The organism is Micromonospora sp. NPDC047730 (assembly GCF_043204765.1).
Classification (GTDB): Bacteria; Actinomycetota; Actinomycetes; order Mycobacteriales; family Micromonosporaceae; genus Micromonospora.
In genome coordinates, this window is the sequence record NZ_JBIDCU010000007.1 from 1 (window position 1) to 57341 (window position 57341).

The 57341-nt window shown below is 75.4% G+C and carries 51 protein-coding genes (1 of these 51 running past the window's edge); 24 read left to right on the forward strand and 27 right to left on the reverse strand.

The annotated features are described in order from the left end of the window. The first annotated feature begins 133 nt into the window (after positions 1-133). Together ACGF5G_RS17750 and ACGF5G_RS17755 are read left to right on the forward strand one after the other, a co-directional pair. Complete coding sequence (locus tag ACGF5G_RS17750; RefSeq protein WP_393263858.1) at positions 134-475, forward strand: hypothetical protein; 342 nt, start codon at positions 134-136, stop codon at positions 473-475. Then, positions 472-1131: a nucleotidyl transferase AbiEii/AbiGii toxin family protein gene (locus tag ACGF5G_RS17755; protein ID WP_393263860.1), complete on the forward strand. Its 660-nt coding sequence runs from the start codon at positions 472-474 to the stop codon at positions 1129-1131. Before ACGF5G_RS17750 ends, ACGF5G_RS17755 begins: the two co-directional genes overlap by 4 nt. 30 nt (positions 1132-1161) lie before the next feature. On the opposite strand, the gene ACGF5G_RS17760 is transcribed toward ACGF5G_RS17755, so the two are convergent. Then, entirely contained in the window at positions 1162-2064 is a 903-nt protein-coding gene (locus ACGF5G_RS17760; RefSeq protein WP_393264427.1) for an SDR family oxidoreductase, read from the reverse strand. Positions 2065-2276: 212 nt separating this feature from the next. Between ACGF5G_RS17760 and ACGF5G_RS17765 the strand changes: the two genes are divergently transcribed. Then, positions 2277-4067, forward strand: a complete 1791-nt coding sequence (locus ACGF5G_RS17765) for a bifunctional metallophosphatase/5'-nucleotidase (protein WP_393263862.1) — start codon at positions 2277-2279, stop codon at positions 4065-4067. Positions 4068-4178: 111 nt separating this feature from the next. Here the strand turns inward: ACGF5G_RS17765 and ACGF5G_RS17770 are convergent, their stop codons facing one another. Together ACGF5G_RS17770 and ACGF5G_RS17775 are read right to left on the reverse strand one after the other, a co-directional pair. Further along, positions 4179-4367, reverse strand: coding sequence for a hypothetical protein (locus ACGF5G_RS17770; RefSeq protein WP_350712703.1), 189 nt, complete (start codon positions 4365-4367; stop codon positions 4179-4181). Between the two features lie 106 nt (positions 4368-4473). Beyond that, positions 4474-5631: a geranylgeranyl reductase family protein gene (locus ACGF5G_RS17775; RefSeq protein ID WP_393263863.1), complete on the reverse strand. Its 1158-nt coding sequence runs from the start codon at positions 5629-5631 to the stop codon at positions 4474-4476. A gap of 143 nt (positions 5632-5774) precedes the next feature. Here ACGF5G_RS17775 and ACGF5G_RS17780 point away from each other — a divergent pair, with 143 nt between their 5' ends. Then, positions 5775-6011, forward strand: coding sequence for a hypothetical protein (locus ACGF5G_RS17780; RefSeq protein WP_357465101.1), 237 nt, complete (start codon positions 5775-5777; stop codon positions 6009-6011). Positions 6012-6096: 85 nt separating this feature from the next. Next, the gene (locus ACGF5G_RS17785) at positions 6097-7542 is read left to right on the forward strand and encodes an MFS transporter (RefSeq protein WP_393263865.1); all 1446 of its coding nucleotides are present in this window, start codon (positions 6097-6099) and stop codon (positions 7540-7542) included. Between the two features lie 131 nt (positions 7543-7673). Here ACGF5G_RS17785 and ACGF5G_RS17790 read toward each other — a convergent pair whose 3' ends face one another. The 4 genes from ACGF5G_RS17790 to ACGF5G_RS17805 all read right to left on the reverse strand — a co-directional run bounded on the left by ACGF5G_RS17790 (position 7674) and on the right by ACGF5G_RS17805 (position 11923). Then, complete coding sequence (locus ACGF5G_RS17790) at positions 7674-8270, reverse strand: hypothetical protein (RefSeq protein WP_393263867.1); 597 nt, start codon at positions 8268-8270, stop codon at positions 7674-7676. An 812-nt stretch (positions 8271-9082) separates the two neighbouring features. Continuing rightward, complete coding sequence (locus tag ACGF5G_RS17795) at positions 9083-9790, reverse strand: hypothetical protein (protein WP_393263869.1); 708 nt, start codon at positions 9788-9790, stop codon at positions 9083-9085. A 363-nt stretch (positions 9791-10153) separates the two neighbouring features. After that, positions 10154-11275, reverse strand: coding sequence for a DUF3626 domain-containing protein (locus ACGF5G_RS17800; RefSeq protein WP_393263871.1), 1122 nt, complete (start codon positions 11273-11275; stop codon positions 10154-10156). 171 nt (positions 11276-11446) lie between these two features. Further along, positions 11447-11923 (reverse strand): VOC family protein, encoded by a 477-nt coding sequence (locus tag ACGF5G_RS17805; protein WP_393263872.1) that lies wholly within the window; start codon positions 11921-11923, stop codon positions 11447-11449. A 108-nt stretch (positions 11924-12031) separates the two neighbouring features. Here ACGF5G_RS17805 and ACGF5G_RS17810 point away from each other — a divergent pair, with 108 nt between their 5' ends. Continuing rightward, positions 12032-12214, forward strand: a complete 183-nt coding sequence (locus tag ACGF5G_RS17810) for a hypothetical protein (protein WP_393263873.1) — start codon at positions 12032-12034, stop codon at positions 12212-12214. Further along, complete coding sequence (locus ACGF5G_RS17815; RefSeq protein ID WP_393263875.1) at positions 12211-13149, forward strand: anti-sigma factor RsbA family regulatory protein; 939 nt, start codon at positions 12211-12213, stop codon at positions 13147-13149. Before ACGF5G_RS17810 ends, ACGF5G_RS17815 begins: the two co-directional genes overlap by 4 nt. 127 nt (positions 13150-13276) lie before the next feature. Here the strand turns inward: ACGF5G_RS17815 and ACGF5G_RS17820 are convergent, their stop codons facing one another. Beyond that, the gene (locus tag ACGF5G_RS17820) at positions 13277-13906 is read right to left on the reverse strand and encodes an MBL fold metallo-hydrolase (protein WP_393263877.1); all 630 of its coding nucleotides are present in this window, start codon (positions 13904-13906) and stop codon (positions 13277-13279) included. After that, positions 13906-14991 carry an S-(hydroxymethyl)mycothiol dehydrogenase gene (locus tag ACGF5G_RS17825; RefSeq protein ID WP_393263879.1) on the reverse strand — a complete coding sequence of 362 codons (1086 nt, stop codon included), beginning with the start codon at positions 14989-14991 and terminating at the stop codon, positions 13906-13908. Before ACGF5G_RS17825 ends, ACGF5G_RS17820 begins: the two co-directional genes overlap by 1 nt. A 192-nt stretch (positions 14992-15183) precedes the next feature. Here ACGF5G_RS17825 and ACGF5G_RS17830 point away from each other — a divergent pair, with 192 nt between their 5' ends. Next, positions 15184-15603, forward strand: a complete 420-nt coding sequence (locus ACGF5G_RS17830; RefSeq protein WP_393263881.1) for a hypothetical protein — start codon at positions 15184-15186, stop codon at positions 15601-15603. 38 nt (positions 15604-15641) lie between these two features. Here the strand turns inward: ACGF5G_RS17830 and ACGF5G_RS17835 are convergent, their stop codons facing one another. The 6 genes from ACGF5G_RS17835 to ACGF5G_RS17860 all read right to left on the reverse strand — a co-directional run bounded on the left by ACGF5G_RS17835 (position 15642) and on the right by ACGF5G_RS17860 (position 22409). Continuing rightward, positions 15642-16946, reverse strand: coding sequence for a nitrate/nitrite transporter (locus tag ACGF5G_RS17835; RefSeq protein ID WP_393263883.1), 1305 nt, complete (start codon positions 16944-16946; stop codon positions 15642-15644). Then, complete coding sequence (locus ACGF5G_RS17840; RefSeq protein ID WP_393263885.1) at positions 16943-17605, reverse strand: GntR family transcriptional regulator; 663 nt, start codon at positions 17603-17605, stop codon at positions 16943-16945. The genes ACGF5G_RS17835 and ACGF5G_RS17840 overlap by 4 nt, the downstream gene beginning before the upstream one ends. A gap of 157 nt (positions 17606-17762) precedes the next feature. After that, positions 17763-18869 (reverse strand): CapA family protein, encoded by a 1107-nt coding sequence (locus ACGF5G_RS17845; RefSeq protein ID WP_393263887.1) that lies wholly within the window; start codon positions 18867-18869, stop codon positions 17763-17765. Positions 18870-19022: 153 nt separating this feature from the next. Beyond that, complete coding sequence (locus tag ACGF5G_RS17850; RefSeq protein WP_393263889.1) at positions 19023-20009, reverse strand: alpha/beta fold hydrolase; 987 nt, start codon at positions 20007-20009, stop codon at positions 19023-19025. Continuing rightward, the gene (locus tag ACGF5G_RS17855) at positions 20006-20932 is read right to left on the reverse strand and encodes an SDR family NAD(P)-dependent oxidoreductase (protein WP_393263891.1); all 927 of its coding nucleotides are present in this window, start codon (positions 20930-20932) and stop codon (positions 20006-20008) included. Before ACGF5G_RS17855 ends, ACGF5G_RS17850 begins: the two co-directional genes overlap by 4 nt. Beyond that, complete coding sequence (locus tag ACGF5G_RS17860; RefSeq protein WP_393263893.1) at positions 20925-22409, reverse strand: flavin-containing monooxygenase; 1485 nt, start codon at positions 22407-22409, stop codon at positions 20925-20927. The genes ACGF5G_RS17855 and ACGF5G_RS17860 overlap by 8 nt, the downstream gene beginning before the upstream one ends. 114 nt (positions 22410-22523) lie before the next feature. On the opposite strand from ACGF5G_RS17860, the gene ACGF5G_RS17865 reads away from it, so the two are divergent. Both ACGF5G_RS17865 and ACGF5G_RS17870 read left to right on the forward strand, forming a co-directional pair. Next, the gene (locus ACGF5G_RS17865) at positions 22524-23186 is read left to right on the forward strand and encodes a TetR/AcrR family transcriptional regulator (protein ID WP_393263895.1); all 663 of its coding nucleotides are present in this window, start codon (positions 22524-22526) and stop codon (positions 23184-23186) included. 129 nt (positions 23187-23315) lie between these two features. Then, entirely contained in the window at positions 23316-23954 is a 639-nt protein-coding gene (locus tag ACGF5G_RS17870; RefSeq protein ID WP_393263897.1) for a flavin reductase family protein, read from the forward strand. A gap of 12 nt (positions 23955-23966) precedes the next feature. Here ACGF5G_RS17870 and ACGF5G_RS17875 read toward each other — a convergent pair whose 3' ends face one another. Together ACGF5G_RS17875 and ACGF5G_RS17880 are read right to left on the reverse strand one after the other, a co-directional pair. Continuing rightward, positions 23967-24428 carry a hypothetical protein gene (locus tag ACGF5G_RS17875; protein ID WP_393263899.1) on the reverse strand — a complete coding sequence of 154 codons (462 nt, stop codon included), beginning with the start codon at positions 24426-24428 and terminating at the stop codon, positions 23967-23969. Continuing rightward, positions 24428-24907, reverse strand: coding sequence for a hypothetical protein (locus ACGF5G_RS17880; RefSeq protein WP_363706791.1), 480 nt, complete (start codon positions 24905-24907; stop codon positions 24428-24430). Before ACGF5G_RS17880 ends, ACGF5G_RS17875 begins: the two co-directional genes overlap by 1 nt. Positions 24908-24951: 44 nt before the next feature. Between ACGF5G_RS17880 and ACGF5G_RS17885 the strand changes: the two genes are divergently transcribed. From ACGF5G_RS17885 to ACGF5G_RS17935, 11 genes are all read left to right on the forward strand, one after another. Continuing rightward, a complete protein-coding gene (locus tag ACGF5G_RS17885) occupies positions 24952-25959 on the forward strand; it encodes a helix-turn-helix transcriptional regulator (protein ID WP_393263901.1) in 1008 nt (335 codons plus the stop codon). Between the two features lie 173 nt (positions 25960-26132). Continuing rightward, positions 26133-26417: a hypothetical protein gene (locus ACGF5G_RS17890; protein WP_393263903.1), complete on the forward strand. Its 285-nt coding sequence runs from the start codon at positions 26133-26135 to the stop codon at positions 26415-26417. Position 26418: 1 nt separating this feature from the next. Then, positions 26419-28125, forward strand: coding sequence for a M14 family zinc carboxypeptidase (locus ACGF5G_RS17895; protein WP_393263905.1), 1707 nt, complete (start codon positions 26419-26421; stop codon positions 28123-28125). Further along, the gene (locus ACGF5G_RS17900; protein ID WP_393263906.1) at positions 28125-31442 is read left to right on the forward strand and encodes a DUF6603 domain-containing protein; all 3318 of its coding nucleotides are present in this window, start codon (positions 28125-28127) and stop codon (positions 31440-31442) included. Before ACGF5G_RS17895 ends, ACGF5G_RS17900 begins: the two co-directional genes overlap by 1 nt. Before the next feature lie 13 nt (positions 31443-31455). Beyond that, positions 31456-34092, forward strand: a complete 2637-nt coding sequence (locus ACGF5G_RS17905) for a hypothetical protein (RefSeq protein WP_393263908.1) — start codon at positions 31456-31458, stop codon at positions 34090-34092. Continuing rightward, entirely contained in the window at positions 34092-37946 is a 3855-nt protein-coding gene (locus tag ACGF5G_RS17910) for a hypothetical protein (RefSeq protein WP_393263910.1), read from the forward strand. Before ACGF5G_RS17905 ends, ACGF5G_RS17910 begins: the two co-directional genes overlap by 1 nt. Before the next feature lie 7 nt (positions 37947-37953). Next, positions 37954-39480 (forward strand): hypothetical protein, encoded by a 1527-nt coding sequence (locus ACGF5G_RS17915; protein ID WP_393263912.1) that lies wholly within the window; start codon positions 37954-37956, stop codon positions 39478-39480. A 92-nt stretch (positions 39481-39572) separates the two neighbouring features. After that, the gene (locus ACGF5G_RS17920) at positions 39573-40181 is read left to right on the forward strand and encodes an ATP-binding cassette domain-containing protein (protein ID WP_393263914.1); all 609 of its coding nucleotides are present in this window, start codon (positions 39573-39575) and stop codon (positions 40179-40181) included. Next, positions 40178-41458 carry an extracellular solute-binding protein gene (locus ACGF5G_RS17925; RefSeq protein ID WP_393263916.1) on the forward strand — a complete coding sequence of 427 codons (1281 nt, stop codon included), beginning with the start codon at positions 40178-40180 and terminating at the stop codon, positions 41456-41458. The genes ACGF5G_RS17920 and ACGF5G_RS17925 overlap by 4 nt, the downstream gene beginning before the upstream one ends. Next, positions 41455-43218 (forward strand): ABC transporter permease subunit, encoded by a 1764-nt coding sequence (locus ACGF5G_RS17930; protein WP_393263918.1) that lies wholly within the window; start codon positions 41455-41457, stop codon positions 43216-43218. Before ACGF5G_RS17925 ends, ACGF5G_RS17930 begins: the two co-directional genes overlap by 4 nt. Then, entirely contained in the window at positions 43215-45602 is a 2388-nt protein-coding gene (locus ACGF5G_RS17935; RefSeq protein WP_393263920.1) for a tetratricopeptide repeat protein, read from the forward strand. Before ACGF5G_RS17930 ends, ACGF5G_RS17935 begins: the two co-directional genes overlap by 4 nt. A 46-nt stretch (positions 45603-45648) precedes the next feature. Here ACGF5G_RS17935 and ACGF5G_RS17940 read toward each other — a convergent pair whose 3' ends face one another. Both ACGF5G_RS17940 and ACGF5G_RS17945 read right to left on the reverse strand, forming a co-directional pair. Further along, entirely contained in the window at positions 45649-46683 is a 1035-nt protein-coding gene (locus ACGF5G_RS17940; RefSeq protein WP_393263922.1) for a poly(3-hydroxybutyrate) depolymerase, read from the reverse strand. Positions 46684-46939: 256 nt separating this feature from the next. Beyond that, positions 46940-47263 (reverse strand): hypothetical protein, encoded by a 324-nt coding sequence (locus tag ACGF5G_RS17945; RefSeq protein WP_393263924.1) that lies wholly within the window; start codon positions 47261-47263, stop codon positions 46940-46942. A gap of 211 nt (positions 47264-47474) precedes the next feature. On the opposite strand from ACGF5G_RS17945, the gene ACGF5G_RS17950 reads away from it, so the two are divergent. Further along, positions 47475-48290, forward strand: coding sequence for a G5 domain-containing protein (locus ACGF5G_RS17950; RefSeq protein ID WP_393263926.1), 816 nt, complete (start codon positions 47475-47477; stop codon positions 48288-48290). Between the two features lie 98 nt (positions 48291-48388). After that, positions 48389-48565, forward strand: a complete 177-nt coding sequence (locus tag ACGF5G_RS17955) for a hypothetical protein (protein ID WP_393263927.1) — start codon at positions 48389-48391, stop codon at positions 48563-48565. Between the two features lie 101 nt (positions 48566-48666). Here ACGF5G_RS17955 and ACGF5G_RS17960 read toward each other — a convergent pair whose 3' ends face one another. Continuing rightward, positions 48667-49896, reverse strand: a complete 1230-nt coding sequence (locus ACGF5G_RS17960) for a low temperature requirement protein A (RefSeq protein WP_393263929.1) — start codon at positions 49894-49896, stop codon at positions 48667-48669. Positions 49897-50171: 275 nt separating this feature from the next. Beyond that, entirely contained in the window at positions 50172-51656 is a 1485-nt protein-coding gene (locus tag ACGF5G_RS17965; protein WP_393263930.1) for a PLP-dependent aminotransferase family protein, read from the reverse strand. Positions 51657-51720: 64 nt separating this feature from the next. Between ACGF5G_RS17965 and ACGF5G_RS17970 the strand changes: the two genes are divergently transcribed. Beyond that, positions 51721-52332: a LysE family translocator gene (locus tag ACGF5G_RS17970; RefSeq protein ID WP_393263932.1), complete on the forward strand. Its 612-nt coding sequence runs from the start codon at positions 51721-51723 to the stop codon at positions 52330-52332. Between the two features lie 30 nt (positions 52333-52362). Here the strand turns inward: ACGF5G_RS17970 and ygiD are convergent, their stop codons facing one another. The 6 genes from ygiD to ACGF5G_RS18000 all read right to left on the reverse strand — a co-directional run. Continuing rightward, positions 52363-53232: a 4,5-DOPA dioxygenase extradiol gene (gene ygiD, locus ACGF5G_RS17975; protein ID WP_393263934.1), complete on the reverse strand. Its 870-nt coding sequence runs from the start codon at positions 53230-53232 to the stop codon at positions 52363-52365. A gap of 144 nt (positions 53233-53376) precedes the next feature. After that, a complete protein-coding gene (locus ACGF5G_RS17980) occupies positions 53377-53595 on the reverse strand; it encodes a hypothetical protein (protein WP_350708282.1) in 219 nt (72 codons plus the stop codon). A gap of 121 nt (positions 53596-53716) precedes the next feature. After that, positions 53717-54319 (reverse strand): MBL fold metallo-hydrolase, encoded by a 603-nt coding sequence (locus ACGF5G_RS17985; RefSeq protein WP_393263936.1) that lies wholly within the window; start codon positions 54317-54319, stop codon positions 53717-53719. Between the two features lie 31 nt (positions 54320-54350). After that, positions 54351-54728, reverse strand: coding sequence for a hypothetical protein (locus ACGF5G_RS17990; RefSeq protein WP_393263938.1), 378 nt, complete (start codon positions 54726-54728; stop codon positions 54351-54353). 31 nt (positions 54729-54759) lie between these two features. Beyond that, entirely contained in the window at positions 54760-56295 is a 1536-nt protein-coding gene (locus tag ACGF5G_RS17995) for a multicopper oxidase family protein (protein WP_393263940.1), read from the reverse strand. 206 nt (positions 56296-56501) lie between these two features. Then, positions 56502-57341 carry the 3' end of a hypothetical protein gene (locus ACGF5G_RS18000; RefSeq protein ID WP_393263942.1) on the reverse strand. It continues 1425 nt past the right edge of the window, so the window shows 840 of its 2265 coding nt (coding positions 1426-2265); its start codon lies beyond the right edge, outside the window; the stop codon is at positions 56502-56504.

Here is a 57341-nt window from a genome sequence, read left to right on the forward strand (position 1 = left end):
CCCGCCGTGCCCGGCGCAGGGATCAAGCCTGACCGCCCGGAGCCGGGCACGGCGGGCCACACCCCCACCGCAACCACCGACACCCAGCACAACCAGCACCGACAAACCGCGGACCTGGCGTTACCCTGACAGCATGCACGGCCTCTCCCCCACCGCGACCCGCGTGGCCCCCCTCGCCCGCCCGGGCCGGCCCGCCGTGGTGACCCGGACGCTCACCGAGCTCGCCGGCCCCACCCGCGGCGTCGTGGAGCTGCCCGTGCAGCTGATGTGGAACGCCGACCGCACGTTCGACCTGGGCGACCCGGACGAGTTGCTCTGGATGTACGAGAACGTCCTGCGGGAGACCACCCGCGCGGAGGACCTCCGCGTGCTCATCAACGGGCGCACCCTGCGCCGGGTGTGGCGGCTACTCAACCTCCCCAAGGGCGTACGCCAGGCGTGGGAGATCCGCCACCGGGGTCTGCGTACGGCGTGAGCGGCGCGCACCCGCACGACTTCTACCGGGAGGTGGCCCGCGTCGCCCTGTCCGCCGCCGGGCCGTACCGGTTCGTGCTCGGTGGCGGCGTGGCCTGGGCGGCGCACGGGCTGGTGACCCGCCCGACCGAGGACGTGGACCTCTTCGCCGACGTCGAGGGGGCGGCCGCCGCGGCGGCGGACGGGGTGCGGGCGGCGCTGGAACGGGCCGGGTTCGAGGTGAGCGACGCCGACCCGGACAGCGAGCTGGCCGAGCTGTTCGACGGGTTCGACCGGGACCTGAAGGACTTCGTGGTGAGCCGGGACGGGCGGCGGATCCGGCTCAGCCTCGCCCGCCTCGACCGGCACCGCAGCCCGGTGGTGATGGACCTCGGCCCGGTGATGGACGTGCGGGACCTGATGGCGAACAAGACCGCCGCACTGGTGAACCGGCGAGAGGTTCGGGACTACATCGACGTGGCGGCGGCCCTGGAGCAGCACGACGTGGCGGAGCTGCTGGAGCTGGCCCGCCAGCTCGACCCGGCCCTGGATCCGTCGGACGTCCGCGCCGCCGGCCGCTATCTGGACCGGCTGCCGGACCGGCGCTTCGCCCGCTACGGCCTGGACGCCGCCGCCGTCGCCCGCGTCCGCGCCCGCCTCGCCGTCTGGCCCCGCTGACCCGTTGTTCCGGGGCGCGGGGCGCGGGGATTACTTGGTGGGGCGGCCACCCGTCACGCCGAGGACCTCGCCGGTGACGTAGCTGGACTCCTGGGAGGCGAAGAAGACGTACGCCGGGGCCAGCTCGGCCGGCTGGCCGGGGCGCCCCTCCGGGGTGTCCTGGCCGAACTGCTCGACCTTCTTCCGCGGCATGGTCGCCGGGATCAGCGGCGTCCAGATCGGGCCGGGCGCCACCGCGTTCACCCGGATCCCCTGCTCCGCCAGGTCGGCGGCGAGCGCCTTGGTGAAGTTGGCGATCCCCGCCTTGGTGGTGGCGTAGTCCAGCAGCTGCGGCGACGGGTCGAACGCCTGGATCGACGAGGTGTTGATGATGGTCGAGCCCTCGGACATGTGCGGCACCGCCGCCCTGCAGAGCCAGAACATGGCGTACAGGTTGGTCCTGAGCACCCGGTCGAACTGCTCGTCACTGATCCCGAGGATGCCCTTCTCCTGCGCCATCTGGTAGGCGGCGTTGTTGACCAGGATGTCGATCCCGCCGAGGTCCCGCACGGCCCGCCCGATCAGCTCCTCGCAGTGCCGCTGGTCGGTGATGTCGCCGCGCACGGCGACGCCCTTGCGGCCGGCCTCCTCGACCAGCCGTACGGTCTCCCGGGCGTCGGCGTCCTCCTCCTCGCCCAGGTAGGAGATGAGCACGTCGACGCCCTCCCGGGCGTACGCGATGGCGATCGCGCGACCGATGCCGGAGTCGCCGCCGGTGATCACCGCCCGTCTGCCGTCGAGCTTGCCGCTGCCGCGGTACGACTCCTCGCCGTGGTCCGGCTTCGGGGTCATCCTGCCGGTCGCGCCGGGCGGCGTCTGCTGCTGCCCCGGTTGCCCCTCCTGCTGGCCGTACTGGCTGGTGGGGTCCTGCTGGGTGTGCTGGTCCTCGCTCACCGACGTCTCCTCGCGCACCTGCTCGGGTTCCTGGTATCCCACCGCCCTACCCAGAGCCGACGGGCGGAAACGGCCGGGGCGGTGTTACCCCGGGCGGCCCGCGGACGCTGGTGCTGTGGGACACCTCGGGCTGCTGTGGCAGGAGTGACGGCCGCTCGTTAGGGTGCGCTCGGCGCCCACCAGGCGCCCCGACCCCCATGGAAGGGCATGTCATGACCTCTCCCTCCGGCCCGTCGCGTCGGACGGTGCTCGCCGCCGCGGCCGCGGCGGCGAGCGTCCCGCTGATCGCCGCCGCCCCCGCCCAGGCGGCCGGCGCGGCCCGGTCGCGGACCTGGGACCTCACGATCCTCGGCACCTCGGACACCCACGGCAACGTCTACAACTGGGACTACTACAAGGACGCCGAGTACGACGACAGCAAGCACAACGACGTCGGCGTCGCCAAGCTGGCCACCCTCGTCAACCAGATCCGCACCGAGCGGCGGGGCAAGGCGACGCTGGTGCTCGACGCCGGCGACACCATCCAGGGCACGCCGCTGGCCACCTTCTACGCCAAGCAGGAGCCGATCACCACCACCGGGGCGACGCACCCGATGGCCAACGCCATGAACGTGCTCGGGTACGACGCCGTGACGCTGGGCAACCACGAGTTCAACTACGGCCTGCCGCTGCTGGCCAAGTGGATCTCGCAGCTCGGCTTCCCGGCGCTGGCGGCCAACGCCGTCAACGTCGCCACCGGCAAGCCGGCCTTCCTGCCGTTCGTCATCAAGAAGGTCTCCGTCGGCTTCGCCGCGCCGCCGCTGCGGGTCGGCATCCTCGGCCTGACCAACCCCGGCAGCGCGATCTGGGACAAGGCCAACGTCGAGGGCCGACTGCGGTTCGACGACATGATCGCCACGGCCGCGAAGTACGTCCCGATCATGCGGGAGCGGGGCGCCGACATCGTGCTGATCTCCGCGCACGGCGGCGACAGCGGCACCTCCAGCTACGGCCCGGAGCTGCCGAACGAGAATCCGACGGCGCTCATCGCCGAGCAGGTCCCCGGCATCGACGCGATCCTCTTCGGCCACGCCCACGCCGAGGTCGCCGAGAAGTTCGTGACCAACGCGCGGACCGGTGAGCAGGTGCTGCTCACCGAGCCGTCGAAGTGGGGCCAGCGGCTGAGCCGGATGGACTTCACGCTGGCCCGCGAGAGGGGCCGGTGGAAGATCACCAAGAAGACCGCCGCGCTGCTGAACACCAACACCGTGGTGGAGGACCCGGCGGTCCTCGCCGCCGTGCGGGCCCAGCACCAGAAGACCGTCGCGTACGTCAACCAGGTCGTGGCGCGCTCCACCGTGGAGCTGTCGGCGGCGGAGAGCCGGTACAAGGACACCCCGATCCTGGACTTCATCAACCACGTCCAGACCGAGGTGGTCGGCCAGGCGCTCGCCGGCACGTCGTACGCGGCGCTGCCGGTGCTGTCGATCGCGGCGCCGTTCAGCCGGACCGCGGTCTTCCCCGCCGGCGACGTGAAGATCCGCGACGTGGCCGGCCTGTACGTCTTCGACAACACCCTCGAGGCCGTCGTGCTCAGCGGCGCCGAGGTGCGGGCCTACCTGGAGTACTCGGCGAAGTACTTCCGGACCCTCGCCCCGGGCGCCCCGGTCGACCCGGAGACGATCAGCGACCCGGCGGTGCCGGACTACAACTACGACGTCTTCTCCGGCCTGGAGTACGACATCGACATCTCCCGGCCGGTGGGCCAGCGCCTCACCCGCCTGGTGCTGCCCGGCACCGACACCCCGGTGGCGGACAACGCGCAGTTCGTGGTGGCGGTGAACAACTACCGCCGCAGCGGCGGCGGCAACTTCCCCGGCATCGTGAAGACCCAGGTCTACAACGAGCAGCAGGAGATCCGTCAACTGCTGATCGACTGGGCGCAGGCCAAGGGCGCGATCGACCCGGCCGACTTCTACCAGCCGAACTGGAAGCTGGTGCGCGAGGGCGTGCCGGTCTTCTGACCGACGGTCATCGGACGGGCCGTGGGCGGATCGCCCGCGGCCCGTCCGCGTACCGGGCCGCATCCCGGGCCGGTCGCGCGTGGACGAGGCGCCGCCGCGCGCGACGCGCCGTCAGGCGCCGTGCCGCAGGTCCCACCGGTCCGAAGCCTCCGAATCCGGTCGGTCCCGGCGCGGCTCGGTCTCGGTCAGCGCGACCCGCTCTTCGGGCGGGACCGCCGGCGGCATCTCGCCGAAACGCACGTGCCGCAGGAAGGCGTACTCGTCGTCGGTGAACGGCGACTCGGAGCGGTCCTCTGCCATCTGCTCTCCCCCTCGACGCCGTCATTCTCCGCCGGTGGCGCCCGGCGTCACCACCCCTAAAGCATCCTAGGATCCTGGGTGAAAGACAGATCCTAGGCATCCCCGGTCAGGACGGCAGCTTCGCCAGCGGCGCGCGGGGGGCCGGCAGCCGGTCCAGCAGCGCCAGCGCCGCCCGCACCGGGGCCCGGCCCAACGTCTCGTCGAAGCTCGCCCGCCCCTGGCAGAACCGCACGAACATCCGCCAGCCCGGCGGGGTCGCCAGCAGCGCGTGGAAGACCTCCGGCCGCCGCGCGAACACGTCCAGCAGCCGGTGCCCCGCGCGCATCGAGGGCACCAGGTCCCGCGCCACCGCCCGCTCGTAGCCCGCCGGGTCACCCGCGGCGACCGCGGCGCCGGCCAGCTCGCCGGAGCGCAGCGCGTAGCTGATGCCCTCCCGGCTCCACGGTTCCAGCAGCCCCGCCGCGTCGCCCGCCACCAGCACCCGGCCCCGACGCAGCGGGGAGTCCTCGGCGCGGCAGCGGGTCAGGTGCCCCGAGTCGTGCGCCGGCTCCACCCCCGACAGACCCAGCCGGTCAACGAACGCGCGCAGGTAGGCCCGGGTCCGCTCCCCCTCGCCCCGTGCGGCGATCACGCCGACCGTGAGCCGGTCGCCCTTGGGGAAGACCCAGGCGTACGAGCCGGGCAGCGGGCCCCAGTCCAGCAGCACGCGGCCCCGCCAGCGGTCCTGCTCCCGCGGCAGCACCGGCAACTCCAGCTCCAGTCCCAGGTCGACCTGCCGGTGGCGGACCCCCACGTGCCGAGCCGTCACGCCCGAGGAGCCATCCGCGCCAACCACGGCCCGCGCCCGCACCGTCTCCCCGTCGGCCAGCCGCAGGCGTACGCCCTCGGGGTCCTGCTCGACGGCGCGGACCGCGGCGCGCTCGCGGACCTCGGCGCCGGCCGCGGCCGCGGCGAGGCGCAGCCGGTCGTCGAACTCCTCACGCCGCACCATCGTCACCAGCGGGCCGTCGGGGTGCCGTCGGGTGAACCGGCGTCGCCCGTCCCGGGTGAACGTGACCCGGTCCACCCGGTCGTGCGCCGGGACGTCGATCCGGTCGGCGACCACCGCGAGCGAGGTGCCGATCAGGCCGCCCCCGCAGGTCTTGTAGCGGGGGTGGGCGGCCCGTTCCAGCACGAGTGTGCGCAGGCCCGCGCGGGCGGCGGCATGGGCGGCGGAGAGGCCGGCGGGGCCGGCGCCGACGACGGCGAGATCCCAGATGATCACCGGTGCAGCGTATGCCAGGAGGCCGGTTCCGGGGGCGTCGGCGCGACCGGACCACCGCCCGATCGGGTGGGCATCTTCGGCCGGCCACGGGGTAACCGCGCGGCGCAACCGCCCGTGGGGCGGGCAAGGCGAAGGAGGACATCATGCGGCAGGTCCAACTGTCGGACGTCGAGGAACGGGTGTACGACGCCGTCGCGGCCCTGGAGGCGCGCGGGCAGGTGCCGTACCCGGACCTGATCGCCCAGGAGGCCGGGCTGACCGAGGAGCAGTTGCGCGCGCCACTGCACCTGCTCACCGAGAAGAACCTGCTGCACCGCGAGGACTCGCCGATGGCCGGGCTGGACTTCGGCCCCCGGTTCTGCGCCCAACAGTTGGCGTGACCCGGCGGGCGGCCCGCCACGATTCGCCTCCCGCGGACCGGGGTAGCGGACAGCGATGCCCGACCACCGGTCCACGGGAGGCACGATGAACGCGGCCCGTACGCCGCGACCGGCCGACGCCACCGCCTCCCCGGACGACCGGCGGCGCTGGCAGGCCCTCGGCGTCGGGCTGGTCGCCGCCTTCATGACGCTGCTCGACGTGAGCATCGTCAACGTCGCCGTCCCCTCGATGGACCGCGCCCTCGGGGCCTCCCCCAGCGACCTGCAGTGGGTGCTCTCCGGGTACGCCCTGACGTTCGGGCTGGTGCTGGTCCCCGCCGGACGCTTCGGCGACGCGCGCGGCCGGCGCACCGCGTTCGTCTTCGGGATCGCCCTGTTCACGCTCGCCAGCGCCCTCGCCGGGCTGGCCGCCTCCCCCGCGTGGCTGGTCGCGGCCCGACTGCTCCAGGGCGCCGCCGCCGGGCTGGTCAACCCGCAGGTCACCGGCCTGATCCAGGAGCTGTTCCGGGGGCCCGAGCGGGGCCGCCCGTTCGGCCTGCTCGGCGCCACCATCGGCATCTCCACCGCCGTCGGCCCGCTGCTCGGCGGCCTGCTGATCGCCATCGGCGGCGAGGAGCACGGCTGGCGCTGGGTGTTCTTCGTCAACGTGCCCGTCGGGATCGTGGCGGTGGTCCTCGGCTGGCGGCTGCTCCCCGGCCGCCGGGCGGGCCCCGCGGACCACCGGCGGCTGGATCCCGTCGGAGTGCTGCTGCTCGGGCTCGGCGTGCTGCTGGTGCTGCTGCCGCTGGTCCAGCAGCAGCAGTGGCAGGGCCGCGCGAAGTGGCTGCTGGTGCCGACCGGACTGCTCGCCCTGGCCGGATTCGGGGCCTGGGAACGGTGGTACGCCCGGCGCCGGGATCCGCTGTTCGACCTGCGCCTGTTCCGATTCCGGTCGTACGCCCTCGGATCACTGATCGCGCTGGTCTACTTCGGCGGGTTCACCGCGATCTTCTTCGTCTTCACCCTCTACCTCCAGAACGGCCTCGGCTACAGCGCGCTGGTCGCCGGCGTGGCCATCACCCCGTTCGCGCTGGGCTCGGCCGCCGCGTCCGCCCTCGGCGGCCGGATCGTCAACCGCTTCGGCCGGCCGCTGGTCGCGGTCGGTCTGCTCACCGTGGTCGTCGGGCTCGTCGCGGTGGTCGGCGCGCTCGCCCTGGCGCCCGCCGGCGCCGTGGTGCCGTGGCTGACCGCGGCGCCGCTGCTGGTCGCCGGGCTGGGCAGCGGCCTGGTGATCGCCCCGAACCAGACCCTCACCCTGTCCCAGGTACCGGTGCCCCAGGCGGGAAGCGGCGCGGGCATGCTGCAGACCGGCCAGCGCATCGGCTCCGCCGCCGGCATCGCCGCCGTCGGCTCGGTCTTCTTCTCGTCGCTGGCCGGCAGCGACGGCGACTACGGCGTCGCTTTTCGACACTCCCTCCTGCTGGCCGCCGCGGTCATCGCGCTGGCGCTGGTCGCCGCCCTGGTGGACGTCGCCCTCGGCCACCGCCGCTGAACGCCACCGCACGCGACCGCCTCCACCCGGGGACCCGGACCCGGTGTGGGCCTGCCCGCTCGTGACGCGAGGACGCCGCTGGCCGGTACCCCGCGTACGGGGTACCGGCCAGCGGCGTCATGCACCTGTCGTCAGCTGTTCCAGTGCTCGGCAACCAGGTCGGCGGCCTGCTGCTCCCACTGGGCGTAGTGGTCCGGGTACGCCGACACCTGCACGGTCTGCGCGGCCTCGGTCAGCGGCATGTCCTGCCACCCGTCGACCTGCTTCAGACCCTTCAGGAACGCCGTGGTCGAGTACTCCGGGTCGGTGATCTGCTCGACCGTGCCCCAACCCGAGGACGGGCGCTGCTGGAACAGGCCCAGCGAGTCGTGGTCGTTGCGGTCACCCAGATGACCCAGGTTCTCCAGCTTCGACTCCTGCAACGCCGTCGCGATCGACACCACCGCGGCCCGCTCGTCCATCCCGGCCTTCTTCGTCGCCGCAATGATCGCCTTCACGTTACCCACCTGCTCGTCCGACAGGTCGATGCGCGACTGCGCGCCCTGCACACCATGCGGGATCAGCTTCGTCTTGTCCACGGCCGGCTTGTCCGCCTGCACCGCCACAGCGGTGACCGGCGTCGCCGCCACGGGGGTGGTGTCGGCGTGGTTCAGCGGACCAGCAGCCAGACCACCAGCAACAGCCAGACCAGCAATACCCAGAACGCTCTTACGCATGATCGTGTTCATCAGATGCTCCATTCGGGGGTTGGCACCACACGCCGAAGGGGGGGTCAGCGGGGCGCAAGCACCGTCCGGCGCTCAAAGAAACTCAAGGGGATCCGGCGCGTCACGCGCCGGGAAGAATCAGACCGGCCATCTGGAGACCGGGAGCGGCCCGTGTCGCGGGGCGAGGGGGTCGCCCCTTCACTGGCCGGGACCATGTGTAACGACCGGCGGCCCGCCAACATTCCGGGGGCCCGCACGCCAGCCCGCCGGGGGACGGGGGTGGTCTTGCTCGGCCGTACGCAGGGTGTAACGACCCCGCCCCGGCCACGATTCCGCCCCCACGATGCCCCCGGTCACACCCCGAACCGGACCCACGGGACACTGCCACCCGACCCCTGTCGAGCTGCCCTCACAGATGGGACACAACGTGCCGCCGCAGGCGACCGAGCCTCGCGTGACGGATGGTCCCACAGATGGGGCAACTCGACAGCCCCCACGTCACCCGACCCACCCGGACCTACCGACAGCGAGTCATAACCGACATCCAGGCACGGACGGCGCGCGACCACCGACGGGGTGTGGCCCGCCGTGCCCGGCGCAGGGATCAAGCCTGACCGCCCGGAGGGGGGCCCCGCGGGCCCGGCCCGCGAGCACCCCCGCCCCCGCCCGGAGCCGGGCACGGCGGGCCACACCCCCACACCACGAACCGCAACCCAACACCCCACCCGCCAAGGGAGAGGCACAGCGCCGAAAGAGCGCGCCGCCGCAGACGCAACCGGCCGGCCCCTGAAATCGGGACCGGCCGGTCGGGTCATGCGGTTGTCACGCGGTCGTCACCAGAGCTGGGCGACGATGTCCGCCGCCTGCTCCTCCCACTGCGCGTACGCGAACGGGTAGGCCGAGACCTGCACCGTCTGTGCGGCGGAGGTCAGCGGCAGGTCCTGCCAGCCGCCGACGTTCTTGAGCGCCTCGAAGAACGCCCGCGAGGCGTACTCGGGGTCGGTGACCTGGTCGGGCGAACCCCAACCCGACGACGGGCGCTGCTGGAACAGGCCCTGCGAGTCGTGGTCGTTGTACGCGCCCAGGTGGCCGAGGTTGTAGAGCTTCGACTCCTGCAGCGACGTCGCGATGCCGATGACGGCGCCCCGCTCACCCACGCCGGTCTCCTTGGCCTCCTTGATGATGGCCTTGGCGTTGGCGAGCTGCGCGTCGTCGAGCGGGATGCGCGACTGGGCACCCTGCACGCCGTGCGGGATCAGCTCATCTCGGGCGGGCTTGTCGGCGACCGGCTTGGCCGTCTCGCCGCCGGTGGTCAGGGCCGACTCCTCGCTGGAGGCCGACTTGCCCTGGCCGGTGGCCTGCTCGATCGCGGCCACGGCGCCCTCGTGCGGCGTGCTGGTGACAGGTGCGGCGACGGCCGTCGGCCCGAAGGCCAGGCCACCGAGGGCGGCGACACCCACCACGCTCAGCGCGATCTTGCGGTTCGAGTCCTTCGAGTCCTTCGCGATGGCCGGGAGCCACCGAGTGAAGTCGTACTTCACGATGGTTGCCCTTTCGGTCAGGCGAAGCGCTCCGTGCTGAGCGCTCCTCGGGGGAAACTTCCGCGCCGGAGGAGGTTTCGGTTCCGGCGGTACGGGGGACACAACCAGCCTGCCCTGTCGGGCATTCCGGATATGAGCCGGTGGTGGCGTGCTGCGGTCCCCGTCACTCGGCACGAGGGACGGGCGAGAACACTCCCCTGCGTTCGGCACGGGAAAGGATGAACCAGACGATCGACCCCAGCCGGCCGAGTCCGGGCCGGGACGCCAACACGTCCCGCAGAAGATCGTGGGTCAGCAGAGCCGGGGCACGCTCACCGCGAGGCCGGACCGGTGAGGGCCGGCAGGGTGCCGGACCGGATCGGCTCAGGCGGCGTGGGGCGCGCCGAACCGGACGAGGGCGTGCCAGAGCTGCTTGAGGTGCTGGAGGGTGACCTCGGCCGGCCCCCGGTCGGCCCAGCGGGACGGCTCGGTGACCACGGAGACCGCCGCGCGCCCGATCAGGGCGGCGTCGACCGGATCGCCCGGCCGGGCGAACTCGGCGTGCACCCGGGCGGCCAGCGGGGGGATGGCCGGCCCCCGGAAGTCGGGGTCGATCCGGTCGACGGGAAGCGCGAAGCCGGCGTGCCAGTGCAGGGCGACGCCGTGCCGACGGGCCAGCGCGTCGAGGGTCTCCCCGGCCTCGGTGCCCCGGAAGGACGGGTCCATGACCACCGCCTCCACGTCCCGGGCCAGACTCAACTCCCCGTGGATCTGGGCCTCGATGTAGTCGTCGAGGGCGCGACCCGCGGCGCCGGGGGCCCACGCGGCCTCCTCGCGACGGCGCAGCAGCGCCCGGACCAGGGCCACCACGTCCCCCGGCACGCCCAGGCTCACCCCGGTGCTGTCCGTCGCCGCGAGGAGGGCCGCCAGCACCGGCTCGAAGACGTCGACGGTGCCCAGGTCGCGGGGGCCCAGGTGACTGTCACCGAAGCAGAACGTCGCCCGGGCGAGCACCTCGGGACGCAGCCGCAGGTGGCAGGAGCCGAACCGGGGGCTGGCACCGTCCGGGTGGTCGAGCAGGTTCAGGCCGCCGTACTTCGGCCGGTCCGTCGGGGGCACGCCGGGGACCTGGTAGGCGCCGCCGAAGAGCGTCTCCTCCCAGCGGTCCCGGTCGCCCCCGGGGAAGGCGGTCAGCCCGCCGTTGGAGATGCCGGTCTCGAACTGGCTGCGGTAGACGCCCTCGGCGGCGAGGGCCGACGCGACCGTACGCCCGTCGGCGCACAGCCGGTCCGGGTGGAAGTTGAGGGTGAGGCGGCCGTGCCGGCCGACCGCGGCGATCAGGCACTCCGGCCGGTGGGTCACGCCCGAGCCCGCGAGCGCGCGGGCGATGACGGCCAGGGCGGCGGGGCGGTCGCGCAGCGCCGCCGCGCGGACGTGCCCGATCGCCGCGCGCTGGGCGGGGGTCAGTGCCGCGTCGACGGCGGCCGGACCGGCCGTGGGCTGCATGGCTGCGAATACTTCCCGCGCGCGGGCCGGGACGCACCCGATTTTCGGTGCCGGCCGGAGCAGCGCCGTGCGGCGGCGGTCACCGACCTGCCCGGCCTTGGCCGATCCCGGTTCCGCCCGCGACGTCGTTGCCGGCCACGGTCCGAACGGACCGGCGGATGCCTTCTCCGGTTACTCCTCGCGCGCCCGGTCGGTGCCGAAGCCGTCGAGGGTCGCCCGCTCGTCCGCGCCGAGCAGTTCCTGGAAGAGCGTGATCTGCAGGCCGGCCGGGGCGTCGAGGCGCGCGTTGAGCGACTGCCACGGGGTCACGGTCGGCGGGGCGATCTCGGTGGCGCCGGCGGAGACCAGGCGGCGGGTGGCGGACCGGCTGTCGTCCACCTCGAACGCCACCCTGATCTTGGGGGCGACCTGCCGCCCGACCTCGACCTCGTCGATCATCCGCTTCTGCGCCGGGTTGGCGATCTCCAGCGTCGCCCGGCCGGCGTCGAGGATCACCACCCGCGCGTCGCCCTCCCCCGTGAAGGCGGCCTGCTCGGGCAGGCCCAGCGCGTCCCGGAAGAACACGACCGCCGCCTCGTAGTCCTCGGCCTCCACGACCAGACGAAGCTGGCGTACGGCGGGTGGGCGGCCGGCGGCGTCCGTCGTCATGCCGCCAGAGCCTAGTCGGTCACGGCACGCCGGGCGCCTACGGTTCACCCGCTGGGCCGGTACCGAAACCGGGGATTACAGTGGGAGCGCCGACCGGGAGGCAGGGAATTGACTGTTGGTGCGGTGGTCGACCAGGCCGCCCTGGGGGACCACGCCTGCGGGGCCGACGACGACGAGACCGACGCGCTCGCCGCCGTCGGCCGTTTCGTCGCCCCCGGTCCCCGCCACGGTCGGGCCGCCGCCGACTCCCTGGACACGTCGGGGCCGTCCCCCGTGGGACGGGCGGCATGACCGGGCCGGGTGGCACAGCGGGCACCTTCGTGCACGAGGGCCTCTTCTACCGCGACCCGGACGAACTGTTGGCGGGCACGGTGCCGTTCATCACCAGCGGGTTGGCCGCCGCAGAACCGGTGCTGGTCGCGATGCCCGGCGCCAACCTGTGGCTGGTCCGCGCCGAGGTCGGCGCGATGGACGGGGTGCGCTGGGCGGACATGACCGAGGCCGGCCGGAACCCGGGGCGGATCATCCCGTGGGTTCTGCAGGCGTTCATCGACGAACACGCCGGCCGGCGCGTACGGATCATCGGCGAGCCGATCTGGGCCGGGCGCAGCGACACCGAGTATCCGGCCTGCGCCCAGCACGAGGCGCTGATCAACATGGCGTTCGCCGGCCGCGACGCCACCATCCTCTGCCCGTACGACGTGGCGGGCCTCGACGACGACGTGCTGACCGACGCGTGCGCCACGCACCCGGTGCTCGTCGACGACGCGGGGCGGCGGTCGAGCGGGGCGTACGCCCCGTCGGAGGTGGTCGCCCGCTACAACCTCCCGCTGCCGGCACCAGCGGAACCGGTCGCGGCACTGGCCTACCAGGTCGACAGCCTGCCCGCCGTGCGCGCGTTCGTCGCCGGCCACGGCCGGGTCGCCGGGCTGGACGAGGACCGGGTGGCCGACCTGCAGATCGCGGTGACCGAGCTGGCCACGAACAGCATCGCGCACGCCGGGGGCGCGGGCGTGCTGCGGGTCTGGCGGACCGCCGAGCACCTGGTCTGCGAGATCCACGACGACGGCTGGCTGGCCGACCCGCTGGCCGGCCGGTTGACTCCGGCGAAGGACGGCGTCGGCGGGCGGGGCCTGGTGATCGTGCAGGCGCTCTGCGACCTGGTCCGGGTGTACAGCACCGCCGCCGGCACGACGGTCCGCCTGCACATCCGCCGCCCGCTCTGACCGACGCCGACGCTCCTCCCCCGCCCGCCGGGTGGGCGGCGTCGCCCGGACCGGGCCGGCGGGTCCGGTCCGGCCGGCGGGCTGACCGTGGCCGGCCCGCGCGGTCAGTGCCCGCCGGCCCGCGCGGTCAGTGCCCGCGGGCCAGCCACTCGTCCAGGTGCGGGGCCTCCGCGCCGACGGTGGTGCTGTCGCCGTGCCCGGTGTGCACCACCGTCTCTGGCGGCAGGGTGAGCAGCCGGTCCCGGATCGAGGCGACGATCGTGCCGAAGTCGCTGTACGAGCGCCCCGTGGCGCCGGGCCCGCCGGCGAAGAGCGTGTCGCCGGTGAACACCACGCCGAGCGTCGGGGCGTGGAAGCTGCACGCGCCGGGGCTGTGGCCGGGAGTGTGCAGGACGGTCAGCGCGACCCCGGCCACCTCGACGGTCTGCCCGTCGCGCAGTTCCCCGCCCGGCGCCTCGTCCGGGTGCACCATGTCCCACAGCACCCGGTCGGCGGGGTGCAGCAGCACCGGCGCGCCGGTGGCCCGGGCCAGCGCCGGGGCCACCCGGACGTGGTCGTCGTGGGCGTGGGTGGCGAGGACGGCGCGTACCCGCCGGTCGCCGACGGCGGACAGGATCGCCTCGACGTCGTGCGGGGCGTCGACGACGACGCACTCGGTGTCGTCGCCGACGATCCAGACGTTGTTGTCCACGTCGAAGGTCTGGCCGTCGAGGGAGAAGGTGCCGGAGGTGACGGCGTGGTCGACGCGGGCCGCCATCAGAGGACCACCACCGAGCGGAGCACGTCGCCGCGGTGCATCCGGGCGAACGCCTCCTCGACCCCGTCCAGCGCGATCTCCTCGGTGACGAACGCGTCCAGGTCGAGGCGGCCCTGCAGGTAGAGCTCGGTGAGCATCGGGAAGTCCCGGCTGGGCAGGCAGTCGCCGTACCAGCTCGACTTCAGCGAGCCGCCGCGGCCGAACACGTCCAGCAGCGGCACGTCGACGGTCATCTCCGGCGTCGGCACGCCCACCAGCACCACCGTGCCGGCCAGGTCGCGGGCGTAGAAGGCCTGCTTCCAGGTCTCCGGGCGGCCCACCGCGTCGATCACCACGTCGGCGCCGAAGCCACCGGTCGCGGCGCGGATCGCCTCGACCGCGTCGTCCTCGCGGGCGTTCACGGTGTGCGTGGCGCCGAACTTGCGGGCCCAGTCGAGCTTGCGGGGGTCGGTGTCCACCGCGATGATCGTCGTCGCGCCGGCCAACGCCGCGCCAGCGACCGCCGCGTCCCCGACGCCACCGCAGCCGATCACGGCCACCGAGTCGCCCCGGGTGACCCCGCCGGTGTTCATGGCGGCGCCGAGACCGGCCATCACGCCGCAACCGAGCAGCCCGACGGCGGCGGGCCGGGCGGCCGGGTCCACCTTCGTGCACTGGCCGGCGTGGACCAGCGTCTTCTCGGCGAAGGCACCGATGCCGAGCGCCGGGGCGAGTTCGGTGCCGTCGGTCAGGGTCATCTTCTGGGACGCGTTGTGGGTGGCGAAGCAGTACCACGGGCGGCCCCGGCGGCAGGCGCGGCACACCCCGCAGACGGCCCGCCAGTTGAGCACCACGAAGTCGCCGGGCGCGACGCTGTCGACGCCGGCCCCGACCTCCTCGACGATGCCGGCGGCCTCGTGCCCGAGCAGGAACGGGTAGTCGTCGTTGATGCCGCCCTCGCGGTAGTGCAGGTCGGTGTGGCAGACCCCGCAGGACAGGGTCCGCACGACGGCCTCGCCGGGCCCCGGGTCCGGCACCACGATCGTCGTCACCTCGACCGGTGTGCCCTTGCTGCGGGAGATGACTCCCCTGACCTGCTGGCTCACGATTTCCTCCTGCTCCACGCCGGCGCACCGCGCCGCCGTCATCCAGGGTGCGCTGCGCGCCGCACCGTGGGGTGACCTCCCCTCGGCGACGCTACCGCTGATCATCCGTCGTCCCAACGCCAGATCGGGCGGTTATCACCTCGCGGGCGGGGTAGGCGGGGGCACGGTTCGACGGTGGGACGGGAGTGCGCCATGAAGGTCAGTCATCTGCCGCTGCGGGTCAGCACCGGCGCGTTCATCCTCAACTCCGGCCTCGGCAAGCGGAACCTGGAGGGGGAGGCGGCGCAGGGCATGCACGGGATGGCCGTCGGCGCGATCCCGCAGCTCGGGCAGCTCGATCCGAACCGGTTCGCCCGGCTGCTCTCCCGGGCCGAGGTCGCCCTGGGCGCGGCGCTGCTCGCGCCGTTCGTCCCGTCGGCGCTCGCGGGGCTGGGGCTGGCCGCGTTCGGCGCGGGTCTGGTGCAGCTCTACCTCAGGACGCCAGGGATGCGCGAGCCCGGCAGCCTGAAGCCCACCCAGCAGGGCATCGGCCTGGCCAAGGACGTCTGGCTGCTCGGGGCCGGCCTGACCCTGGTGCTCGACGACCTGACCCTCCGCCGCCGGCTCCGCTGACCGTGAGGCGGGCCGGGCCGGGCCCGCCCGCGCCGGGCTCAGGGCGCGGCCGGGGTACGCGCCCGCGCGGCGGCCTCCCGACGGGCGGCGTTGCGGTAGCGCAGGACCTGCACCGCGCCCAGCGCCCAGAGGGCGTACTGCACGGCGAAGGCCCAGCGGAAGGCGGCCAGGTCCGGGGCGGCCCGACCGGCCGGCGTGGCCAGGTCGAGCACCACGCCGACGGCCAGCACCAGCACGATGGAGGCGAGGAAGCCCCCGACGTTGACCACGCCGCTGGCGCTGCCGATCCGGTTGACCGGGTTGGCGGTGCGCGCGTAGTCGAAGCCGATCATGGAGCCGGGACCGTTGACCGCCAGCACCAGCACCAGCGTGACCAGCAGCCAGCCCGGCGCGCGTCCCGGCCAGGCCAGCACGACGGCCCAGACCGCGGCGGTGGCGCCGGTGATCACGAAGACCAGCACCGACCGGTGGAACGGGTGGCGGGCGCACAGGTGCGCGATCACCGGCCCGGTCAGGAACATGGCGACGGTCATCAGGGTGAGCAGCGACGCGGCGGCCGTCGGGCTGAGCCCCTGCCCCTGCACCAGGAACGGGTATCCCCAGAGCAGGGCGAACACGGAGCCGGAGAACTGGGTGACGAAGTGCGTCCAGAGGCCCAGCCGGGTGCCCGGCTCGGCCCAGGCGGCCCGCAGCTTCCGGCGCACGGCGGCGAGGTCGGGTGCCGGGCCGGGGGCGGTCTCCCCGTGCGGGGTGTCCCGGACGGCAACCACGATCATCAGGAGCACCGTCGCCCCCACCGCCGCGACGGCGAGGAAGGCGGGAGTCCAGCCGGCCCGGTGCAGCAGCGCCACCAGCGGTACGGCGCCGAGGATCGCCCCGAGCTGCCCGAGCGTCCCGGTGAGCTGGGTCATCATCGGGTTACGTCGCCCCGGGAACCAGAACGCCACGATCCGCAGCACGCTGATGAAGGTCATCGCGTCGCCGAGCCCGACCAGGACGCGGGCGGCCACGGCGAGGCGCACGTCGGTGGCGAGGGCGAAGCAGACCTGGCCGGCGACCATCAGCGCGCCGCCGGCGATGAGCAGCCGCCGGGAGCCGAACCGGTCGAGCAGCACGCCGACCGGTACCTGCATCAGCGCGTACACGGCGAGCTGGGCGACGGAGAAGGTGGCCAGCACCGAGGAGTTGATCTCGAAGCGGTGTGCCGCGTCGACCCCGGTGACGCCCAGCGAGCTGCGGTGGAACACCGCGGCCACGTACGCGCTCACCGCCACGCCCCAGACCAGCGCGGCGGCACGGCGCGGCGCGACCGGCGCGGGCGCCGGGGTGGTCAGGACGGTCACGGCAGCGCCCGCAGCACGTCCGCGGCCTTGTCGATGTGCGCGGCGACGGCGGCGAGCCAGGGCCCGGGGTCGTCGGAGTCGAGCGCGGCGAGCTGGGCGGCGTGCTCGGCCAGTGCCGTCTCGGCCCAGCCGGGCGAGAGCCGGAAGCTGGCCTCCCCCATCCGCAGCTGCCGGTCGCGCAGCCGCTGGTACAGCTCGGCGAGGATCTCGTTGCCGGCCGCGTCGACGACGATGGCGTGGAAGGCGCGGTCGGCCTCCATCAGCGCGGTCACGTCGCCGGCGGCGTGCGCGGCGCGCATCTCGGCCAGCCGGGCGGCGAGCCCCTCCCGCAGCGCCGCCCGGCGGGGCCAGATCCGCTCGGCGGCGTGCAGCTCGACCAGTCGCCGCGCCTCGATCACGTCGGTGATCTCCCGGGCCGAGACCGGGCGGATCAGCGCGCCCCGCTTCGGGTAGAGCTTGACCAGCCCCTCGGCCTCCAGGCGCAGCAGCGCCTCCCGGACCGGAGTGCGGGACACGCCGGCGGCCTCGGCGATCTCCCCCTCGCTGACCAGCGAACCGCCCGGGTGGATCTGCTCCAGGATCGCCCGCTTGAGGTGGCGGTAGGCGCGTTCGGCGGCCGACGGCGCGGCGACCCGACGGGACGGGGAGGGATGCGTCATGTATCTATGATGCGCCCCTGGCGTCGACGCGACCGATCGCCCCGTCCTCGGGGTGGCGCACGCCACGGTCGGCGCGGGCCACGGCCAGGACGGCGACCGTCGACGCGGGGAGACCGCCAGGCCGGGCCGTCGGCGCGGGTCCCCCTCGGGTGGGTCGTCAGCGCGGCTGGAGGGCCAGCAGCCCGTCGGGCTCCACGTCGAACCCGGAGGCGAACGGCGGGCCGAAGCCGCCCAGCAGGTCCGCGAGCCAGCGGGCGTCCCCGGGCGCGGCCCGCTCCAACCGCATCCGGCGCATCCGCACCGGGGCCGCCCGCAGCCGCCGCAGCGCCCCGGTCGCCGCGTCGAGGGTGGGCAGCCAGAGCAGCCGCAGCTCCGGCTGGTACGCCTCCTGCCCGCCGATCCCCTCGTAGTCGTCGACCAGGTCGCCGCAGCCGTAGAGGACCAGCCGGTCGCGGTACACCTCGACCGGGCGCGGGTGGTGCGACGAGTGGCCGTGCACCACGTCCACCCCCGCGTCGACCAGCCGGTGGGCGAAGTCGACGTGCTCGGGCGGCACGTCGTACCCCCAGTTGGAGCCCCAGTGCACGGAGACCAGCACCCGGTCCCCCGGCCCCGCCACGGCGGCGATCCGGCCGGCCAGCGCGGCGGCCGACGCGGCGGAGACCTCGGGCAGGTACGCCACCCCGGGCGCGTCGGCGGTGGCCGCCCAGGGCGGGGGCACGCCGCTGGACGGGGCGGCCACCGACCAGACCAGCAGGCGGCGGCCCGCGGCGAGCGGCACCCGGGCGGGCGCCCAGGCCGACGCCTCGTCCCGGCCGGCGCCGGCGGTGGCGATACCCGTGCCGGCCAGCGCGTCGAGGGTGTCGGTGAGGCCGACCGCGCCGAAGTCGAGGATGTGGTTGTTGGCCAGCGCGCAGACGTCGAGCCGGGCCGCGGTCAGGCAGGGCAGGTTCGCCGGGTGCATCCGGTAGTGGATCGTCTTGGCCGGGGCGTGTGCGCCCCGGCCCGTCACCGCCGTCTCCAGGTTGACCACCCGCACGTCCGGCCGCAGCGCGTCGAGCAGGTCGAGCGCCTCGCCCCACGGCCAGGCCGGCGGCGCCGGGCGCGGGACCGGGCCGGCGGCGGCCTCGGCCAGGCCGACGTAGTCGCGGGCGTCCCGGACGGCGGGTTCGCGCAGCTCGGGCGGGCCCGGTGCGGGCAGGATCGCGTCCACGCCTCGGCCGGTCATCACGTCGCCGCCGAGGAGGAGGGTCACGTCGGACATCCCACCCGCTTTCCCCGCCGGGCCCTCCGCTTACCCCGCCGGCCCGGTGCGCTCAACGACCCCACCTCGGAGGATGTGGCCGAGCGCGGGGACCCCGGTCGGGGTCGGCCTCGGCCCGGGAGCGAACCGACCCGGACGGGACGGGGTTGGACGTCAGCCTGCCTCCGCGACCACCGGTCGGTCCACGGCGGGCGGGGCGACGCCCCCGGGCGGCGCGCCGTCGCCGGACGGAGCAGCGCCGGACGGAGCAGCGCCGGGCGGGGCGACGCCGGCGGGCGGGGCGGCGTCCGTTCCCGCCGTGGACCAGAAGTCGACGAGCAGGCGGTGGAACTCCTCGGCGCACTCGATCTGCGGCATGTGCCCGCAGTTCCGGAACAGGTGGGTGCGGGCTCCGGGCAGCCGCGCCCGGGCGGCGTCGAGGTGCGACGCCGGGAGGATCAGGTCCCGGTCGCCCCAGACGACGAAGGTGGGGATGTCCAGCCGCTCCACCTCCGACAGCAGTTCCTCCCGCCACTGCGCGCTCACGCCCCGGAACGTGCCGAGGTGGTGGGCGGTCTCCAGCATCACCCGGGCCGCGTACGGCAGGCGGGCGACCTCCAGGGCGTACGCGACGCGTTCGGCGGTGGCGAAGGCCGGGTCGTGGAACAGGGACAGCTCGGCGCGGCGGGCGGCCCACCGACTGGGCCGAAGCAGCAGCCGGCCCAGCGGGCGCAGCGCGAGCAGGCGCAGCGCGATGGTCACCTCCCGACCGAAGCCGGCGCTGTTCACCAGCGTCAGGCTGGCCACCCTGGCCGGCTCGGACGCCGCGAGGCGCATGGCGATCGCACCGCCCAGGGAGTTGCCGACCACGTGCGCGGGCCGGTCGACGCCGACGGCGTCGAGGTAGCGGCCGACGAACCCGGCGAGCGCCGGCAGGGTGCAGGGCTGGGCCATCGGCAGCGAGCCGCCGCAGCCGGGCAGGTCGACGCTGTGCACCCGGAACCGGTCGGCGAGCAGCTCGTGCAGCTCGGTGAAGTCGTGCAGGGTGCGGCCGATGCCGTGCAGCAGCACCACCGGGGGCCCGTCGCCGTCGACGCGGTGGCACACCCGCCGGCCGTCGACGGTGACGTGCCGGGGCCGGCGCGCGGCCGGGGCGGTCACGCCGGCTCCCCGGCCGGGTCGGCCGCGGGGGCCACCTCGGGTCGCCGTTGCGGCGGGGCGGACGGCGTGGCCGTGCCGCGGCGTGCGGGCCCGCCCGCCACCCGGTCGAGCCCGAACGCCAGGACCCGGTGGTACGACGCCGGCGCCACCCGGGCCAGCAGGTCGGGCAGCTTCGCCGACCAGCCGATCAGTACCCGGCCCCGGCGGCGTTCCACCCCGCGCAGGACCACCTCGGCGGCCTTGGCGGGGTCGATGGTGAGCAGCCGCTCGAACTGCCGGCGGCCCGTCTCGAACTCCTCGGCGGAGACGCCGCTGCCCACCCGGGCGTTCTGCGCGATCCGGGTGCGGATGCCGCCCGGGTGCACGGAGGTCACCCCGATCCCGTCGTCGGCCAGCTCGTGGCGCAGCGCCTCGGTGAAGCCGCGGACGGCGAACTTGCTGGCCGAATAGGCGGCCTGCCCGGCCGGGGCGATGACCCCGAAGATGCTGGAGACGTTGACCAGGTGCGCGCCGGGCTCCGCCCGCAGCGTGGGCAGCAGGGCGTGGGTCAGCTGCACCACGGCCCGGAAGTTGACGTCGACGACCCAGCCGAACTCGTCGAGGGTCACCTGGTCGAACCGGCCGCCCAGCGCCACCCCGGCGTTGTTGACCAGCAGCCGGATCGCCGGATGCCGCTGCCGGACCTCCTCGGCCACCCGCGCCGTCGCGGCGGCGTCCGCCAGGTCGACCAGGTAGGTGGTGACCTGCCGGTCGGGGTGCGCGGCGCGGACGGCCGCGGCCACGGCGTCGAGCCGCCCGGCGTCGCGGTCGAGCAGCACCAGGTCGCTGCCCCGGCGGGCCAGCCCGTGGGCGAGGGCCTCGCCGATCCCGCTGGCGGCGCCCGTGACGACTGCCGTGCCGCCCGTGAAGACGAACCTACGCACGGACGGTCCTCCTTTCCGGTGTGCCGGCGGGGGAGAACCGCACGCCGGAGTCGGTGAGTCGGCCGTGCCGCATCAGCAGCACGTCCCGGGGGTAGTTCTGGTACAGCCGCCACGGCGCCCGGTCGCCCTGCTTCGGCAGGGCGTCGACGCTGCGCAGCACGTACCCGGCCGTCAGGTCGATTATGGGCCGCAACTCGCCGTCGGGGGGCGGCAGCGGGGTGACGACCTGCTGGCCGGTGCGGTCCAGGTGCCGCAGCAGCCGGCAGACGTAGGCGGCCACCAGGTCGGCCTTGAGCGTCCACGAGGCGTTGGTGTAGCCGATGGTCATCGCGAAGTTCGGCACCCCGGAGAGCATCATGCCCTTGTAGGCGACGGTGCCGGCCAGGTCGACCTCGGCGCCGTCCACGGTCAGGGTCATGCCGCCGAGGGCGAGCAGGTTGAGCCCGGTGGCGGTGACCACGACGTCGGCCGCCAACTCCTCGCCGGAGGAGAGCCGGACGCCCCGCTCGGTGAAGGTGTCGACGGTGTCGGTGACCACCGACGCCCGGCCCCTCTTCACCGCGGTGAACAGGTCGCCGTCGGGCACCACGCACAGCCGCTGGTCCCACGGGTCGTAGCGGGGCGAGAAGTGCCGGTCGACGTCGAAGCCGGCCGGCAGCCGGCCCCGCGCGGCCCGCAGCAGCAGCTTCCTCACCAGGGCGGGGGCGCGCCGGCTGAGCTGGAAGTTGGCGGTGGCGAGCAGGACGTTCTTCCAGCGCACCACCGGATACGCGGCCTTCGCCGGCAGCCAGCGCCGCAGGGCGTCGGCGACGACGTCGCGCGAGGGCAGCGCCATGACGTACGTGGGTGAGCGCTGGAGCATGGTCACGTGGGCGGCGCGCTCGGCCAGCGCGGGCACCAGGGTCACCGCCGTGGCGCCACTGCCGATCACCACCACCCGCTTGCCGGCGTGGTCGAGGTCCTCGGGCCAGTGCTGCGGGTGCACGATCCGCCCCGCGTACCGCTCGGTGCCGGGGAACCGCGGGGTGTAGCCGGCGTCGTAGCGGTAGTAGCCCGCGCAGGTGAACAGGAACGAGCAGGTCAGCTCGACCGTCTCGGCGGTGTCGTCGCGGTGGGCGTGCACCGTCCAGCGGGCCCGCCCGCTGTCCCACTCGGCGCGCACGACGCGGTGCCGGAAGCGGATGTGGTCGGTGACGCCGTACTCCTGGGCGGTCCGGCGGACGTAGTCGCGGATGGCGTCGCCGTCGGCGATCGCCTTCGGGTCCGTCCACGGCTTGAACGAGTAGCCGAGGGTGAACATGTCGGAGTCGGAGCGGACGCCGGGGTAGCGGAACAGGTCCCAGGTGCCGCCGATCGCGTCGCGGGCCTCCAGCACCGCGTACGTCTTCTCCGGACAGTGGCGGCGCAGGTGGCAGGCGGCGCCGACGCCGGACAGGCCGGCACCGACGACGAGCACGTCGACGTGGTCGGTGGCCATCTCGGTCTCCCGTCCGCGGAGGTGACACCGGACACTAGTCACGGCCGTCGACGCCAGTCAACACCCTGTCGAGTCCCGTCGACACCGTGTCGATCCGGTGTAGAGTCAGCGGCCATGACGCCCGCCCGTACGGCAGCCGGGAGCGCCACCGCGCGCGGACGCCGCGGGGCGCGGTCGGCGGGGGACGAACGCGAGTCGGCCATCCTGGCCACCGCCGAGCGGCTGCTGCGGCAGCGGGCCGTCGCCGACGTCTCCGTCGACGACCTGGCGCGGGGCGCGGGCATCTCCCGGCCCACCTTCTACTTCTACTTCCCCTCCAAGGACGCGGTGCTGCTGACGCTGCTGGACCGGGTCACCGAGGAGGCCGACGCCGCGGCCGGCGACGTGCTGGAGCGGCTGGCCGAGGATCCGCGGGCGCGCTGGCGGGAGCTGATCGACCGGTTCCACGAGACGTTCGGCGCCCACCGGGCGGTGGTGCTGGCCTGCGCCCAGGTGCGCGGCACCAACGCCGAGGTGCGCCGGCAGTGGGCAAGCGTGCTGGAACGCTGGGTGCAGGCGATCGAGACCGCGATCGAGGCCGAGCGCCGCCGCGGCGCGGCCCCCGACGGCGTGCCGGCCCGCGACCTGGCCATCGCGCTCAACTCGATGAACGAGCGCGTCTGGTACGCCACGTTCGCCGGCGACGGCCCGGCCGTGGCCGAGCGGGACGTGGTCGACGTGCTGCTCGACGTCTGGCTGGCCGCGATCTACCGCGGCACCGCTCCCCCGCCGACCTGACCCCGCCGCGCGGCTTCTGCGCAGGTGGTCGAGCGCTACGTCCGATTGCCGCCAGCATCGGCTGGGATGGCGGGCGCAGAGTCGTGGGCGGGGCCGCCGTGGCCCCGAACGACGGTGGAAGGCGGACGTGTGCACGTGGTTCCCGGCCTGAAGGTGCTCTACTTCGGAACCCCCGTGGTCCTGGTCAGCTCGCGCAACCCGGACGGCACGGCGAATCTCGCGCCGATGTCGTCGGCGTGGTGGCTGGGGCAGCACGCCATGCTCGGGCTCGGCGACAGTGGCCGGACCACCGCCAACCTGCTGCGCGAACGCGAGTGCGTGCTCAACCTGCCGTCCTCGGCGATGGTCGACGCGGTCGACCGGATCGCGCTCACCACGGGCCGGCCGGACGTGCCGGCGCACAAGCTGCGCCAGGGCTACCGGTACGAGCCGGACAAGTTCACCCTGGCCGGGCTGACCGCACAGCCCTCGGAGCTGGTCCGGGCACCCCGGGTCGCGGAGTGCCCGGTCCAGTTGGAGTGCCGGGTGATCGCGGCCCACCCCTTCGCCGGGGCCGACGTGCAAGCCACCGCCTTCCAGGTCGAGGTGCTGCGCGCGTACGTGGAGGAGGAGCTGGTCATCCCCGGGACGAGCCACGTGGACCCGCTGCGCTGGGACCCGCTGATCATGAAGTTCTGCGAGTTCTTCGGCGGCGGGCAGAACGTGCACCCGTCCCGGCTCGCGGAGGGCTGGGAGATGCCCCACCGGCTCGGCGTCGCCGCCGGCTGAGCCTCCGCGCGGTCAGCCGGCCGGCCGCCGGGTGAAGTCCATCGTCCAGTTGGTCTCCCAGGTGCGCCCGCCGTCGGTGGAGAACGCCTGCTCCCAGCGGCAGGAGGTCGCGGTGACGCCCGACCAGACGAACCGGCACCGGATCGGCCGACCCTCGTCGACGTCGTCGGCGAGGAACGTGCCGACGCCGTCGGTGAACCGGCCCACCACCGGCGGCAGCTCCAGCACCCCGTGCCGGCTGTTCATCCAGTAGATCGACCACGTGCCGGCGGCCGGGTCGAGGATCCGCACGGTGGCGCCGGAGAAGCCCCGGGTGGGGAAGGTGATCTCGTCGAAGCTGCCGGCGCCGCCGAAGAAGCTCCGGGCCACGGAGACGCCGGGAAACTCGTCCCAGTCGTCGCTGCCGACGTGCCGCTCGCGCAGGCGCCGGTTGGCCACGTCCCAGGTGCCGACGAAAAAGTCGAAATCGCCCATCAGCGGCCCACCGGCCCCTCGGCGCGGGTGTCGGCGAGCCAGCCGGCGAGGTCCGGGCGCTCCGGCGCCAGCACGTGCCGGGCCCAGGCGGCCCGCTCGTGTTCCAGCACGCCCAGCTCCCAGACGCAGCCCGCCCACGGGCGGGTCAGGTCGACGAAGCGGGTGGGGTCGTCGTCCGGGCAGTCCAGGGCGGGCTGGCCGGCCGCCGCGACGCGCACCTCGACCACGTTGTCCCAGACCCAGCTGTACGCCAGCAGGTAGGCCCCCGTGTCGGCGCCCCGGTGCAGCACCACCCAGCCCGCCGACGGGGTGTCGTCGCCGTCGCGGGCCGGCAGCAGGCGGGGCAGCACCGCGTACGCGGCCCGCTCCACCTCCGGCTCGATCCGCCGTTCCGGCTGGTCGACGTGGTAGCGCTTGAGTTGACGGCCGGCGACCGTGAGAGGTCCCGGCACCCGCAGTTCCTTGTCGCGAAATGCCATGCCGGGACGGTACGGACACTTCACTGACAGCTAGTGTCAGCGGAGTGCGGGCCAGTCGACTCCTCTCCCTGCTGATGCTGCTCCAGGCCCACGGGCGGATGACCGCGGCGCAGCTCGCCGCGCGGCTGGAGGTGTCCACCCGCACCGTCTACCGGGACGTCGAGTCGCTGCACGCGGCCGGCATCCCGCTCTACGGCGAGGCGGGGCACGCCGGCGGCTACCAGCTCGTCGAGGGCTGGCGTACGCGGCTGACCGGGCTGACCGCGCAGGAGGCGGAGCGGCTCTTCCTCGCCGGCCTGCCCGGGCCCGCCGCGGAGCTGGGTTACGGGGCGGCGGTGGCCGCGCTCCAGCTCAAGCTGCACGCCGCGCTCCCGCCCGAGCTGGCCGACCGGGCCGCGCGGATCCAGGAACGGTTCCACCTGGACACCCCCAACTGGTACGCCGACGGCGACGCCTCGCCGCACCTGCCCGAGGTGGCCGAGGCGGTCTGGCGGCAGCGGCGGATCGCGGTGCGATACCGCAGCTGGGCCGGGGAGGTCGACCGGGTGCTGGAGCCCTACGGGCTGGTCCTCAAGGGCGGCCGGTGGTACGCGGTCGCCGCCCGACGCGGCCGGGACGAGCCGGCCGCCTACCGGGTCAACCAGGTCCTGTCGCTGACCACGCTGGACGAGGGGTTCGCCCGGCCGGCCGGGTTCGACCTGCCCGCCTGGTGGCGGGCGCACGTGGTGCGGTTCCGGGCCCACCTGCACCGCGACGACGCCACGGTCCGGCTCTCCCCTCGGGGCCGGGAGCGGCTCCGGGAGATCGGGAGCGAGCTGGTGGTGGCGTCCGTCGGCGCCACCGCCGAGCCGCCCGACGAGGCCGGCTGGGTGACGGCCGTCATCCCGATCGAGTCGCTCACCCACGCGCACGGCGACCTGCTGCGGCTCGGCGCGGACGTGGAGGTGCTGGCTCCGGCCGCGCTGCGCGAGCGGCTCGCCGCCACCGCCGCCGACCTCGCCGCCCTCTACGCTCCGCGCCCCGCTCCCGAGGTGTCGTCGCCACTCTCCTGACCTCCCAACCGCGCCCGGGCGGCCCGACAACGGCGCGGCGGGCCCGCCGCGACGGCAATCCGACACCCTGCGGCGATCCTTCGACCACTCGGCGTATTGCCTGCCGGCCGGTGGAGTCGTTGAGTGGGCAGGGGAAGGCTTCGACCGCCGCGTCAGCAGGCCGGGAGGCGATCGTGGGGCTCATCCAGATCGAGGGCACGGCAGAGGTGCTGCGCGGGCTGCGCGGCATGGCGGGGCTCGACCTGATCGACCCGAGCGCCGCGTCATTGGGCGCGGACCGCTACCGCATCTCGGCGTACGCGCCGGAGGAGCTGATCCCCGAGCTGGAGGCGCGCGGCGCCCAGGTGCGAGTGATGATGTCGACCGGCCAGTTCGACGCCTTCCACGCCGAGGTCGCGCAGCACCTCGCCCCACCACCGGAGGCGTCGGCCCCGCCGGAGAGCACCGGGGAGCGCTGAGGTGCCCCCGCCGTACCCGGCCATCACCGCGCCGCTGCGGGCGCAGGAGATCGAGGACGCGCTCGCCGACCTCGCCGCCAGCTTTCCCGCGCTGTGCACCCGGACGGTCTTCCCGACGAAGACGGCCAGGGACCGGACGCACAGCTACGTCAAAATCGCCAACGGCAGCGGCCCGAACCGGCCGGCGGCCCTGGTCGTCGGCGGGGTGCACGCCCGCGAGTGGGCGCCGCCCGACGCGCTGGTCACCCTCGCCCGCAACCTGCTGGTGTCGTTCACGTCGGGCACCGACATCGTCTTCCCGGCGATGACCGTCACCCCGCTGGTCGGCGCCCCGGTCCGCTACCCCGCCTGGCGGATCCCGGCGGCCGACGTCAACGACATCGTCACGAAGCTCGACCTCTACATCCTGCCGCTGCTCAACCCCGACGGGCGGGAGCACGACCTGACCCACCTCAGCGAGCCGGGCTGGCGCAAGAACCGCAGCCCGCAGGCGGGCGGTGAGATCGGCGTCGACCTGAACCGCAACTTCGACATCATCTGGCGTTTCGAGGACTACTACGACGTGGCGCTCTACCGCGCCCGGTACGGCTCCGACCCGGCCTCCACGTCGCCGGCCGACGACACCTACCGCGGCCCGTCGGCGCATTCCGAGGTGGAGACCCGCCACCTGGAGTCCCTGCTGGACACCCTGCCGATCCACTACTACGCGGACGTGCACATGTTCGGCCGCAACATCCTCTACTCCTGGGGGCTGGAGGAGGACGGCGACGACCCGGCGATGCACTGGCGGGCGCCCGCCTTCGCCGGGACCCGGGACGGACTGATCGCCGGGGACCCGGCGCTGCCACCGGGCCGGACCGACTACAAGGAATACCTCCCCGACGTCCCGCCGCACCGGATCCGCTCGCGGGCGCGGATGATCGCCACGGCGATGCACGACGAGATCCTCCGCTCGGCCGGGGTCGATCCCGCCGCGCCCGCCTCGACGACCCAGCGTGCCCACTCCGAGTACACGGTCGGGCAGAGCGCGTTCCTCTACCTCCCCGTCGGCGGCGGACCGAACTCCGGGTGCAGCGACGACTACGCGTGCAGCCGGCAGTTCGCGCTGCCGAACCGGCAGCCGATCTTCGCGTACACCCTGGAGTCGGGGCACGCCGAGGAGCAGGGCTTCCACTGCAACTACGCCGACCCGCCCGGCCACTTCCGCAAGATCAACCGGGAGATCCACGCGGCGGTGACGGCACTGCTCAAGGTGGCCGCCGCATCCCCGCTGCCCGCCGCCGGCGGGGGTGGCGGCGGGCCGTGCCTGATCGCCACGGCCACGCTGGGCCGGCCCGATCATCCGGACGTGCGCTACCTGCGGCACCTGCGCGACGAGCGGCTGCGGGCCACGCCGCGCGGCGCGCGGGCCGCCGACGCGCTGGACCGGGTCTACTACAGCTTCAGCCCGGCCGTGGCCCGGCTGCTGCGGCGGCACCGCCGGGCGCGCACGGCCGTGCGGGTCGGGCTGATCCGACCGCTCGTCGCCGCCCTGCGCCTGTTCCTCGGGCCGGAGCGGGCGCCGGTCCCGCGCCGGACCGCATCCGCCGCCAGCCCACCGCCGGGGCGGACCACGTCCGTGGACGGCGCACCGCCGGGGCGGACCACGTCCGTAGGCCGGCCGCCGGGCGGGCGGCACGGCGGCACCGGTCCGGGGGGTGGGCGCTGATGGCCGGGACCGCCGAGCGGCTCGCCGTCGAACTGGCCCGGCTGCTCGACCCGGTCACCGAGCGGCTGGCCGCCGGGCAACTGGTCGACCTCTTCGCCGAGCTGGGCCTGCCGCTGCCCGGCCCGGTCGCGGGCGCGCCCGCGGTGGCCGCCGCCGCCGGCACCGCCGGCACCGCCCTCGCCGCCCTCCCGCCGGCGGTCACCGCGCTGGTTGACGCGATCGCCGACGACGACAGCGCCGCGATCGCCGCCGCCCTGGGCGACCTGCTGCCGCTGATCGTCGAGGCCGTCGACGCCGTCCGGGCCCTGGCCGGCGCGGTGCGGTCCGCGTACGCCGGGGGCGGTGCGGTCAGCGCGCCGCTGGCCGCGATCCTCGCCGACCTGCCGCAACGCCTGGTCGACTGGACCGCCGCCAGCTACCTGCTGGACCGTCGCCCGGCGCTCGGCCGCGCCCTCGCCCTGTTCGGGCTGGTCGACAACGTCGCCGTGCCCGCCGACGGGGACCGGCCCGCCTACCTGCGGCGCGGGCTCCGGCTGGACCGGCTCGGGGTGCTGCTCGACGACCCGGCCGCCGCGCTACGCCAGGTGTACGGCTGGGGCGAGCCCACCCTGGACGCCGCGCTGCTGCTCGCCCGGCTACGCGACTGGCTGACCGCCGTCGGCGTGCCGGCGGTGGTGCTCGACGGGCCCGGCGGCCGGCCCGAGCTGGCCGCGTTCCTGTTCCGGCTGCACGCCGTGGCGGGACTGCCCCCGGGCACGCCCACCCCGCTGGAGCTGACCCTCGACGTGTTCGACTTCGGCGGGCTGGACATCCCCCTGCCGATCGGCGACACCTGGGCGGTACGCCTGCGTGGCCAGGGCAGTCTCGACCTCGGCGCCGCCCTGCGCGTCGAACCGCCCGCCACGCTGCGCCCGCAGGCCCCCGCGCCCGGGGTCGCCGGGGAGCTGACCGTGTCGGTGGAGCGGCTGCCCGCCGGGCCTGGGCCGATGGTGCTCTTCGGCGAGGCCGACGGCACCCGGCTCACGGCCACCGCCGTCCGGGCCGCCGTCGGCGCCGCGTTCGCCGCCGACGGGGGCGGGGTGAGCGCCCGGCTGATCGTCGACGCCGAGGTCGCCGCGGGCCGCCTGGTGATCGCCTTCGGCGGCGCCGACGGCTTCCTGTCCAGCGTGCTGCCGGCCACCCTGGAGGTCGACTTCGACCTCGGGCTGCACTGGGACCCGGTGGACGGGCTGACCCTGCGCGGCGGCGCCGGCCTGGTGCTCGCCGTACCGCTGGCGGTGAGCCTGGGCCCGCTGCGCCTGGACCGGCTCGACCTGGCCCTGCGCCCCGGCGCGGCCGGCATCACCCTGGAGGTCCGCCTCACCGGCGGCATCGACCTCGGGCCGTTCGCGGCGAGCGTGGCCGGCATCGGCGTCGGCGCCGACCTGGCCGTCCGCGACGGCAACCTCGGCCCGGTCGACCTGACCTTCCGCTTCCTCCCGCCCACCGGGCTCGGCATGGTCGTGGACGCCGGGCCGGTCACCGGCGGCGGCTTCATCGGCTTCGACGAGCCGGCCGGCCGTTACTCGGGCGTCCTCGCGCTCAAGCTCGGCGTGGTCGGGGTGGAGGCGGTCGGCCTGCTCGACACCCGGCTGCCCGGCGGCGCGCCCGGCTACGCGCTGCTGATCCTGCTGCGGGCCAGCTTCCCGCCGATCCAGCTCGGCTTCGGCTTCGCGCTCTCCTCCGTCGGCGGGCTGCTCGCGCTGAACCGGCAGACCGACGTGGACGCGCTGCGTGCCCGGATGGCCTCCGGCACCGTCGGGCGGATCCTGGCCCCGGAGGACCCGGTCCGCAACGCCCCGGTGCTCCTGGCCGACCTGGCCGCGGTCTTCCCGCCCACGCCCGGCGTGATCGTGGTCGGGCCGACGCTGCAACTGTCCTGGGCGGAGCTGGTCCGCTTCGACGTCGGCGTGTTCATCGAGCTGCCCGGCCCGCGCAAGATCGTGATCCTCGGCTCGGCGCGCGCGGGCATCGAGAACCCGTCCGGCGGCCGGCCCTACCTCCAGATCCGGCTGGACATCCTGGGCGTGGTCGACTTCGCGCAGCAACTGGTCGCCTTCGACGCGGTCCTGATCGACAGCCACCTGCTGGAGATCCTCGAACTGACCGGCGGCGCGGCGTTCCGGCTCAGCTACGGCGCCGAGCCGTACGTGGTGCTGACCGTCGGCGGCTTCCACCCGGCGTACAACCCGGCGCCCCTGGTCTTCCCCGCCAGCCTGACCCGGATCGCCATGACCCGCGGGGAGCCCGACGACCTGCTCTACTTCCGCTTCGAGGGCTACTTCGCGGTCACCACGAACACGCTGCAGTTCGGCGCGGCCATCGAGGTCATCGTCAACCTGGGGCCGTTCAACATCCGGGGCTTCCTCGGCTTCGACGCGCTGATCCGGTTCCAGCCGTTCCACTTCGACTTCGCCATCCACGCCTCGGTGCGGGTGCGCTGGCGCAGCCGCACGCTGGCCGGGCTGGACCTCACGGGCAGCATCTCCGGCCCCGGCCCGGTGGTCTTCCACGGCAGGGTCACCCTGGAGATCCTGTTCTTCGAGATCACCTTCGAGGAGACCATCACCCTCGGCTCGTCCACGCCACCGGCCGTCACGCCGGTCGCCTCGGCCGTGGCCGAGCTCGCCGGGGAACTCGCCGACCCGGCCAACCTGCGCAGCACCGGCGCGACCGACGCCGCCGTGGTCGTCGAGCCGGCCCGCACCGCCGCGCTGCCCGTGGTCTCGCCGCTGGGCCAGGCCGTCTGGACCCAGGAACGCGCCCCGCTGGACCTGCTGCTGCAACGCTTCGAGGGCGCGCCGCTGACCCGGCCGGAGACGGTCACCGCCACCGGCCCGCAGGTCACCGGTACCGAGGTCGACTGGTTCGCGCCGGGTGGCTTCGCCGACCTCTCCGACGCCGACGCGCTGAACCGGCGCGCCTTCGAACGGCTCACCGCCGGCGTCCGCCTGGGCGGCGAGGGCGCCGACGCCGGGCCGTCCACGCTGCTCACCGTCACCGTCAAGCAGATCCGGCTGCCGGCGCCGCCGGTGCTGCTCACCGCCACCGCGCTGCCCCGGTGGCTGCTCGCCGCGGCGGCCGGCCGCACCGGTCGGCCCGAACGCGACCCGGTCACCCCGGCGGTGGGCGTGCGGGACGAGACCTGGGCCGTGCACGGCGCCGGGGGCGCGGTGACCACCGGGCTGTCCCAGGCGCAGGCGCACCAGCTGGCCACCGTGGGCGGCGTCGGGGCCGCCGTCGCGGCGACCGACCCCGTGCCGGCGATGAGCTTCTAGAGGGGCGGCGAGGATGGCCGACGAACAGCTCACCTTCCACGGATGGTCACGGGAGCGGATCGCCGCGCTGGCCACCGGCGTGCAGGACGGGCGGCCCCGGGTCGAGACGGCCGTCACCCTCACCGGCACCGACGCCGCCGGCGCGACCACCACGGCCGCCACCGGCACCGTACGCTTCCTGCTCGCCGGCCCGGCCGACGTGGTCCGCCTCGCCCCCGGGGCGATAACCCGCCGCTACCCGACGCCCGGCGCCGTCGACCACGAGTCGGACCGCTGCCCGCACGTGGAGTTCGCCGACGCCACCCTGCCGTGGCGGTACACCCCGGCGCCCCGCCCGGCCGCCGGCACCGGCGCGCAGCACCCCTGGCTGGTGCTGGTCGTCGGGCTGGACGGCGACGAGCTGACCCTTGCCGGGGACCAGGTGACGCTCAGCCCGGCCGTGCAGGCGCTGCACCCGCTGGGCACCGGCGCGACGGCGTACCGGTGGGCGCACCTGCAGGTGGACACCGCCGGGAGGCGGATCGCCCGGCTGCTCTCCGGGCGGCCCCTCGCCCCGGGCACCGACTACGTCGCGGCGCTGGTGCCGGCGTACGACCCGGCGGGGCAGCCGCGGTGGACGGGCACCGGTCCGGCCACCGTGCCCTGCTACGACACCTGGCGGTTCCGCACCGCCACCCCGGCGGGCAGCTTCGAGGACCTGGCCGCCGCGCTGCGCCCCGGCGCCGCCGAGCCGGAGACCGGCCGGGCACCGCTGGACTACCCCCGGGTGCCCACCGCCGGCGACCTGGCGGTACGCGGCGCGCTCGCTCCGCTCGGCGGCGCCGACGCGGCGCTGCCCGGCGAGGTCCACGACGACCTGGACGCGCTGCGCACCCCGGCGCGGGACGACCGGGGCCGGCCGATCGTCGGGCTGCCCCGCTACGGCGAGGCGTGGCGGGCCGGTGCCCCGGAGGAGACCACCTGGGGCGGCAGCCTGAACACCGACCCCCGGGACCGGGGGGTGGCCGGGCTCGGGCTGGAGCTGGGCATCCGCCTCCAGGAGGAACTGGCCGCCGAGGCCCGCGCCCACCAGGGCGCGCTCGCCGAGGCACGGCAGCGGATCCGGGACCTGGTGCTCGGCCTGCACGCCGCGGGCGGGCTGTGGCGGCGGCGGACGCCCGCCGACGCGTACGAGCGGCTCTGGCTGCTCGGGCCGGCGCTGGGCCGCGTGGTCACCCCGGACGGGACGGTGGCCGCGCTCGCCACCGCCGCGGACCGGCCGCTGCCGGCGGGGCTGTTCTCCGGCGCGGCCCGGCGGATCCTGCGCGCCGGGCCGGCGCGCACCGCGCTGACCGCCGCCGGCGCGGTGCCGCCGGGCGAGGTGCTCAAGGCCGCCAACCGGTGCCCGCGCCCGCCGCGCCCCAGCGCCGACGGGCTCCCGCTGGACGATCTCGGCATCGACCTCGACGACCTGGAGGAACGTCGACGTCGGGCGGCGGAGACCGGGGAGGTGGACCTGCCCGCCGCCGCCGGCCGGGCGAAGGAGCTGGCCGAGGGCGCCCACCCGAAGCTGCGCGACCTGGCGCACGCGGTGGCGGAGCGGCTGGACCGGGCGGCCTACGGCGGCTCGCCGGCGCCGTGGGCCGAGGCCCTCGCCCTGCTGGCCGCCGCCGCGACCGTCGACGACCGCGCCGAGCGAGAGCTGGAGCGACTCGCCGCCGCCCTGCGGGAGCTGCTGGAACGCTGGCCGAAGCCGGCCGGCGAGGACGACCTGCCGGTGCTGCTGGACGGGCTGGCCGAGCCGGAGCCGGTGGAGCCGCCGTGCCGCCCGGTCGACCTGGACGCGCTGGCCGCCGGGGTGGCCGCCGCGTTCGACCCGACCGGCCCCGACGCCGCCGCCCGGGTACGGGTGCTGTCCACCATCGACGGTCTGGACCCGGCGCAGCCGCTCGCCCCGCCGGAGGTCTGCGTCGGGCTGGACCGACCGGTCTGGGCCGACCTGCGCGACGCCTTCGACGAGTGGCTGCTGCCCGGGGTGGGCGCGCTGCCGGAGAACTCGGTGATCGCGGTGGAGACCAACCCCCGCTTCGTCGACGCCCTGCTGACCGGGCTGAACACCCAACTCCTCGGCGAGCTGCGGTGGCGCAACATCCCGGTGGCCACCGGCTGCACCCCGCTGCGGGTGTTCTGGAGCCGGGCCGACACCGGCACCGGCGCCCGCGTCGACGACATCACCGGCATCGGGAACTGGCCGGACGACAGCGGCCTGGGGACCCCGGCGCACCGCCCGGCCGGCGCCTCGGGCCGGGACCTGGTCGTGGTGATCAGGGGGCGGCTGTTCCTCCGCTATCCGGCCACCGTGGTGTACCTGGTCACCGCCGAGCACGCTGGCACGGTCGACTTCGGGCAGGACCCGCCGGCCGGGGCGGTCCGGGTGCTGCCCAGCTTCCAGGGGCGGATCGGCACCGACGTGACCTTCTTCGGCTTCCAGGGGTTCGACCCGGCGGACGTGCTGCGGCACTGGCTGGTCTTCGAGGAACCCCCGGCCGGCTACCGCTTCGCCAACGACGCCTCGACCTCCCCGGTGCCGGAGACCTGGGCGCGGAGCAGCTTCGCCCGCCCGGTGCGGGTGCTCATCCGCGGCGACCACCTCGACCCGGAAGGACCGTGATGGCGGAACCAGTCGTCGGCGTGCTGCTGCCGGTGCGGATCGAGACCCGGTTCTCCCCCGGCCTGCTGCGCCTGCTGGTGGTGCCGGACGAGCCCTGGTTCGCCCGGCACGACCCGCGGGTGTCGCCGGGCGAGGTCGACGCGGTGCGGCGTTATCTCGACGCCGGCGGCGGCGAGGTGGCCTGGCGCGAGCTGACCGTCCACGTCGGCGGGGCACGGGCGGTCTGGCTGGTCCGGACGCTGGTCGTCACCGCCCCCGACGGCACCACCGCGCTGCGGCCGGTCGGCGCGGGCGAGCTGCGCACCGAGCCGGCCTTCCCCCGGATCGAGGAGTTCCCGGACACGCTGCACGTCTGGCTGGCCCGCGGCGGCGGCCCGCCGGCGCAGGTGTTGACCCTCGCCGTCGACCGGGGCCGGCTCGCGGTCGACTTCCCCGACCCGGACGCGCCGGCGGACCGGCGGTGGTGGGAGAACTGGGACGAGGCCGTCGAGGCGGGCCTGGCCGGGAAGGTGCCGCTGGACGGCGACCCGTCCGACATCGACGCGCTCTACGTCACCGGTCTCGGCGACGGCGACCCGGGCGCGCTGTTCGGCAGCCACCGCGACGAGGGACGGCTGTCCCTGCTGGCCCCCGGCTCGGCGACGAACACGGTGGACGGCGCGCCCGCCGCGCCCGTCACCGGGGACCCGGCGGCCTGGTGGGGGGTGCTCACCGGTACGCCCACCGACACCGACCGGCTGGTCTCCGCCACGCTCACCGGCGACCCGGGGCTGCTCGGCGCCCTGCCCGGCACGTCGGAGCCGCACCGGCGCTGGGCGGGCGCGGCGGTGGCCGGGCTCTGGCCGGCGCTGTGGGGTTTCGCCGGGGCGGACGTGTGGGCGCTGCCGACCGGCGCCGCCGCCGAGTGGGCGCCCGGCGCGTTGCTGCCCGAGGGGCCGTTCCCGACGCTGCGCGTCGGCCCCCAGCCCTACGGGCTGCTGCCGGCCACGGTGCTGCGCCGGTGGGTGCCCGAGCCGAAGGACCCGCCGGTCGAGGCGGGCCTGGTCGAGCCGCTGTCCCACCTGCGCGCCGAGTACGCCGCCGCCGCCGAGCAGCGGGGCACAGTGGTCGGGGCGTCCACCGAGGAGCTGCTCGACCTGATCGCTCAGGTGCCGACCTCGCCGCTGTTCCGGCACCGCCGGGCCTGGCCGCTGGAGCTGTGGTGGCTGGTGCTGCTCCTGCTCGGCTACGGCGCGTCCTGGTCCGACCTGGACGCCGCCTGGCGGCACCGGCACCCCGACGCCGAGCGGCTGGGCCTGGCGCCGCACCGCCGCTACGGGGCCACGGGCGCGCCCCGCCGGCTGGAGATCCCGCTCGTGACGCCGGACGGCCTGCCCGCCGGCACCGGCGTCGCCGACGTGCTGAAGCGGCTGCTGGAGGTCGCGGAGGAGCAGCCGTGGGCGTACGCGAACCGCGCGATCCTGGAGAAGGAACTGCTCAGGGAGTACCCGCTGGACAGCCTGCTGCTGCGGCTCGCCGTCCGGTCGTTGCAGGTGGCGATCGGCGACGTGGGGCGGGCGCTGGCCGGCGAGGCCCCGCCCGGCCCGGAGCCGGTGGCCCGGGACGCCGCCACCGGCGGCCGGCTCCAGGGCTGGATCGCCAACACCCCCGCCGCCGCGCTGCACGGGCCCACCCCGCAGGCCCGCGCGTACGAGCGGGTGGTCGACGGGCTGCTCGCGCTCGGCGAAATCGAGCCGCCCCGGTTGGAGCGGCTGCTGCGCGCCACCGTGGACACCGCCGCGTACCGTGTCGACCCCTGGTTGCTGGGGCCGCCCACCCGGCGGCTGCACGACCTGGTGGAACAGCAGGCGGCCAAGCCTCGGCTCGGGGCGTACGGCTGGGTGGACCGGCCCCGGCCGGGCGCCCCCGGGCCGACGGCCGCCGGTCTGATCCACGCGCCGTCGGCCGGGCAGGGTCTCGCCGCCACGGTGCTGCGGGACCGGGCGGTCAGCGACCCGTCGCCCCGCTGGGACCTGGACCTCACGTCCCGGTCGGTCCGCGACGCCGACCGGATCGCCGAGCACGTCCGGGTCGGCGCGCACCTGGCCGAGGCGCTCGGCCGCGAGGTGGAGCGGGTGGTGGGCACGCCGGCCGGCGTGGAGCGGCTGCGCCGGGACTTCCCCGTCCGCACCGAGCACGCCGGGCGGCGGGTCTGCGACGGGCTGGCCGTGCTGGCCGCCCCGCCGGGCGACCTCGGGCTGGACCCGGACCGCCTGGCCGGCCTGGACCGGCTGCGCGTCGCCATGGACGCCTACGGGGACCTGCTGGTCGCCGAGGCCGTGCACCACGTCACCGAGGGCCGGGCCGAGGTGGCCGGGGCGGCGCTCGACGCCGCCGCCGGGTTGACCCGCCCGCCTCGGCTGGGGCTGCTGCGCACGCCCCGCCAGGGGCGGGCGGTGGGCACCGGCGTGGTCGTCGTCCTGCCGCACGTCGCCGACGCGGCACTGCCGGCCGACCCGACCGACCGGGCCACCCTCGCCCCGGCGGCCCTGGCCGACCCGGCGACCGCCGCGTTCCTGGCCGCTCAGGTCGGCGCCGACTGGACGTTCGAGGTCGCCGCCGGTGGGCTGGTCGCCACCGTCACCCTCGACGCGTTGGGGCTCGGGCCGGCGGACGCGCTGGCCCTGGCGCGCACCGACCTGGAGCGCCTCGCCGTCGCCGCCGGTGCCGCCGCGCTCGGCGCGGAGCCGGCCGCGGCCACGCTGACCGGCGGCGACGGTGTCGCCCGCTACGAGGCCGCCGCGCGGCTGGTCGCCCTGATCGGGCGCCGCCCGGCCGACCCGGACGCGACGGCCGAGCGGCCGGACTCCGCCGCCCCGCCCGCCGCCGCGCACGCCGACCTGCTGGCCCGCTACGCCCGGGTCCGGGACACGGCGGCGGCCCTGGCCGCCCGGCTCGCCGCCGAGCTGGCGCTGACCGCGGACGACGGGGGCATCGGCGGCGCCGACCCGGCGGTGCTGGCCCGCCTGGTCACCGCCGCCCGCGCCTGGGGCCTCGCCCCCGACCCGGTGCCGACGGAGGCGGCGTCGGGCGCGGAGGCCGCGCAGCGGCGGCTGGTGGCGCAGGCCGTCCGGGTGCGGGAGCTGCTCGACGCGCGGCTCGACGCCGCCGCCGACACCGCGCCGGCCGGCCCGGGGTCGCCCTCCCCGGCGGCGGAGCTGACGCGCGACGACCTGGTCGGGCAGCTCGCCGCGCTGGTCAGCCCGACCGGCCAGCTCGCGGTGACCGCCCGGCTGCCCCGCTCGGCGTTGCCCGCGCTGACCGGCGACGGGACGCTCGACGCGGACTGGTTGCCGGTGGTCGCCGCCGTCCGGGAGCCGCTCGCCAGGCTGGAGGCGCACCAGCTCGCCGACGGCACGCCCGCCGCCGCCGGGCCGGCCCTGACCGGCTGGAGCAACAAGCCCGGCGACCCGTGGCAGAGCGGCGGCCCCGACGGGCGACGGCTGGTCGTCGCGTACGCCGACCCGACGCTGGACCTCACCGCCACGCCGCCGGGGGCTCCGGTCGCGGTGGCCGTGCTCGACCGGTTCACCGAGGTGGTCCCGGAGGCGGCGCAGGCCACGGCGGCGACCTTCGGCTTCGACGCCCCGGCCGCCCGGGCACCGCAGGCAATCCTGCTCGCCGTGCCGCCGGACCTGTCGCGGCCACTCGACCCCGAGACCCTGGTGGAACTCCTCGCCGACGTCCGCGAACTGGCCCGGGCCCGGGTCGCCCGGCCGGCCGACCTCACCCCCGGCCTGCGCGGGCTGCTGCCGGCGGGGTTGCTGCCCGCCGACGGACCCACGGGGGTCCCGCTCGACGCGACCCGGAGGTGAACCGGCGATGGCACTGGTCTTCGACACGGTACGACGGTTGGAGGCGGACCAGGCCGGGTCGGACCTGACCCGTGGCTTCGCCGCCGAGGTCGCCGACCCGGCCTGGCTGCTCGGCCGGCAGTGGCAGCTCGGCGAGCACCAGGGCGAGGACGCCTCCTCCCCGGTGCGGGTCAGCTACCGGGCCCGGCTCACTCCCGTCGACCCGCTGGGCGGGCAGCCACACCTGGACCCGCGCACCACCCCCGCCGAGGCGATCGTCGAGTCCGAGCCGGGTGACTGGTGGACGCCCGGCCGGCGGATCGCGGCGGGCCGGTCGGTCGCGGCGGCCGCCGGGGCGGCCGGGATCCCCCTGCCGGCCGACCCGGCCCTGCTGCTCGCGGCGCTGCCGGTGCCGTACGACGTGCTGGACGGCACCGGCGTGGACGGCCGCGAGCTGTGGCGGCGGCGCAGCGAGCTGGGCCTGCCCGAGGCGTGGTTCGCCGGGCTGCGCCCGCCGGAGCCGGAGCCGGTGGACCTGTGGGATCCGGCGGAGCTGGCCTACGACGCCGACTTCACCGCCGACGGGGTGACTCTGGCGCTGCGCCGACACGACGGCGGCGACCTCGACTGGTACGCGGTGGACGCCGACCGCCCGCTGCCCGACCCGCCCGTGCCGGTCGACGCGGCGACCACCGTGCCCCGGCGGGTCCGCTACCCGGGTGCGCCGCTGCCCCGATGGTGGCAGATCGAGGACGCCGCGGTGGACGTCGCCGGCTACCCGCCGGACCGATCCCACCTGGCGACGCTGCTGCTGATCGACCTGATCGTCAACCACTCCGACGACTGGTTCGCCTTCGCGGTGCCCGGTCTGGCCGGGCACGTGGTCACTCTGGACGAGGTGGTGGTGCACGACTCGTTCGGCGAGGACTGGCCGGTGACGCCGCCCGCCGACTGGAGCCTCTTCGCCACCGACGGGCTGGACAGCCGTTCCCTGGTGGTCTGGGCCACGGCGGCCACACCGCTGGTCGGCCCGGTGCTCGACGAGGTGGTGATCGGCACCGACGAGGACGCCAACCTGGTCTGGGCGGTGGAGCAGCGGCTGCGCGGGCGCGGGGTGCTCGGCGACGAGGAGGCCCCGGCCGAGCCCCCGGCCCACCTGGACGCCTCGGGCCGGCCCGGGTTCGCGTACCGGCCGATGACGAGGGTGCCCCGGCACTGGCACCCGTACGTGGTGGAGGAGGTCGCCGGCCGGCGCCGGTACGTGCAGGGGCGCGGGGTGGACCTGTCCGGTCCCACGGCGGTGCTGCTGCCGGAGGCGGAGAGTGACCTGCTGGTCGACCCGGCCGCCGGCGGGACGCATCCCACCCACCAGCTCGAACCGGCGGCGGTGCCGGCCGACGGCGTACGGGTGGAGCGGCGGGCGGTGCTGGCCCGGGCCACCGACGGCAGGCCGGTGCTGTGGACCCAGCGGCGACGGCAGCCGCTGCTCACCCCGCCGTCCCTGGGGCTGCGCTTCGACGCGCTGGAGCCGGTGCCGCCGGAGGTGGTGGCATGACCCCGCCGTGACTCCACAGGGGAGGGTGGCGGGGCACCGCGGGTCGCCGGTTTGTGCCACCCTGGGGGTGACTGCCCGGGTCACCGGAGGTGATGGCCACGTTACGACTGCGCGAACTCGTCGCCGTGCCCGACGCCGCGCCGGTGACCCTCGACGTCGCCGCGGGCGCCTCGGCCGCGCTGGTGGCCGACCCGCCGGTCGGCACCGCCGTCGCCCGGGTGGTGGCCGGGCTGGCCGCGCCGGTCGCCGGTCAGGTCCTGGTCGGCGGTCGGGACGTCACCGGGATGCCGCCGCCGCGCCGCCGGATCGCCTACGTCCCGGCCGGCGGCGCGCTGCTGCCCCACCTGACCGTGCGCCGCAACATCGCCTACGGCCAGCGCCGGCGGGAGCGGGTGCGGGAGGTCGCCGACGACTGGACGGCGACGGTGGTCGACCGGCTGGAGCTGGCGCCGACCCTGGAGCTGCGGCCACACCTGCTGTCGGAGGCGCAACGGTTCCGGGTGGCGCTGGCCCGGGCGGTGGCCTGCCTGCCCGAGGTGCTGGTGATCGACCTGCCGACCGGGCCGGCCGGCGGCGGGCGGCTCACCGACCTGGTCGGGCGGCTGTCCCCGCCGGGCACCCCCGGGGCGGCCGTGCTGGTGTGCACCCGCGATCCGGGCGCGCTGCCCGACGTGCCGGTCGCCGCCGAGGTGGTCGCGTGACCGCATCGGGGCGGCTGCGCCGCCGTGCCCTGCTGCGGGCCGCCGCGGCGGCGGGCGCGACCTCCGTCGCCGGCTGCTCCCGGGCGGAGCCGTCGGTCCAGGTCGCGGTGGTGTGGAGCGGCGGGGAGCTGGCCCGGTTCCGCGAGGTGGTGGCCGGCTACGACGCCGGCGTGCAGGTGATCAGCGCCGGCAACGACATCGACGCGTTCCTGCGCGCCCGCCAGCTCGCCGGCACCAGCCCCGACGTGGCGATCCTGCCCAGGTCGGGGCTGGTCGTGGAGTACGCCCGGCGCGGGTGGCTGCGCGAGCTCACCCCGGCCGCCAGCTACGCCCTCCCGCCCGGCATGGCCGACCTGCTCTCCGCCGACGGGCGGCGTTACGGCGTCTGGGTGAAGGCGGCCCACAAGTCGCTGTTCTGGTACCTCCCGTCGATGCTCCCCGAGCCGCCACGCACGTGGGACCAGCTCGTGACGCTCACCCGGCGGCTCGGCGCGCGCGCCCGGGCCGGCGACGGCCCCGCCCCGCTGGCCGTCGGCGCGGCCGACGGCTGGGTGCTCACCGACTGGTTCGAGAACGTCCTCGCCGACGTGGCTCCGCCCGGCTTCTACGAGGCGCTGGCCCACGGTGAGGCCGACTGGCGCGCCCGGCCGGTGCAGGTCGCGCTGGACCGGCTCGCCGAGCTGTGGCGCGTCGATGGCGCGTTCCCCGGCGGCGGGCGCCGCGCCCTGCTCACCCAGTACGAGGAGTCGGTGATCCAGGTGGTCTACCACCGGCGGGCCACGATGCTCTTCGAGGCCGACTTCGTCGACGACGTCGCCAGCCGGTTCCGCCGTGGCCCGGAGCGGCCGGAGACGTTCCGGTTCCCCGGCGCCCGGCTGGCCGACAAGCCGCTGATCGTCGGCGGCGACGCGGCGGTGGCCTTCGCCGGCTCGGCCCGCGGCGCGGAGCTGGTGCACTGGCTCAGCGGCGGGACGGCGTTCGAGCCGTGGCTGCGCGCCGGCGGCTACCTCTCCCCCAACGTGTCCGTGCCGCTGGCGGACTACCGCGACGCCGTGCGCCGCCGCCTCGCCGCCGAGCTGCGCACGGCCGAGGTGGTGCGCTTCGACCTCTCCGACCGGCTGCCCGGCCCGTTCACCGGCTCCGACGGGGTGGGCATCTGGCGGATCATGCAGGACTTCTTCGCCGACGTCACCGACGGGGTCGCCGTCGGCGAGGCGGTCCGGCGGGCCACCGGTCAACTGGCCACGGCGGCCCGCTCCGCGGGGAGGGGCCGATGAGCCGGGTGCTCGGCGAGCCGGCGGTCCTCGACGACGTCGGGCCGCCCCGGCGCGGGCGGGCCTACCCGGCGGCGGGGGCCACCTCGACGCTGCTGCTGCCCGCCCTGCTGCTGCTCGGCGGGCTGGTGGCGTGGCCGGTGCTGCGTACGCTGCACGCCAGCGTCACCACCGACGGCCGGTGGGTCGGCGCGGAGCACTACCGCACCGCGCTGGCCGCGCCCGGCACCGGCGCGGTGGTGGGTCGCACGGTGCTCTGGGCGCTGGTCGTGCCGGCCGTGGTGACCGTCCTGGGCTACCTGCTCGCCGCCGCCTCCCGCCGCTCCCAGGAGGGCGGGCTGGTCCGGCTGATCCTGGTGGTGCCGACCGCGCTGCCGCTGGTGGTCACCGGGGTCACGTTCCGGCTCATGTACGACCCGGACCCGGAGCGCGGGCTGGCCACCCTGGTCGCCGCGAAGCTGACCGGCCGGTCGGCGGCGGACGCGCCGCACCTGCTCGGCCCCGGCCTGGTCACGGTGGCGCTGATGTCGGCGTTCGTGTGGGCCTGGGTCGGGCTGGCCGTGCTGGTGTTCCGGGCCGCCCTCGACGCGGTGCCGTCGAGCCTCGCCGACGCGGTCCGCGCGTACGGCGGCAACCGCCGCGACGTGCTCTGGGACGCGCAGTGGCGACCGCTGCTGCTGCGTACGGTCGCGGTGGTCTTCACCCTGGTGGCGCTCGGCACCACCCGCACGTTCGACCTGATCCTGGTGCTGGCGCCCGGCTCGGTGCGCGACGAGGCGTCGGTGCTGGCGCTGCGGGTCTGGCAGACCTCCAACGGCGCCACCACCGGCGAGGGCGCCGCGCTCGGCGTCGTCTGGCTGGTGGCGGTGGCCGCCGGGGTGCTGGTCGCGGCGCTGTTCGTGCGGCAGGCCTGGCCTCCGCCCCGGGACCCGGCGCCCGTCGGGCCCGACCCGGCGGCGCCGGCACCACGCCGGTCGACCCGGCTGCTGGTCGCGGGCGCGGCGGTCGCCTGGCTGGTGCCGCTCGGGGTGCTGCTCGCCACCTCGCTGCACGGAACGGTGGACGCCGCGGGTGAGGGCTGGTGGTCGAGACCGCCGAGCCTCGCCTCCTACCGGGAGTTGCTCACCGGCGTCGAGCTGTGGCGCACGCTGGGCTTCACGCTGGTGCTGGCGACGGTGGTGACCGCCGCGGTGCTGGGCGTCGCGCTGCTCGCCGCGTACCCCCTCGCCTGGCTGACGGGGCCGGCCGCCCAGGGCACGGGCCTGCTGCTGATGGCCGCCAGCATCGTGCCGGTGCAGGTGATCGCGGGGCCCGTCAACGAGGTGCTCGGGGTGGCGCTGTCCTCGGGCACGGCGCGCGGCCTGGCGCTGGTGCACGTCGCGCTGGGCGTGCCGTTCGCCGTGCTGGTGCTGCGCAACGCCTTCGCCGACCTGCCCGCCGAGCAGGTGCGGGCGGCCCGGGTGGGCGGGCGGCACTGGTGGGGCACGCTGCGGCTGCTCGCCCGGCACAACCGCCCGGCCGTCGTCGCCGTCGCCGTGCTGGAGTTCGTGCAGGTGTGGAACGACCTGGTGGTGGGCCTGCTGTTCAGCGGCCCGGGCGCGGTGCCGCTGGGGCTGTTCCTCGCCGGCCAGACCCGCGGCTTCGTCGCCAACAGCGGCGCGCTCGCCGCCGGCTCGGTGATCGCCTCGATCCTGCCGGTGCTGCTGGTGGTGTTGGCCCGCCGCCAGCTCGTCGCCGGCCTGGTCGCCGGGGGCGTCCGGTGAGCGGGCAGGGGCCTGCCGGCCGCTCCCGCCGGGCGCGGCGGCTGAGCCTGCTGCTGGCGATCGGTGGCGTGGTCGGCGGGACGGTCAGCGCGGTGCTCGGCAACGTCACGGGCAACCTGCTCTCCGAGCTGTCGGTCGCCCAGCTCGGTTCCGCGAGCGCCGGGGTGATCGTGCTCGGCCTCGCCGCCGCCGTGATCGTGGAGTGGCGGCGCCAGCGTCAGCAGGCCGCGACGCAGGAGGGCCCCGACGCCCCGCCCGCCGTCGGTGCGCCCACCCTGCCCTGGCCGGCCGGTTTCACCGGGCGGGCCGGGCACGTCGACGCGATCATCGACCTGCTGACGAAGGAGCACGCGGTCGCGGTGGTCGGCCGGCGGGCCGTCGGCACCTCGTCCTGCGCGATCCAGGCCGCCAACCTGTGCCGGGAGGACTTCCCCGACGGCCAGTACTACCTGGACCTGCGGCGGGGCGGCCGGCCGCACGGCGCGCGGCAGGTGCTCACCGCGCTGGCCCGGATCCTGGGCACCCGGCCGCCGGCGTCGGGCCACGCCGACGACCTCGCCGACGCCGCCGACGAGCTGAGCGGGCAGCTCGACGGCCGACAGATCCTGGTCGTGCTGGACAACGTGGACGACCCCGGCCAGGTCCGGCCGCTGCTGCCGCCGACCGCGCGGGCCTGCCGGCTGCTGCTGGTCGGCACGCCCGCGCTCGACGCCCTGGAGGGGGTGGTGGCGCACGGCCTCGCCGAGCCGGACGCCGACGACGCGGTCGAGCTCTTCGCCGCCGCGGGCGCCGCCGCGCCCGTCGTCCGGCCGCACCGCCCGGATCCGCGCACCGACCCGGCGGTACGCGCCCTCGTCGACCTGTGCGGCCGACAGCCCCGCACGGTGGCGGAGCTGGGTCGGCGTACGGCACAGCACGGCTGGCGGCACGCCGACGTGCTCGACGCGCTGCGCCGCGCCGTCGACACGCCCCCGCACCAGCACGTCGCCGCGTCTCCGGCGACCCTGCTGGTGACCGGGCGGGACACCGCGTACCACGCGCTGGGCGGCGAGGCGCGGCGGTTGTGGCGGCTGATGTCGCTCAGCCCGGTGCCGCTGGACCGGCCGACGATCGCGGCGCTCGCCGGCCGCCGCCCGGACCGGGTGGCGGCGCTGCTGCACGAGCTGGCCACCGGCGGGTTCGTGACCGGCGCGCCCGGCGACCGCTACGAGGTGCGCCCGCTGCTGGGTCCGTACGCCCGGATGCACCTGCGCGACGCGGAGCCGGCGCGGCGGCGGGTGGCCGCGCAGGCCCGGCTCACCCGGCACCTGGCCCGCTGCGCCGAGCGGCACGCCGCGAGCCTCGCGGTGGCCGGCTCGCCGCCGGACCGGGAGCCCACGCTGGCCCTCGACGACGACCCGTACGGCTGGTTCGACCTGCACCAGGAGCTGCTGCTGGCGGTGGTGAAGGTGCCGGCGGGCGCGGCGGAGACGCTGCCGCGGCGGGTGCGCCGCTGGTGGTTCCGGCTGGCGGTGGCGCTGTGCGGATGGCTCGCCCACGCGGAGCGGCTCGGCGAGTGGGAGGAGGTGTGCCGCACGGTGCTGGCCACGCCCACCGCCGACGACCGGCCGGAGATCGCCGGCTGGGCCCACAACGAGCTGGGGGTGCTGCGCCGTCGCCGGGGCGACCCGCAGGGGGCGGCGACGGCGCTCAGCCTGGCGGTGGCGGAGCGGGGCCGGCGCGGCACCGCGCAGGCGCGGATGAACCTCGGCCTGGTGCTGTTGGACCTGGGGCAGCTCGACGACGCCGTGGAGCACCTGGAGCTGTCCCGGCGGCACCGATCCGGCGCGGACCGGGCCGGGCACGCGCTGACCGACCTCGGGATGGGTGCCGCCCGGCTGGCGCGGGGCGAGCTGGAGACCGCGCACCACCACCTGGTGCGGGCGGCGAACGCCTTCCGCGCGCTCGGCGACGCCCGGGGCTACGCGGCGGCGCTGACCAACCTGGTGCTCGTGCACGCCGGGCTCGGCGAGCACCTCGACGCGGCGCAGTCGTGGCGGGCGGCGCTGCGCGAGTACGAGTCCGTGGCCGACCCGACCAACCGGGCCGCCGCGCTGCTCAACGCGGGGGCGGCGCTGCTGGCCTCCGCGCCCGGCCAGGCGCGGCAGGCGTACGAGCTGCTGGCGGAGAGCCGGCGGCTACGCGACGGGCGGCCGACGGCGGGGCTGGGGCGGACGCTGCTGCACCTGGGCGACGCGGCGGCGGCCCTCGGCGACGCCGCCGAGGCGCGGCGGCACTGGGTGGACGCCGCCACGGTGTGCGAGGAGGCGCGGGACGCCGACGGTCAGGCCGCGGCCGACGCGCGCCTGGTGGGCAGCGACGCGCCTGCCGACGAGCCGGCCTGAGCGGGAGCCCGGTGCGAGGCTCCCGCTCAGGCGTGTGCGGGGCGGCTCAGCCGTCCAGCCGGCGGACCATGTTCATGATGGTCTCCACCTGGGCGCCGCCCTTGATCGGATAGTTGGTCGCGCCGAGGTAGCCCCACCAGTCCCAGCACCCGTTCGGGTTGGTGCCGGCGGTGGCCCGCGCCTGCGGGTAGAGCACGATCAGGTTGTTGGTGTCGGCGTACTGGTTGAGGTTCGCCCGGTCGACGAAGGCGGTGCCGACCGCGCCGTAGCCCTGGAGGCAGCCGTGCAGGGCGACCAGCAGCCGGCACGACTGCCCGGCGGCGCAGGACGCCGGGACGTAGGCGAACCCGTTGGCGTCCATGCTCAGGCCGTTGGCCCAACCGTTGACCGCGTGGGTGTCCTGGCTGAACCGGATGAGCGTGCCACCGAGCGGGCCCGTGTTCGGCGCCTGCACGCTGCCGAGCAGCTTGCGCAGCAGGGCGTTCTGCGGGTCGGTGCCGCAGTCGTTCAGGAAGGGCGAGGCGGTGGCGGTGCACCCCAGCGTCCCGTACGGGGTGACCCAGGCGTGGCCGGCCGACGAGCCGCTGTCGTACTGCACGCCGGCGCCGAAGTGCTGGTAGTAGCGGACCAGGTCGTCGGTGACGGACTTCTTGACGACGCCGTCGTTGTTGCCGTGGAAGACGTACACGGGATCGCCGGAGAGGTTGCCGACCGGGTCGACCCAGCCGTAGGTGGCCCACGTCCGGGTGTAGGTCTGCAGGGCGGTCACGTTCGTCGGGTACAGGTTGTCGCCGCAGCCGTTGAGCGCCTGGACGACGTTGTTCTGCGCGCAGTAGTACGGCCCGGCGGCGAAGATAGCGGCACCCCGGATCCGCGACGAGTAGGCGACGTGGAGCTGGGTGGCCATGTAGCCACCGGAGGAGACACCCGCGACGTACACGCCGGAGACGTTGTAGGCGCGCAGCGACCCGGAGACGGGCGTCTTGGTGTACGGGGTGGCGGCCTGGGCGGGGGCCGCCGCGGTGAGGACGAGCAGCAGCGCGGCGACGAGGGCGGTGGCGGCCTTGAGCGGTGTGGGCATGGCGCTCTCCTGTCCGGGAGCGGTGGCGGTGGTGTCGGCGTGCGCAGACGCTAGCGTGACACCGACCACATCGGACATGAGCAGCGTCGACACCTCGGGCGGCGCCGGGGTGTCGGCCGTCCACAGCTCGCACCCGCACCTCCCACCCACCCCGACCGACGGCACCGCCACCGACGTGGGGTCGCCATCGCCGACCCCGTGGAGGCGGATCGGCTCACCGCCGGGGTTGTCGTACAGCCGGATGCCGTCGCCGCCGTCATTGCGAGCCCGGGGAACCGGGCCAGTTCGGTTCCCGAGGTGCTCCGGCCTCGGCCCAGCAGAGTCCGCCCCTGGCCGCCACGCCCGGTAGTCCGTCGACCAGCCGGCCGATGTCCACCACCGACGCCAGCGACACCGCGACGTCGGCACGCAGCTCCGCCGCTGCCGCGTCGAGGTCGTCCTCCTCCGCCGACCAGTCGATGTCCGCCGCCCGCAGCTCGGCCACCGCGTGTTCGGTGAGCACTCGCGGGTCGGTCACGGCAACCGTGAGCCGGCAGTACACGTGGAGCGTGAGCGGTTCCGGGGCGTTCGCGTCGGCCATGCCGTCAGGATGACGCACGACGTCGGGCACCGGTACCGGCGCCCGCCCACGTCGAACCAACCGGGTCGGCCCTCCTCCGGTCACCTGACGGGCACGTGCACGGCCGGCCCCTCATCGACGACCTACCGTCGTGACGATCCGTCCGGCGCCGATACGGACATTGGCCGCTTGGCCGGCGGCAATTGTTGATGACGCAAGCACACTTTAGAGCGTGACATATCAGCCACCGCAGGACCCCTGGCAGAGCCGGGTGCCGCCACCCCCACCCTTCGAGCCCCCGACCGCCGCGTACGCCCGAGTCCCTCCTCGCCCGACGGCTCAGTTCGCGCAGCAGGACCGACGGTCGTGGTGGCGCAGGTTGCCCGGCAGGGCGCAGATCGCGCTCGCGGCCACCGGCCTACTGGTGCTGTGCTGCTGCGGGGGCGTCGCGATCGGAGCGACGACCGATCCGCCTCCGGGCACGGAGCGGCCGGGGGCCGTCGCCACCCAGGAACAGCCGAAGACACCGGGTGCGGACGCCTCCACGGCAGGAGCGGCAGACATCACCGCCCCGGCAGGGCCGACGCCGACGGAGGCAACACCGGCAGAGCCGACGCCCACGGTGGAGGCGTCGCCGGTCGTCGAAATCCGCACCGTCACGCAGACCCAGAAGATTCCTTATCAGACCAGGACGGTCAAGGACTCCAGCATCCCGGAGGGCACCCGGAAGATGCGGACTCGCGGTGTCGCGGGAATCAGGACCCTCACCTACGAGGTGACCGTGACCGACGGCGTCCAGACCGACCGGAAGCTGGTGCGGTCCGCTGTCACCAGAGCGCCGGTCACGCAGGTCGTCGCCGTGGGAACGAAGAAGACGCAACGGTGCGACCCCAACTACACAGGCGCCTGTGTACCCGTCGCCAGCGATGTCGACTGCGCCGGCGGTAGCGGAAACGGGCCCGCGTACGTCGAGGGACCGGTGTGGGTGGTCGGCAGCGACATCTACGACCTGGACCGGGACGGCGACGGCGTCGGCTGCGACGAATGACGGTCGCGGTGGCCCCTCCCGCTCACCGACGGGAGGGCCCCACCGGCGCCGGACCACGATCTTGACCTCACCCCCCCTTGAGGTCCTACGGTCGCGGCATGACGATCAAGGAGTACCCGCAGGACGTGCTCGCCGCCCAGACCACCGGGTACTGGAGCGGCGCTGCCAACGAGATCATCGTCGGCAGGCTCCGCGCCGCCCTCGCCGAGGAGGACCTCAACCCCAAGGTCCACGAGCGGATGCACGACGGCATCGACGCCGCGTCGCGGCCCTGAACGTCCTGCGCCCGATGGTCGCCAACCTCGGCGGCGACAGTGACCTTGCGTAGCGGCGCGGGACGCCCATCGCGCTCCCGCCACACGGTCGGGTGGCCGGCTCACTGCGCCGGGCACTCCTCGTCCTCCGACAGCGCCGCGCGGAGCCGCCGCCGCTCGGGGCGGGACAGGAAGAACTCGATCACCGCCGTGACGACGCAGATCACGCTCAGCCACGCCAGCGCCGCGAGTGCCGACCGTCGGGCAACGACCGGGATCAGCGCCGCCAGCAGGATCGCCGCGAAGACCCGCGGCCACACGAGGCCGCGGACGGCGCGGCTCAGTCGCCACTGGAACGCGGCGTGCGCGAGCATGAACAGCGCCACCCCGCCGTACATGGCGTAGAGACCCAGACTGTCGAGAGGGTCACCCCGCCGGTAGGCGTGGGCGTCGCCGACCAGCGACGGCACGTGCTTCAGCCCGAGCGCGAGCAGGATGATCCCGGCGATCATCGGCAGGTGCAGGAAGGTGTAGCCGTCTCTGGCGAGGACCACCCGGCGGGCCTGGTCCGCGTCCCGCAGCGCACGTTCGCCGATGAGGGCGGACAGGTCGAAGTAGATCCATTCGAGGGCGCCGGCGACCACCACGGCGAGCGCGGAGGCGGTGAGCAGACCCGGTGAGCCCGGTACGCTGCCGCCGGCGATGCCGACCGACACCAGCACCTCGCCGAGCGCCACGATCATGATCAGGTTGTGCCGCTCGGCCCAGTGCCGGGCGGAGAAGATCTGGCGTTCGGGGACCCGGAGCGCCTGCCCTGCCCCGTAGTCGACGATGACCGCCAGCAGCCAGAGGACGACCTGCCCGGCCCTTGCCTGGTCGGAGCCGAGAGCCGATCGGGGAAGCAGCGCCGCAGCCAGCAGCAGGGTGACCGCGACGACCATCGGCACGGTGAGCGCGGCGAGGTCGACGCGGCGCAGTCCGGGGGTCGCGTAGATCCGCAGCGCCAGGTAGAGCACCCGCACGGCGGCGAAGCAGACCACGAACGCCAGCGACGTGTCCGTGCCGCCGGGAACGTCGGTGAAGGCCTCGCTGATCGTCACCGTCAGCACGAACATGATCGGTGTGACGGAGAGGATCACCAGCCGAGACATGCCGTAGCTCGCCTGGGCCCGGTTGCCGAGCCAGGCGAACAGCGACCAGGACCACCACAGGATGGTGAGAACGAGCAGGCCGTGCAGCACGCCGAGCTCGCCCGCCTCCGCCGTCATCAGGGTGGTCACCTGGATGAACGCGAAGACGAACACCACGTCGAGGAAGAGCTCCTCCGTGGCGACCCGGGACTGCTCGGTCACCGAACGGAGACGCCGCGCTCCCTTCACCCGTCGGGCGGACACGGCGACGTCATGACCCGCGTGGGCCGGAAACGGCGTCGAGGCCGGCTGAGGAACGCACGCCTACTCCTCCTCGCGCGTGGCGGTGGCAGGGACGTGTCCCCGCGCGGGCACCGAACAAACTCCCTGCGGCCACCGCGTCAGGGCCCACGGCGGTGCGGGTCCGCACACGGCGGGTCTTCTTTGGTCGGCGGGCGGCCGCCCTGCCGGGCACGTCCGCTCGCTGCCGGTGTCGGTCAGTTCCGGCCGGCACCCAGGGCCGCGGCGATCATCCCGACCCCCTCCTCGATGGCCGAGGCCGTGTTGGCCGCGTACCCGAGGACCAGCCCCGGCGGGTGGGGACGCTGGCAGTGCCACGACAGCGGCTGCACCTTCACCCCACGCTCCAACGCGGCCGACGCCACCTCCGTGTCGGCCACCGCGCCGGGCAGCGTGACCGTCAGGTGCAGCCCGGCCGCCGCCCCGTGCACCGTCGCGCCCGGCAGGTGCCGGGCGACGGCGGCCACCATCGCGTCGCGCCGCCGGACGTGCCGTCGACGCAGCAGCCGCAGCTGCCGCTCCAGCGCACCCGAGGTCATCAGCTCGGCCAGCACCAGTTGCGGCAGCACCGCGTTGCCCAGGTCGGCGTTGCGCTTGGCGTCGACCACCGCGTCCCGGTGGCGCGGCGGCACCAGCAGCCAGCCGATCCGCAGGGCGGGCGCGAGCAGCTTCGACACGCTGCCGGCGTAGCAGACGTGGTCGGGCAGCACGGCGCGCAGGGCGGGCACCGGCGGCCGGTCGTAGCGGTGCTCGGCGTCGTAGTCGTCCTCGACGACCAGGCCGCCGGCCCGGGCCCACGCCGCGAGCTGGCGGCGGCGGTCGCCGCCGAGCACCACGCCAGTCGGGAACTGGTGGGCCGGGGTGATCATCACCGCCGGAGCGCCGCTGGCGGCCAGCTCGTCGACCCGCAGTCCGGCGGCGTCGACCGCGACCGGCGGGGTGGCGACCCGCCAGTTGTTCAGGTGTTGCCGCACGCCGAGCGAGCCCGGGTCCTCGACGGCGACGGTGTCGATCCCGTCGGGGCGCAGCGCCTGGGCGAGCAGCCCCAGCGCCTGGGAGACGCCCGTCGTGACGATCACCTCGGCGGGGTCGACGGCGATGCCCCGGCTGCGGGCGAGCCAGACGGCGACGGCCCGCCGCAGTGCGGGTGCGCCGCGCGGGTCGCCGTAGCCGAAGTCCGACGCCGCCAGGTGCCGCAACACGGCCCGTTCGGCGCGCAGCCAGTCCGCCCGCGGAAACGCCGCCAGATCGGGTACGCCGGGCGTCAGGTCGATCCGCGCGGGCGCCGTGCGTACGGCGTCGAAGATGTCGGTGCCCGGGGCGGGCGGGAAGAGGGTGGCCGGTGTCTGCGCGGCGGCCGGGGCCGGCGGCGCGGGTGGGGCGGCCGGGGCGGCGACGACCACGGTGCCGGCCCGCCCGCGCCCGGCGACGTGGCCGTCCTCCACCATCCGCTGGTACGCCTCCACGACGACGCCCCGCGAGACGCCGAGGTCGGCGGCGAGCACCCGGGTGGCGGGAAGTCGACCGCCGACGGGGAGGCGCCCGTCGGCGATGGCCCGCCGGAGCTGCTCGGCGAGCCAGTCGGCGCGACGGCCGGGCGGCGCGGCGGCGATGTCGAGGTGCAGGAAGTCCGACCCTGCCGTTATGGACCCCTCGGACGGGCGTGATTTGGCCCTGCTCATCGGACCATCCTGGCAGCAGAGTGGAGGACGTCACCACCCCGCCCACTGCTCGGAAAGGACGACGATGACCGTCGCGTTCCTGCTCACCTCGCTCGTGGTGGTCGCCACCCCCGGCACCGGGGCGCTCTACACGCTCGCCGCCGGGCTGACCCGCGGCCCTCGCGCGGGACTGCTCGCCGCCGCCGGTTGCACCCTGGGTGTCGCCCCGCATTTCGCGGCGGCGGTCACCGGCCTAGCCGCGCTGCTGCACTCCAGCGCCGCGGCGTTCCAGGTGCTCAAGTACGCCGGCGTGGCCTATCTCCTCTACCTGGCCTGGGCGACGTGGCGGGACCGCAGCGGGTTCACGGTCGCGGCGGCGGAGCCCGCGCCGTCGCCCGCCCGGGTGGTCGGGGTGGCGGTGCTGTCGAACCTGCTCAACCCGAAGTTGACCATCTTCTTCGTCGCGTTCCTGCCGCAGTTCGTCCGCCCGGACGGGCCGGACCAGGTGGCCCGGATGCTGGGGCTGGGGGCGGTGTTCATGCTGCTCACCTTCGTGGTGTTCGGCGCGTACGGGGTGCTCGCCGGCACCGTGCGCGACCGGGTGCTGGCCCGGCCGGCGGTGACCCGCTGGCTGCGCCGAGGCTTCGCCGGCTCGTTCGTGGCGCTCGGGCTGCTCCTGGCCCGCGCCGAGTCATGAGGGAGGACCCGACCGGCTGAGGCCGGATGGTCAGATGTTCGAGGAGTCGGGGGGCACGTCGGCCGGGAGCAGCGGCGCGCCGGCCGCCGGGCCCGGCCCCTGGCAGGCCAGCCCGACGGTGTACGCGGTCATCGACAGCGACCCGTACGCGTACCCGTCCACCAGCACCTCCGAGCCGTTGCCGGCGGCCCCGGCCAGGCCGGCCAGGTAGAGCAGCGGGATGAAGTGGTCCGGCGTCGGCACGGCCAGGCCGAAGTCGCGGTGGGCGTCGAGCGCGGGCGCCCCGGTCGGCTCGCCGAGCATGACCTCCCTCGCCGCCTCGTCGAACCGGTGCGCCCAGTCGAAGCCCTCGTCGACCATTCGCGGATCCACCCCGCCGAGGTTGTGCACCACGTTGCCGCTGGCCACGACGAGCACGCCGCGCTCGCGCAGCGGCGCCAACCTCGCGCCCAGATCCAGGTGGTAGTCCAGGCCCTTGAACGCGTTGATGCTCAACTGGACGACGGGGATGTCGGCGTCGGGAAAGGCGTGGGTGAGCACCGACCAGGTGCCGTGGTCGATGCCCCAGGAGTCGACGTCCGCGCCGACCCAGGTGGGGTGGACGACGTCGCTGATCTCCTCGGCCAGCTCCGGCAGGCCCGGCGCCGGGTAGCGGACGTCGAACAGCTCCTGCGGGAAGCCGTAGAAGTCGTGGATCGTCTTCGGTCGGGGCATCGCCGTGACGGCGGTGGCGCCGATGTACCAGTGGGCCGACACCACCAGGATCGCGCGGGGTCGCGGCACCGACCGGCCGAAGGCGCGCCACGCGGACGTGTACCGGTTCAGCTCCAGGGCGTTCATCGGGCTGCCGTGCCCGAAGAACGCCGCCGGCATCACCGTGGGGACCGTCTGGCTGCTCATGCTGCTCCCCCGACCTCGACGACGACCCGAGCGTAACCAGCCGCCGGCGGGAGTGGGCGGGTCAACGCCCACTCCCGACCGGGTGGCGTCACAACGGGTCGACCCTCGCCGACGTCGACCTCGGCCCTGGCTGGGTCGGCGCCGTCAGGCGGACACCTCACGCCAGGCGGGATGGTTGCCCCGCCAGGCGCCGGCGAGGATGACCGCCGATGCCCGGCCCGGGCATTCCTGCACCCGGGACCGGCCGGAGGCGCCGCCGATCTGCACCTGCACGTCCCAGCGCTGCCCGTCCGTGCGGATGTACACGTCGCGGCGCCCGCGCTGGGACGTGTCGCCGTTCCACCAGTGCTCTTCGATCCTCACCTCGCGACCGTATAGCAATCGGCCGGTGGACGGCACGGGGGCACCGGGGCGACTCGGCCGACCACCGGACGGGGCGCCCGCTCCCGGGCCGAGGACGGCAGGCAGGCGAGGAGACGGCCGCTCAGGCGGACTCCCCCGGTGCCAGGTGGCGGTAGCCGGGCACGGTCTCGGCGAACCAGCCGTTCACGCTGGCCAGCCCTCGGTCGTTGAGCTGGGCGTCGTGGATCGGGAACACCCGCTCCGCCGCGGCGGCGCGGGCGAAGTCGATCGCCTCGGTCAGCTTCAGCCAGGACGCCTGTGCCGGGACGAGCAGGGTCCGGACGGGCCGGTCCGGCGGGTGCAGCGAGTCGCCCGGGTGGTAGACGTCGTCGCCGACGAGGTAGCCCAGGTTGACGCAGTCGGGCTGACCGCCGTGGATGGTGGCGTGCCGGCCGCCGAGCGCGGTCACGGTGAGGCCGGCGGCGGTGAACCGCTGCCCGGCGCCCACCCGGGTCACGGGCAGCGGGACCGGGCCGGGCAGCGCCGCGCCCTCCGGCGCGAAGACCGGCACGCCGAGGCCGGCCAGCCGGAGCACGTCGACGTGGTCGGTGTGCTCGTGGGTGACCAGCACGGCGTCCGCGCCGGCCAGGGCGCGCGGCTCGCTCCACGTGCCCGGGTCGATGACCAGCACGCCGCCGTCGTGTTCCAGCCGGACGCAGGCGTGGGTGAACTTGGTGATCCGCACCCGCCGACCGTACGCCGCCGACCCACGACCGTCAGCCCTCCCGGCCCTCCCCCACGATCCGGTCGAACTCGGCGGGGCCGATCTCGCCCTCGCGCAGCCGCCGGGCGTTCGCGGCGAACCGGCCGATCGCCTGGCCCCTCGCCGCCGTGGCGGCGTCGGGCACGCCGTCCGGGTCGAGGCCGGCGCACTCGTCGGCCACCTGCCGGGGGTCGTCGGAATCCGGGGACTCGCCGTGCAGCCGCCGCAGCGCCGCGCGCAAGTGCGCGTCGGCGGCCTCGCTCGTGCCCCAGGCCCGGGCCAGCTCGACCGTGCGCCCCAGGGTGTCCGCGCCGGCCTTCTCCTCGCGCAGGGTGGCCCGCATCAGCCGGAGGAACCGTACGGTGGTGGCGTCCGCGTCGTCCATGATCATGCCGGCAGAGTAACGAGCGGGTGCGACAGACTCAGTCGTGCCCGGCGTGGGTGCCGGGCCGGGGTGGGGTGCCGGCGCGCTGGCCCGGTTCCACCACCACGAACTGGCCCATCATGCCGGCGTCCTCGTGGTAGAGCAGGTGGCAGTGGAACATGTACGGCACGTCCGGGTCACTGTGGTCGGTGAAGCGCAGGACCAGCCGGACGGGCCGCTGCGGCGCGAGGTAGACGGTGTCCTTCCAGCCGCCCAGCGCGGGCGGCGGGGCCTGACCGCCGACCGACAGCACCTGGAACTGCACGTCGTGCACGTGGAAGTTGTGCGGGGCGCCGTCCTGGTTGACCACCTCCCAGACCTCGGTGGCGTCCTTCGTGGCGGCGAAGTCGATCCGGTCCATCTGCATCGAACGGCCGTTGATGCTGCGGCCGGTGAGGGTGAACCGCCGGGTCTCGCCGGCGGACGCCGGGTCCAGCCGGTCGACCGGGACCAGCGTGTCGGGCACCGACGGCGATGCCGCGAGGGTGCCGGCGGCGCGCAGTTGCAGCACGTCGAAGCGGTCCGCGCCGCCGGCGAACCGGTCGGCCAGCGCGCCGGCGGCGAGGTCGGGCGGGGTGCTGCGCAGGGTCACCCGCTCCCCCGGGCGGACGTCCACCACGATCTCGGCGCGCTCGCCCGGCGAGAGCTGCACCCGGTTCACCCGGGCGGTGCGCGGCAGCAGCCCGCCGTCGCTGCCGATCAGCGCGAACGGCCGGTCGTCGGCCAGGCCGAAGTCGTACGTGCGGGCGGTGGAGCCGTTGAGCAGGCGCAGCCGGACGCGCTCGGTGGTCACGTCCAGGTACGGCCCGACGGTGCCGTTGACCAGCAGGGTGTCGCCGAGCACCCCGATGCCCGCGATCGAGTTGCGGGTCTTTTTGAACTCGCCGCTGCGGGAGAAGTTGCGGTCCTGCACGATCACCGGGACGTCGTCCACGCCGTAGCGGCGGGGCAGCGGCAGGGCCGCCTCCCGGTCGTCGTCGAGGATGAACATGCCGGCAAGCCCGCGGTAGACGTGCTCCTCGGTCGCGCCGTGCGGGTGCGGGTGGTACCAGAGGGTGGCGGCCGGCTGGTCGACCGTCCACGTCGGCGACCAGGTGGCGCCGGGCCGGATCGGCTGGTGCGGGCCGCCGTCCATCCGGGCCGGCAGGTGCATGCCGTGCCAGTGCACGCTGGTCTCCTCGGCGAGCCGGTTCACCACGTTCACCACCACCCGCTCGCCGCGCCTGGCGCGCAGGGTCGGCCCGAGGAAGTCGCCGTCGAAACCGGCGGTGCGGGTCAACCGGCCGTCACCGCGGAAGTCACGCCGGCCGTCGCGGGCGAGCAGGTCGAACACCCGCCGCCCCTGGCCGTCGACCCGCGAGGTCGCCAGCGGCGGTACGGCCAGCGGGCGGACGAAGTCGACCTGCCCGACCGTGTCCGTGCCGCCGCGCGCCAGGACCCAGCCGCCCACGGCCGCCCCGCCGCAGCAGAGCACGAGCACCACGGCGAGCACGCCGATGAGGACGCGGCCCAGGGATCGTCGTCGGGTCGGCACGGCGGCACCTCCAGTAGGTTGGGTACCTGTAGCGTGCCTTCCTATCGGGGTGTCGGCCAGCGGCTACGGCGGATCTCCGGGGCGGCTCCGGGACTTCCCCGACCGCCACGGCTGGGGCGCGCGGCGGCGCGTCGGGGTCGAGCACGGCGGGGCCCGGACGGCGTACACCGCCCGGGCCCTCGCCCACGGCGAGCCGCGCCGACCGCCTAGCGGCCGACGGGGGAGGCGGCGGCGGCCGCCACGATGGCGTCCTGTTCGGCGTCGTCCAGCACGCCGGACCCCACAAGCCCGTCGGTGACCGAGGCGACGTGCGCGACGAACGCGCCGTGGTTGCCCCAGTCGGCCTCGTCGCGGATCAGGTCGTTGACCGTGCACCCGCCGTCGGCGTACCGGTTCGGCACGGCGGTGACGTCGCCCGCGTACACCTGACGGCGCAGGTCGGAGCGCGGGCAGGCGTCCGCCTCGGGCACGTACCGCAGCAGGTGCGAGCCGTACTGGACCGCCCGGTTGGGCGCCTTGACCCCGTTGCGGAACCACAGGTTGCCCTGGCCGTCCTGGGTCAGCCGGTAGGTCTCCGCGTCCCGGATCACCCGCACCGCCTTCGACAGCGGGTCGATCTTCAGCAGGTAGCCGTCGAGCGAGGCGTAGACGTGCTCGTCGGCGGCGCTGACGACCAGTTCGTCGGCCACCCCGGAGTAGCCGCCGGGCACGTCGACGCGGTGCGTCACCGCGCCGGTCGCCGGGTCGAGCACGAACACCTCGCCGTCGGCGAGGCCCCAGATCATGCCGTCCGGCCCGGCGACGACCGAGGTGATCGCGTCGGCGCCCGGCACCGGGGTGTACTCGGCCGTCTTCTCGCCGGTCACCAGGTCGGCGGTGAACAGCTTCGCCTCGGTGGCGCGCGGCACGGTGCCCCCGCCGCCGCTGACCGTCGTGCCGGCCCAGAGCCGGTCGCCCACCACGGCCAGGCTGATCACGCCCTGCTCGGCGACGATGTCCCGGCGGGTGGTGCGGGCGCCGGTCGCGGTGTCGTACACGGTCAGCGC

Excerpts from the sequence above, each read along its gene's own strand:
- ACGF5G_RS17750 (WP_393263858.1), top strand. The coding sequence starts at position 134 with ATGCACGGCCTCTCCCCCACCGCGACCCGCGTGGCCCCCCTCGCCCGC.
- ACGF5G_RS17765 (WP_393263862.1), top strand. The coding sequence starts at position 2,277 with ATGACCTCTCCCTCCGGCCCGTCGCGTCGGACGGTGCTCGCCGCCGCG.
- ACGF5G_RS17770 (WP_350712703.1), bottom strand. The coding sequence starts at position 4,367 with ATGGCAGAGGACCGCTCCGAGTCGCCGTTCACCGACGACGAGTACGCC.
- ACGF5G_RS17780 (WP_357465101.1), top strand. The coding sequence starts at position 5,775 with ATGCGGCAGGTCCAACTGTCGGACGTCGAGGAACGGGTGTACGACGCC.
- ACGF5G_RS17785 (WP_393263865.1), top strand. The coding sequence starts at position 6,097 with ATGAACGCGGCCCGTACGCCGCGACCGGCCGACGCCACCGCCTCCCCG.
- ACGF5G_RS17790 (WP_393263867.1), bottom strand. The coding sequence starts at position 8,270 with ATGAACACGATCATGCGTAAGAGCGTTCTGGGTATTGCTGGTCTGGCT.
- ACGF5G_RS17800 (WP_393263871.1), bottom strand. The coding sequence starts at position 11,275 with ATGCAGCCCACGGCCGGTCCGGCCGCCGTCGACGCGGCACTGACCCCC.
- ACGF5G_RS17805 (WP_393263872.1), bottom strand. The coding sequence starts at position 11,923 with ATGACGACGGACGCCGCCGGCCGCCCACCCGCCGTACGCCAGCTTCGT.
- ACGF5G_RS17815 (WP_393263875.1), top strand. The coding sequence starts at position 12,211 with ATGACCGGGCCGGGTGGCACAGCGGGCACCTTCGTGCACGAGGGCCTC.
- ACGF5G_RS17820 (WP_393263877.1), bottom strand. The coding sequence starts at position 13,906 with ATGGCGGCCCGCGTCGACCACGCCGTCACCTCCGGCACCTTCTCCCTC.
- ACGF5G_RS17830 (WP_393263881.1), top strand. The coding sequence starts at position 15,184 with ATGAAGGTCAGTCATCTGCCGCTGCGGGTCAGCACCGGCGCGTTCATC.
- ACGF5G_RS17840 (WP_393263885.1), bottom strand. The coding sequence starts at position 17,605 with ATGACGCATCCCTCCCCGTCCCGTCGGGTCGCCGCGCCGTCGGCCGCC.
- ACGF5G_RS17845 (WP_393263887.1), bottom strand. The coding sequence starts at position 18,869 with ATGTCCGACGTGACCCTCCTCCTCGGCGGCGACGTGATGACCGGCCGA.
- ACGF5G_RS17860 (WP_393263893.1), bottom strand. The coding sequence starts at position 22,409 with ATGGCCACCGACCACGTCGACGTGCTCGTCGTCGGTGCCGGCCTGTCC.
- ACGF5G_RS17865 (WP_393263895.1), top strand. The coding sequence starts at position 22,524 with ATGACGCCCGCCCGTACGGCAGCCGGGAGCGCCACCGCGCGCGGACGC.
- ACGF5G_RS17875 (WP_393263899.1), bottom strand. The coding sequence starts at position 24,428 with ATGGGCGATTTCGACTTTTTCGTCGGCACCTGGGACGTGGCCAACCGG.
- ACGF5G_RS17880 (WP_363706791.1), bottom strand. The coding sequence starts at position 24,907 with ATGGCATTTCGCGACAAGGAACTGCGGGTGCCGGGACCTCTCACGGTC.
- ACGF5G_RS17900 (WP_393263906.1), top strand. The coding sequence starts at position 28,125 with ATGGCCGGGACCGCCGAGCGGCTCGCCGTCGAACTGGCCCGGCTGCTC.
- ACGF5G_RS17905 (WP_393263908.1), top strand. The coding sequence starts at position 31,456 with ATGGCCGACGAACAGCTCACCTTCCACGGATGGTCACGGGAGCGGATC.
- ACGF5G_RS17910 (WP_393263910.1), top strand. The coding sequence starts at position 34,092 with ATGGCGGAACCAGTCGTCGGCGTGCTGCTGCCGGTGCGGATCGAGACC.
- ACGF5G_RS17915 (WP_393263912.1), top strand. The coding sequence starts at position 37,954 with ATGGCACTGGTCTTCGACACGGTACGACGGTTGGAGGCGGACCAGGCC.
- ACGF5G_RS17920 (WP_393263914.1), top strand. The coding sequence starts at position 39,573 with ATGGCCACGTTACGACTGCGCGAACTCGTCGCCGTGCCCGACGCCGCG.
- ACGF5G_RS17930 (WP_393263918.1), top strand. The coding sequence starts at position 41,455 with ATGAGCCGGGTGCTCGGCGAGCCGGCGGTCCTCGACGACGTCGGGCCG.
- ACGF5G_RS17940 (WP_393263922.1), bottom strand. The coding sequence starts at position 46,683 with ATGCCCACACCGCTCAAGGCCGCCACCGCCCTCGTCGCCGCGCTGCTG.
- ACGF5G_RS17945 (WP_393263924.1), bottom strand. The coding sequence starts at position 47,263 with ATGGCCGACGCGAACGCCCCGGAACCGCTCACGCTCCACGTGTACTGC.
- ACGF5G_RS17955 (WP_393263927.1), top strand. The coding sequence starts at position 48,389 with ATGACGATCAAGGAGTACCCGCAGGACGTGCTCGCCGCCCAGACCACC.
- ACGF5G_RS17965 (WP_393263930.1), bottom strand. The coding sequence starts at position 51,656 with ATGAGCAGGGCCAAATCACGCCCGTCCGAGGGGTCCATAACGGCAGGG.
- ACGF5G_RS17970 (WP_393263932.1), top strand. The coding sequence starts at position 51,721 with ATGACCGTCGCGTTCCTGCTCACCTCGCTCGTGGTGGTCGCCACCCCC.
- ygiD (WP_393263934.1), bottom strand. The coding sequence starts at position 53,232 with ATGAGCAGCCAGACGGTCCCCACGGTGATGCCGGCGGCGTTCTTCGGG.
- ACGF5G_RS17990 (WP_393263938.1), bottom strand. The coding sequence starts at position 54,728 with ATGATCATGGACGACGCGGACGCCACCACCGTACGGTTCCTCCGGCTG.